Source organism: Acidovorax sp. FG48 (assembly GCF_057809085.1).
In genome coordinates, this window is sequence record NZ_JBMDJH010000024.1 from 1 (window position 1) to 56,899 (window position 56,899).

Sequence of the window (56,899 nt, forward strand, 5' to 3'; positions counted from 1 at the left end):
CTCATAAAGACTGGGGTTTTTTGCTTTGCAGGTACCGAAATTGCGTCAACAGCAACAGGCGCTACTCAACGGTTGCGTATGACATGGGGTTCACTTGGTCTGTCTTCCATACCAGACCTGTATCGCTGGCGCGAACCTATAAAGCCGCTCGGACCCTGAGCTCTGGATCATTTGCCTTGGGCAACGTCGCGCTGTCCGCTGGACTGGGGTGAGTCTTTTAAACCGCGCTGATTCGAATTGAATGCCCTGCCCTTGTCTCTATCCGCCACTCAATGAGCGTATGCGAGGCGCTTGCAGCCATACTTATTCAAGACTGGCCGCCCGAAATCTTTGAACACTACCCGGGTCGAGAAAACGCTCCAGCTTCCCCTCCATCCACAGATAGTGCAGATGCGCCAAAGCCTCCCCCATAGCAAAAGTCATTTGATGGGTGTCTAACTTGCGCTTAAAAAGAATCGGCAAAGTGTCCGCAGCACTCAGGGCGTGGTCACGCGCCGCCAGCAGGATTTCCTTAAGCCGCTCCCGGTGATGGTCTTGGAGTTGTGCGATGCGCGTAGCCAAGCCTGTGAATGGTTTGCCATGTGATGGCAGTACCAACGTGCTCTCCGGAAGGTCAAGATAGCGCAGCAGGGAGTCTAAAAACAACTGCAGCGGGTTGGCCTCGGGCTCACTGGGATGGACACTGACATTGGTTGATATGCGCGGCAGCACCATGTCTCCGCTGATCAGTGTAGTGAGCTCAGCGCAAAACAATGCCATGTGCTCCGGTGCGTGGCCATAGCCGCTGATGCAGCGCCAGGCGCGACCACCGATATTGAGGATGTCTCCATCCATGAGTCGGTGAAAACGGGTCGGCAAGGCGGGGACCAAGGTTGGAAAATACGATGCACGACCGCGTACATGGGCCAGAAAAGACGGGTCTTGCGCACCGTGCAACGCATAAAAATCCGCCCCCGCTTCCCCGCCAAACCCCTGTGGGTCATAGACAGCGACGCGTGCCACGTTGTAGTCGGTGGCACTGATCCACAGGCGCACATTCCAGCGCTCGCACAGCCAGTGTGCCAGCCCGATATGGTCTGGATGCATGTGGGTCACGATGACACGCAGGATGGGCAAGTCCTCCAGGCAGCTCGCAAAGATCTGCTCCCACTGGGCGCGGGTTGCGGCGCTGTCGATGCAGCAATCCACGATGGTCCACCCGTCTACCAGCGTGCCACCAGTATCTGGCTGCCGGTCACGCAACAGCCACAGATTGATGTGATCCAGTGCAAAGGGTAGGCCCATGCGGACCCAGCGCACGCCAGGTGCGACTTCCAGGGTGGCGCCCTCGGCGGGGAGCGCGTCGCCGAGCGGGTAGTGGATCTGGTGTTCGAGTGGATTCATGGAGGCGGTGTGATGGGTTAGCATTGACGTTAACGTAAACGTCATGCACTCGATGCATTGTAGAGAGCAGCCGCCATACGACTGTCTCCTGTGCGAACCCGATACCGCTGCGTGCGGCACCCACCATGGCCAATACATACACCATCAGTGACCTCGCCAAAGAGTTCGATCTCACCACCCGGGCGATCCGTTTTTATGAAGACATGGGCTTGTTGCAGCCAGAGCGCACCGGTGCCGCAGGCCGCAACAGGGTTTACAGCGCACGCGACCGCACGCGGCTGCGCTTGACGTTGCGGGCCAAGCGCCTGGGTCTGTCTCTCACCGAGGCCAAGGAGATCATCGATCTCTATGACAGCCCCCGTGACACCGGCGTACAGCTCCGCAAGTTCCTGGACGTGCTGGTGGTCCATCGCAAACAGCTCGAAGAGCAAATGGCCGATCTGCAGGCCAACCTGGAGGAGGTGCGGGAGCACGAAGAGGAGGCGCGCTCGCTATTGGCCAAGGTAGAAAAGCAAAATTGATCCATAATTGACGTTTACGTAAACGTAAATCAGGAGACTGCAGTGAGCACGCCCCCCTTTGAGCCGCGTTGCATGGACTTTGCCGACCGCGTGCGCGATAGCTTCGCGCGGCAGGGGGCCATGCACACGCTCGGCGCGTCGCTGGGGTTGGTCGCGCCGGGTGCTGTGGACATTGAGCTTCCCTGGACTCCCGCGCTGACCCAGCAGCATGGTTTTCTCCATGCGGGCATGGTGTCCACTGCATTGGATTCGGCCTGCGGATATGCCGGTTTCACCCTCATGGCGGCCGATGCCGCCGTGCTCACCATCGAATTCAAGATCAATCTGCTGGCCCCCGCCAAAGGCGAGCGGTTCCGCATGGAAGGGCGGGTGCTGAAGCCCGGCCGCACCATCACCGTCTGCGAGGGCCGAGCCTTCGCCATCGACGGCAACCAAGAAAAGCTGGTCGCCACCATGGGCTGCACCCTGATGGCGGTGACCGGACGCGACAACATCCAGGGCTGAGCCCTACCCATTCCCCAACTTCTACGAGGAGACAAACCCCATGAGCATTCCTGCCAACCTTCCCGGCCTCAACTTCCAGCTGGGCGAAGACATTGACGCCCTGCGCGACGCCGTGCGCGACTTTGCACAGGCCGAAATCGCGCCCCGCGCGGCTGAGATCGACCGCAACGACCAGTTCCCCATGGACCTGTGGCGCAAGATGGGCGACCTGGGCGTGCTGGGTATCACGGTGCCCGAGCAGTACGGTGGCGCCGCCATGGGCTACCTAGCCCACATGGTGGCCATGGAAGAAATCTCGCGCGCCAGCGCATCGGTGGGCCTGTCCTATGGTGCACACAGCAACCTGTGTGTGAACCAGATCAACCGCAACGGCAACGAGGCCCAAAAGGCCAAGTACCTGCCCAAGCTCATCAGCGGCGAGCATGTAGGCGCGCTGGCCATGAGCGAGCCCGGCGCAGGCTCCGACGTGATCAGCATGAAGCTCAAGGCCGAGGACAAGGGCGGCTACTACCTGCTCAATGGCAGCAAGATGTGGATCACCAACGGCCCCGATGCCGACACGCTGGTGGTGTACGCCAAGACCGAGCCTGAAATGGGCGCACGCGGCGTCACGGCATTCCTCATCGAGAAGGGCATGAAGGGCTTCTCCATCGCCCAAAAGCTCGACAAGCTGGGCATGCGCGGCAGCCACACGGGCGAGCTGGTGTTCCAGGACGTAGAAGTGCCCGCAGAGAACGTGCTGGGCGGCGTGAACAACGGTGCCAAGGTGCTGATGAGTGGCCTGGACTACGAACGCGCGGTGCTGACCGGCGGCCCCCTGGGCATCATGCAGTCGGTCATGGACAACGTGATCCCTTACATTCACGACCGCAAGCAGTTCGGCCAGAGCATTGGCGAATTCCAGCTCATCCAGGGTAAGGTGGCCGACATGTACACCGTGCTGCAGGCGGGGCGCTCGTTTGCCTACACAGTGGCCAAAAACCTCGACATGCTCGGTACTGACCACGTGCGCCAGGTCCGCAAGGACTGCGCCAGTGTGATTCTGTGGTGTGCCGAAAAGGCCACCTGGATGGCGGGTGAAGGCGTGCAGATCTATGGTGGCAATGGCTACATCAACGAGTATCCGCTGGGCCGCCTCTGGCGCGATGCCAAGCTGTACGAGATTGGCGCGGGCACCAGCGAGATCCGCCGCATGCTGATCGGCCGCGAGCTGTTTGCCGAAACCTGCTGACCTCTCCGTAACGCCAACCTTTCACTGCAAGGACCCCATGCCCTCCTCCATCGACGACCTGTTTGTTCACAACCGCGCCTGGGCGGCCCAGATGGAGCGGGAGCGGCCAGGCTTCTTCACCAGTCTATTGGCGCAGCAGAAGCCCAAGTACATGTGGATCGGCTGCTCCGACAGCCGCGTGCCCGCCAACCAGATCACCGGGCTGGAGCCGGGCGAAGTGTTCGTGCACCGCAATGTGGCCAACGTGGTGGTGCCCACCGACCTCAACTGCCTGTCCACCATCCAGTACGCGGTGGATCAGTTGCAGGTGGAGCACCTGATGGTGGTGGGCCACTACGGCTGCGGCGGCGTGCTCGCCGCGCTGCAGGGCACGCGCGTGGGCCTGGCAGACAACTGGATTCGCCACGTGACCGATGTGCGCGACCGCCACCGCGATCTGATCGCCGCCACCGCCCCCGAATGGCGCCATGACGTGCTGTGCGAGCTGAACGCCATCGAGCAGGTGGTCAACATCGCGCAGACCACCGTCATGCTGGACGCCTGGGGCCGCGGCCAGAAGGTGACCCTGCATGGGTGGTGCTATGGGCTCAAGGACGGGCTTATCAACAACCTGCACATGTCGGTGGACAGCACCGAAGGCCTGGAATCGCTGTACAAGGCCGCGATTGCCGGCGTGGCTGCCACCCGGCGGCAGTAAGCAAGGCGCCCTCGCTTACGCACGCGACGGTTGCGCTGACAAGGATGCCTGCCACCATGTTCCCGCAACGCCTGGATGCCCCCCAGGCCTATGGCATTGCCAAGGCCATGATGGACGGATTCAACCGCCACTACCGGCTGTTCCGCACCGAGTCCGCGCGGGCCAAGCACCGCTTTGAAACCGCCGACTGGCATGGCCAGCAGCGGGCGCAGCGCGAGCGCATCGAGTTCTATGACTTGCGGGTGAAGGAATGCGTGCGCCGCCTGGAGAAAGAGTTCGAGGCCGGCGCGCAGCCCATGGATGTGTGGCACCAGGTCAAGCTGCATTACATCGGCTTGCTGGTCAACCACCACCAGCCTGAACTGGCCGAAACCTTCTTCAACTCGGTCACCACCAAGATCCTGCACCGCACGCATTTCCACAACGACTTCATCTTTGTGCGGCCTGCGGTCAGCACCGAATACATCGAGAACGACGAGCCCGCCGCGCGGCCCACCTACCGCGCCTACTACCCCACACGCGAGACGCTGGGCGACACCTTCCAAGCCATCGTCGAGAACTTCCAGCTCCAGCGCGAGTTTGCCGACCTAGCGCGCGACACCGGCTGTGTGGTGGCTGCCATGCGAGGCCGGCTCGACAAGGTGCGGCTGCGCACCAACTTCCAGATCCAGGTGCTCACCAGCCTGTTCTTTCGCAACAAGGGCGCGTATGTGGTGGGCAAGATCATCAACGGCTTCCACGAGGTGCCGTTTGCGCTGCCCATCCTGCATGACGACAGCGGCAGGTTGTACATCGACGCCGCCCTGTTTGGCGAAGACGACATGCAGATGCTGTTCAGCTTCGCCCGCGCCTACTTCATGGTGGACATGGAGGTGCCCAGCGCCTATGTGCAGTTCTTGCGCAGCCTCATGCCGCGCAAGCCGCGCGCCGAAATCTACAACGCCCTGGGCCTGGCCAAGCAGGGCAAGACGCTGTTCTACCGCGACTTTCTGTACCACCTCAAGCATTCCAGCGACCAGTTCCGCATTGCGCCTGGCATCAAGGGCATGGTGATGCTGGTGTTCGACCTGCCGAGCTTTCCGTTTGTCTTCAAGCTCATCAAGGACTACTTTCCGCACCAGAAGGAAACCACGCGCGAGCAGATCAAGGCCAAGTACCTGCTCGTCAAGCAGCACGACCGCGTGGGCCGCATGGCCGACACGCTGGAATACAGCGAGGTCGCCTTTCCGCGCGACCGGTTCGACGATGCGCTGATTGCGGAGATCGAGAAGTTCGCCCCCAGCCAGCTCGAAATCAGCGACCGCGATGGCGACGGCCAGACCGAGGTGATCATCAAGCACCTGTACATCGAGCGGCGCATGATCCCGCTCAACATCTATCTTCAAGAAGCTTTCGACACCGGCTTGTCCGACCCGCGTGCGCGCCAGCAGATGGAGCACAGCGTCATCGAATACGGCAATGCCATCAAGGACCTCGTGGCCGCCAACATCTTCCCTGGCGACATGCTGTGGAAGAACTTCGGCGTCACGCGCAACGGCAAGGTCGTGTTCTACGACTACGACGAGATCGAATACCTCACTGACTGCAACTTCCGCCGTGTGCCCACGCCGCGCAACGAGGAAGAAGAGATGAGCGGCGAGGTCTGGTACAGCGTGGGCCCGCGCGATGTGTTCCCTGAAACCTTTGGTCCCTTCCTGCTCGGCAACGACGCGGTGCGCGAGGTCTTCATGCAGCACCACGCCGACCTGCTCGATGCTGCGTTCTGGCAGTCGCACAAGGAGCGCATCCAGGCCGGCCAGATGCTCGATGTGTTCCCTTACGACCCGGAGCGACGCTTTGCGCAGCGCGCGGCGGCAGGCTGAGCGCCCGCCAAGCCCCAATTTTCGCCCACCCCTTTTCCTCTGACCCTTACCCAGGAGACCTTCACCATGTCCAACCAAGACCCCATCGTCATCGTCGGCGCTGCACGCACCCCCATGGGCTCGCTGCAGGGCGACTTTTCCAGCCTGGCTGCGCACGACCTGGGCGGTGCGGCCATCAAGGCCGCCATCGAGCGCGCCGGTGTCTCGCCCGACGCCGTGGGTGAAGTGCTGTTCGGCAACTGCCTGATGGCCGGCCAGGGCCAGGCGCCTGCACGCCAGGCGGCGTTCAAGGGCGGCCTGCCCAAGGGCGCGGGTGCCGTCACGCTCAGCAAGATGTGTGGCTCGGGCATGAAGGCCGCGATGATGGCGCACGACATGCTGCTGGCCGGCACGCACGACGTGATGGTGGCGGGCGGCATGGAGAGCATGACCAACGCCCCCTACCTGCTGCAAAAAGGCCGGGGCGGGTACCGCCTGGGTCACGACCGCATCTTTGACCACATGATGCTCGACGGCCTGGAAGACGCCTACGAAGCAGGTCGTAGCATGGGCACCTTTGGTGAAGACTGCGCTGCCAAATACAGCTTCACGCGCGCACAGCAGGACGCGTTTGCCACCGCCAGCGTGCAGCGGGCAAAGGCGGCCACCGAGTCGGGCGCATTCGCGGCCGAGATCGTGCCCGTGACGGTGAAGGACCGCAGCGGCGAGCGCGTGGTGTCGGTGGACGAAGGCCCCGGCAAGGTCAAGCTCGAAAAGATCGCCACGCTCAAGCCCGCGTTCAAGAAAGACGGCACCATCACCGCGGCCTCCAGCTCAAGCATCAACGACGGCGCCGCCGCGCTGGTGATGATGCGCGAGTCCACCGCCAAGAAGCTGGGCGCCAAGCCCCTGGCCCGCATCGTGAGCCACGCCACCCACGCGCAAGAACCCGAGTGGTTTGCCACCGCCCCGTTGGGAGCCACGCAGAAGGCGCTGGCCAAGGCCGGCTGGCAGGTGGGCGACGTGCAGCTGTGGGAGATCAATGAAGCCTTTGCCGTGGTGCCCATGGCGCTGATGAAGGAGCTGGATCTGCCCCACGACAAGGTCAACGTGAACGGCGGCGCCTGCGCGCTGGGCCACCCCATCGGCGCCAGCGGCGCGCGCATCATGGTCACGCTGATCCACGCCCTCAAGGCGCGCGGCCTGACCAAGGGGCTGGCCACGTTGTGCATTGGCGGTGGCGAGGCCACGGCCGTGGCGCTGGAACTCGTCTGAGGCCGCTGGCTGGAGATGGGATGATCCCCGACTTTGTACAAGGACCGCGATGACCACTCCCTCTCCCGCCATCGGCGCCTTCTGGCGCGCGTTTTCTGATGCCCAGGCATCGCTCCAGGCCCTGCCGTTGCGCGAGCGCGTGGGGGCGGCCAATGCGCTGATCGATCAGCACCTGGAAGGCCTGGCGCTGGAGATGTCCGGTGATGATGCCGATGCGGTGGTGGACCTCATCGTCACGGCCCACGGCAGCATCGAGCGGTTTCCGCTGGTGGCGCAGGTGATGGCGGCCGCACCCGCGCTGCCGCACTACCGCGTGCGTGCGTTCCGCGAGCGCACCACGCAGCCGGTCTTTCCCATCGGCATGGAAGGCTTCGAGCTGTCCACCGCCGAAGTACTGGTGGCGCTGGAACAGGATGGCGGGCAGGCGGCGCTGGAGATCCGCTTTGGCCGCGAGATCCCCAGCGACTACCAGGACCACGCGCGCAACATGGCGTTCATCATGCTCGACCACGTGCTGGGCGAATACGACTTTGCCGTGAAGGTGGGCGCGGTGGACTTTGTGGGCGAGCCGGACGACCCCCACACCCCCTGGGTGCCGTTGAGCCAGCTGCCCCCGGTGTTCGACCGCTACTGGACCGAGACCCTGGGCCACACCGGCCACTTCCCCACGGGCGAGGCCGAGTGGGACGGGCTGGAGCTGCAGTTTGACTGCCCCATCGACGAGTACGGCAACGAACTGCCACCCGACGACATCGACAGCGAAGACGCGCCCGAGACCGGCGTGGTCATGGTCAACACCAGCGCCAACGCGGTGGCCATGCGCGCCGACCTGGCCTACGCCCTGACCGTGGACCTGGCTGTGCCCGACAGCGACACCCTGACCGCCGTGCAAGACCTGCAGGACCAGGCCGCCACCGTGCTGCAAGTGCCGCAACTGGGCATTCTGGTGCTGACGTTGATGCGCGCAGGGCGCCGGCAGGCGCTGTACTACGTGAGCGACGAGCAGTTGGCCAAGCAGGCGCTGGCACCCCTGCTGCTGCGCGACGAGGCGGCATCGCTGGACCTGAAGGTGGCGTACGACCCCGCGTGGTCGGGCTATTTCGAGTACGCCGGCTACCTGTCTGCCTGAACGTGCGGTGTTGTCTCGATCGCTCCTGAATTGATAGCTGCTAACGCATGATCTACTAACGCTTGCGGCACATTGGGCTTGAAAATGAACTCAATACTCGTGATCGGCGCGTCCCGGGGCATCGGCCTGGAGCTGGTGCGCCAGTACACCGACGCCGGGCGCCGCGTGATCGCCACCGTGCGCGACGACGCTGGCCGCGAACGCGTGCTGGCGCTGGGCGCCGAGGCGCTCACCGTCGATGTGGCCAACCCCGCCAGCGTGAGCGGCCTTGCATGGCAGCTCGACGGCGAAAAGCTGGACCTGGCGCTCTATGTGGCCGGCGTCATCCGCCGCCCCAACGCGCTCACCCCGCCCACGCAGCAAGACTTTGATGCCGTCATGCACACCAACGTGCTGGGTGCCATGCAGGCCATTCCGCAGGTGGCGCCCCTGGTGGCGGATGCGGGCGGCGTGTTTGCGTTTCTGTCGTCCTCCATGTCGCAGATCGGCAGCGTGCCCAATAGCGGCTCGTGGCTATACCGCACCAGCAAGGCCGCGCTGAACATGGCCGTGGCCGCCGCACAGCACGACTACCCTGGCGCCACGCTGGTCACCATCGACCCCGGCTGGGTGCAGACCGACATGGGCGGCGGCGGTGCGCCGCTGACGGTGGAAGACAGCGTGCGCGGCCTGCGCAGCACGCTGGCCAGCGTGACCGCTGCCGACAAGGGCCGCCTGCTGCACCACGATGGCCGCCGCGCTGCCCATTGGTGAGCTTTTTGAATTTCTGAACAACGACTCTGGAGACAACCCATGCTGCTGACCCAAGACCAGGAAATGATCCGCGACGCGGTGCGCGACTTTGCGCAGACCGAGCTGTGGCCGAACGCCGCGCGCTGGGACAAGGAACACCACTTCCCCAAAGAGGCCCATCAAGGCTTGGCCGCCTTGGGCGCCTACGGCATCTGCGTGCCCGAAGAGTTCGGCGGTGCCAACTTGGACTACCTCACGCTTGCGCTGGTGCTCGAAGAGATCGCTGCCGGTGATGGCGGCACCAGCACCGCCATCAGCGTGACCAACTGCCCCGTCAACGCCATCCTCATGCGCTACGGCAACGCGCAGCAAAAACGCGACTGGCTCACGCCGCTGGCGCGTGGCGAGATGCTGGGCGCGTTCTGCCTGACCGAGCCGCATGTGGGCTCCGACGCCTCGGCACTCAGGACGACAGCCGTGAAGCAGGGCGACGAATACGTGATCAACGGCGTCAAGCAGTTCATCACCAGCGGCAAGAACGGCCATGTGGCCATCGTGATCGCCGTCACCGACAAGGGCGCGGGCAAGAAGGGCATGAGCGCCTTCCTGGTGCCTACCAGCAACCCCGGCTATGTGGTCGCTCGGCTGGAAGACAAACTGGGCCAGCACAGCAGCGACACGGCGCAGATCAACTTTGACAACTGCCGCATCCCGGCCGAGAACCTGATTGGTGCCGAAGGTGAGGGCTACAAGATCGCCCTGGGCGCACTCGAAGGCGGGCGCATCGGCATCGCCGCCCAAAGCGTGGGCATGGCGCGCAGCGCGTTTGATGCGGCGCTGGCGTATTCCAAAGAGCGCGAGAGCTTCGGCACCGCCATCTTCAACCACCAGGCCGTGGGCTTTCGCTTGGCCGACTGCGCTACGCAGATCGAGGCGGCACGCCAGCTCATCTGGCACGCCGCCGCGCTGCGCGATGCGGGCAAGCCCTGCCTGAAGGAAGCCGCCATGGCCAAGCTGTTTGCCAGCGAGATGGCCGAGCGTGTGTGCAGCGCCGCCATCCAGACGCTGGGCGGGTATGGCGTGGTCAACGACTTCCCGGTGGAGCGCATCTACCGCGACGTGCGCGTGTGCCAGATCTACGAAGGCACGAGCGACGTGCAGAAGATCATCATCCAGCGCGCGCTGGCCTGAGAGGCTGAGAGTCTTTGATCCATGTCCGCCTTGCACGCCAAAACGCCGCGGCTCTTCGTTGCAAATGCTCGCCATAGCCCGAGCTATGGCTGTGCGTTGCGCCTCGATCCGAGGCGTTTTGGCGCGCCTTTCAGGCTTGGCTCAAAAACTTTCAGCCTCTGAGCCTGCGCGCCACGGTGCCCGACCTGCGGTGTGTAGGAGGCCTTTCGGGCGCGGTCCACAACGCTCAGCCCCTGAGGCGTAACTCGCGCTCCAGCAGCGCGAGCCGCTCGGGCTCGGCGTGGTGCCGGGCCACCGGCTGCACACTGCTAAACACGTTGCGCCCCATTTCCGCGCGCCCGCTCCAGGCCAAGGCCAGTGCGTAGTCGCAGGTGCACACGGCCAGTGAGGGCCAGGCGCCCGGGGCCTTGCGCACCAGCCCCAGAAATTGCTCACACGCCTTGCCCAGGTGGCTGGCAGCCTCGCTTGCCCGGGCCGGGTCGCGCAGCGCAATCATGCCCCGCACCCAGTCGATGAATGCTTGCCCGTGGGGGGGCAGCATGGCGGGCTGCAGGGTGTCCACGAGGCGCTGCGCTTCGTCGGTGTGGCCCGCGCGGGCCTCGCTCAGGGCCAGGTCCAGCTGCAAAGTGGGCTCTCCCGGCCGCTGCGCCATCAGGTCGCGCAGGCGCGCAGTAAAGCCCGCATGGTCGCCCGTGGCCAGGGGCAGGGTGTAGATGCGGGCCAAGAATTCGTTGTCGTCTGCCGGACGCATGGGGTGGACACGCAAGCGCAGGATGGCGGCGTCCACCCCTTCGGCTCGCGCCTCGAACCAGGCCATGCGCACGGCGGCGTCCCAGGCGGGCTGCCGCAAAAACGCATGCCGTTCGGCTGAACGGGTCAGCCGCTGGGCCAGCACGTCCAGACGAGGCAGGTCGCCCGTGGCGTGCGCGTGCAGCATCTGCAGGTACATGCGCTGAAACCGGTGCATGTAGGCAAACACCCCCAGCGGCGCTAGCATGGCCAGTACCAATATCCCCTGCACCCATGGGCTCCACTGGCGCCACACGGCCAGCGCCACCAGGGCTGCGCACACCAGCAGCCAGGTGCGGTTGTTGCGCAGCAGCTGCCGCAGCGTGGTCCACAGGCCAGGGTTCTCCTGGGCTTCGATCTGGTCGCGCGCCAGCTGGCGCAGCGCCTTCACGTCCAGGGTGCCCAGTGCGTCGTCCGCCATTTCGGTCATCGCACGGGCATACAGCCCGGAGGTGTGCAGCTGCACGTGGGTTAGTGGCGGCTGCTGCAGCGCGGCAATGGCCTGCATGGCTTCTTCGGCCGTCTGGGCATGCACGAAGCCCTCGGTAGGGCGGCCTTGCGCATCCTGCGCCTGGTACAGCCAGCGGGGCTGGCCGGGCGGCGGGGTGGTCCCGGTGGTGGTCATGGTGTGGCTCCCTCCTGGTGTGACTTGCCAGCGTGTCGGCGTCGCCGGTCGATGGCTGCGGATGGTAGGGGGGCGTGGGACTAAGGCGTGCAGCGGGCAGACGGGCGGTGCACCGCTGGCGGACGGCCGGTGCCGTGGAAGGGGCTATTGAAAGGGCTCGGGGTGCTGTTCCCGCTGGCTTTTGCCATGGGCCAGCCACTGCACCAACACCGCATGTAGCTCTGCAGGGTTCACCGGCTTGCGCAGCACTAGGTAGCCCTCGTCCTCAGCATCCCGCAAGGCGGGCGCGTCGAATTCGCCGCTGACCATCGCGCCCCGCGCGGAAGGGCAGCGTGCCAGCAGCGTGCGCAGGATGTCAAAGCCGCTCTCGCCCGAGCGCAGCCGCTGGTCGCAGAAGATAGCATCTGGCACCAGCCCTTCGTCGAGAAGGCCATGGGCTTCGGCCCCGGTGGTGGCATAGGCTGCCGTCACACCCCAGGCTTCGAGCATGGCGCGCCAGGCCTTGAGCACCTGGGGGTCATCGTCCAGCACCAGGCATTGGCCCTGCAGCGGGCGGCTCGCCACGGCCTGGTGGTGCGCTGCGGCAGAGGCGGTGGGCGCGCCTGCATCGGTGGCCACATGGGCTGGCAGCCGCAGCCAGAAGCGCGAACCCCGCCCCGCCAGCGAATGCACACCATAGGCCGCCCCCAATTGCTCGGCACAGCGCGCCACCACGGCCAAGCCCAGGCCGTGCCCGGCTTCGTCCATCTGGTCGGCCCGCGATCCCCGGTAGTAGGGGCTGAACACCCGGGCCTGATCGGCGGGGGCAATGCCAATGCCCGTGTCCCGCACCTCCACCAGCCAGCCGCCACCGCGTGCGCGGGCACTCACCAGCACCTTGCCCTGCGGCGTGTACCGGATGGCGTTCTGCACCAGGTTCGCCAGCGCCTGGCGCAGCAGCACCGGCTCGGCCCAGACGATGGCGCCACGGCGCGGCAGCCGCAGCCGCAGGGTCAGGCCGCCAAGGCTGGCCTGCTCGCGAAACAGGCGCACCACATCCGCCAGCAGCGCGCCGAGGTCCACGGCGGTTTTGTGGCCCAGTGGCTGCCCCGACTCCAGGCGCGACAGGTCCAGCAGCGCATTGAACAGCTGGCTCATGGCCTGCATGCTGGTGCGCAGGTCGGCCACCAGCGGACGCAGGACCGGGTCGGCATTGCGTAGGCTGATCGCCTCCACCATCAGGGACATGGCGTGCACGGGCTGGCGCAGGTCGTGGCTGGCGGTGGCGAGGAACATGTTTTTCTCGGTCAGGGCGCTTTCTGCCTGTCCCCGGGCTGCGGCCAGGGCCTCGTTGGCCGTGCGCGTGCGCCGGTACAGCCAGAAACTGGCGCCCGCGGCGAGCAGTGCCAGGGCCACCGCCGCCGCCAGTCCTATTTGCTGCATGCGGCGCACCCGCAGCTCGGCATCCTGCACCCGGTTGGCCTGCGCCAGCTGATCGATCTGGCGCTGGCGCTCAGCGCTGTCAAAGCGCTCCTGCAAGGTCGCCACGGCCTGGTCGCGCTCGGTATGGAACAGCTCCTTGGCCAGCGCCTGCTGCTTGCGGGTGGTGGCCATGGCTTCACGGTACAGGCCCGCTTGTTCATACATGCGCGACAGCTCGCCCAGCAGCTGTTCTTCCATGGGCAGGGAGCCCGCTTCGTGCACAAACCGGATGCCCGCCTCCACCTCGTGCACACCGGCAGCAATGCGGCCCTGCCCCATGAGCGCAAAGCCCAGGTTGGCCTGCGCCAGTGCGGCGCCATTCAATTCGTGTGCGTCGCGGTAGGCGGCCAGGGCCTCGCGCATCACAGGCTCCGCCTGCGCATACGCCTTGCGCTGCAGCAGGACGTCGCCCAGGTTGTTCAGCGCCGTTGCCTGAAGCCCGGCCAACCCTCCCGCGCGCGCAATCTGCAGGGCTTGGCGGTATGCCGCTATGGCCGTGTCGAGGTCGCCCTGCACGTTTTCGACATTGCCCCGGTGCAGGTGCAGCCAGCCCAGTGCTTGCCGGGCATCCAGCTTCTCGGCCAGGGGCAGCGCCTCGCGGATGGTTTGCAGCGCCCGCTCCGGGTTCTTCATGTCGAAATGCAGCAGCTCCAGATGGGTGCGCGACCGCAGCTCTGCCGTGGCCGCCTGTAGGGGCAGCGTGCGCGACAGCTCCAGGCTGCGCAGCAGCTGGGCCAGTGCCTCTTCAAACTGCCCGTTGCCGCTGTGCAGCGCGCCCAGGGTCAGGTGGTACAGCCAGCGCACCCAGGGGTCGCCCACGGTCTCCGCCCCGGCCGCGACCTGCGCCAGCGCCTTCAGCCCTGCGCGTGTCTTGCCCGCCACGGCCAGTTGCCGGGCCTCAAAGGCAGCGGCCAGCACTTGCGAAGACATGTCGTTCGACGTGGACGCCAGCGCCTTCAGTTGCGCGATGGCGTCGGTCACCACGGGTTCCTGCCCGGTCTCGAAGGCCGCGTCTGCCAGCGCGGCGTAGTAGGTGCGCCGGGTATCGACATGCGCCGCGCGGGCAAAGCGCGGGGCTGCCGCCTGCAGGGCCTGCACGGTCTCGGCGCTGTTGCGCTGCGACAGGGTCTGCAGGCGGTCCAGCTCGGCCAGGTCCTGGGACGGTGTCTGCGCGCCTGCGGACAGCGTTCCGAGCAGGCCCAGCGCAGTGGCCAGCACCCAGGGCCGCAAAAGGCGCATCAGGACAGCTCCAGCCGCCGCCCACGCAGCAGGGTGATGGCCTCCACCCGTGTGCGCACGCGCAGCCGCTCCAGGATGCCCGTCACGTGCTCCTTCACGGTGCTCTCTGCAATGTCGAGCTGGGACGCAATGCGCTTGTTGGGCAGGCCTTGCAGCACCAGCGCAAGGATCTGTCCCTGGCGTGCAGACAGGCCCAACTCTGCCGGTGTCACCGGCAGGTCGCGGCTGCGCGGCGGCTGGCTGCCGATCTGGCCGGGCTCAAACCACACCAGGCCGCCCAGCAAGGCTTCCACCGCCAGGCCAAAGGTGTCGGGTGCGGCCTGCTTGTGGATGAAGCCCTGGGCGCCCGCCTGCCGGGCCTGCGCCATCACCGCAGGGTCATCGTCGCCGCTGATCACTGCGATGGGGGGGCCCGGGCAGTGCGCGCGCACCTGTGCGATCAGGTCCAGCGCCGAGCCCTCTGCCAGCCAGAAATCAACCAGCACGATGGCCGGTGTGCCCCGCGTGCCCACCCAGCGAAGCAGGTCGTCCGCGCCGGAGGCCACCACCACGTCCATCTGCGGCATGCGGGCACGCAGGAATTCGGCCATGCCGTGTGCCACCAGCGGATGGTCGTCGAGGATGAGCGCGTAAGGAGAGGAAGGAGACATGCGGGAGGGCGGGGAGGCAGCCCGGCGGCCTGCCAATACCGAAAGGTATGCCTGCGGGCAAATTCTGCCAAGTGTTCAGCAGGATGTACGGCGCGCAAACCCTACCAGCGTAGGGTTTCGCATGGGAGGGGGTGCTGCACAGAATCCGCGCTCCATTCACCATCACGAGGTTTCTGTTCATGACACGACAAGCCAGCGCAACGGGTGCCGGGCGCACCGGGCACCCCGCACGTCCTATCTTCCGCTGGGCCCCCCTGGGCCTGGCTGCCGCCTTGCTGGCGGGCTGCGGCGGCGGTGATGACAACAACGGCACGCCGCCGCCTAGCGCTGGTGCATTCAGCATCGGCGGCGCGGTCAGTGGTCTGGGCGCTGGCAAGACGGTGACGTTGCAGAACGCCGGCAAGGACGACCTGACGGTGAATGCCAATGGCAACTTCGTGTTCGCCACGCGCCTGGACAACGGCATTGCCTATGCCGTCACCGTCAAGACCCAGCCCAGCGGGCAGCGCTGCACTGTGACGGAAGGCACTGGCACGGCCACCGCCAATGTGAGCACCGTGCAGGTGCGCTGCGAGAACCTGGCGGCGGCCACCTACACGGTGGGCGGCTCGGTCAGCGGCCTTGCGGGCGGCACCGTGGTGCTGCAGAACAACGGGCGCGACGACCTGTCGGTTGCCAGCAACGGCGGCTTCACCTTCGGCACGGCGTTGGCGGGTGGCACGGCCTACGCCATCACGGTGCGCACACAGCCTTCGGGCCAGAGCTGCACGGTGCGCAACGGTACGGGCACGGTGGGATCGGCCAACGTGAGTACGGTGGACGTGAGCTGCGCGACCGCCGCGCTGGGGCTGCCGGAGGGGGACTGGAAGCAGGGCCAGTGTTCCGTGGTGCGGCCTGGTGTGTGGGGGCGCGTGCTTTGGCGCATTGCCCGACAAAGCGATACCCGGGCAACGGCCGCACAAGGCGTCATGACCTACGCGACGGCCGACTGCTCGGGCCAGGGCACGATCGCGGGGCCGCTCACCGACCTGGGCGTGTTCAACTTCGACCGCAGCGGAAGCACGGCAAGCGCCACAGCTTTCTGGAGCACCTGGGTGACGCCGTCAGGCATCACGTCGCGCTCTGTGTGGACTCGCAAGGGGGCCTATCTGTGCGTGTTTGGTGACAGTACACCCACGGTGTTTCCCACGGCAGCCAGTGCAGAGGCTCACGCAGACCTCATCATTGCCAACAAGGCCTGCTACACGCAGAACTGAGGGAGCTTGGGCGCTTCCTGACAAGGGGGCTGCCCTATCGCCCATCGCGTTCGATGTCTGCGCCGTGTGTGGAAAAGAGAGGCCGCCATGGATTGCCATGGCGGCCTTTTTCAATACTGAACTGGACGGTTACTTTGACAGCTCCACCATCGTGGCCGCGTCCAGTCTGCCCGACTGCGCGATGCCCCGGTCTTTCTGGAACGCGCGCAGTGCGGATGCGGTCTTGCCGCCCATGGCGCCATCGGGCGTGCCCGCGTTGTAGCCCAGCTCATTCAGGCGAGCCTGCGCGTCGCGCAGCGAAAGCCCGGCGGTGGCTCCATTGCTTTGCGCGGCAGTACGTGCGGCCGATGTCTGCGAGGGCGGTGCGGCGCCGTCCACACTCAGCCGCCCGCCGCCACCCAGGCCCTGGCCCTTCACCGTCTGGGCGCGGTAGTTGCGCAGGGACTGCACCATTTGGTTGAATGCATCCATGAAGGCGGCCGCAATCACCTTGCCTTCGGCCGTGTTGGAGTAGCCGCCCATGCGCGCGCCGCCCGAGCCGCCCAGCAGCTGCCCCATGGCGCCAAAGTCGGTCTTGGCGGCGCTGCCTTCCGAGGCAGCCACCTGCACGCCCGAGCGGTTGTCGATGAGCGTGAGCAGCGCACTGGCCTCCTTGGTGTTCATGCTGCCGCCGATGGCTGCCAGCAAGCCGCCTGCGCGGCCACCGACCAGGCCGCCCAGCGATGCGGAGGCGCCGCCCGCGTTGTTGTTCTGGAACACGATTTCGGGCGACAGGCCATAGTCCGAGGCGACCATCTGGCCCTGGCCGAACTGGCTGCCCTGCCGCATTTCGCCCGACTGCATCAGCGCGCGCTCGCGCGTCATCGCGTTCATGCCGGCTGCGCCCCGCTCCACCACCACAAAGCAGTTGGACTGCTGCACCAGCAGGCGCAGCAGGTTGGCCGTGGGCGGCAGGCGGTACTGGTCGCGCAGGATGGTGTACCAGCCGGCCTGCTGGTTTTCGATCAGCGAGACGGTACCCAGCGGGCTTTCGCAGCGCTCCAGCGAGTCGCTGGCGCCGGTGGACGCACCGCCCGCAGCGCTGCCGGTGGCCACGGTCTTGGCATCGGCGCTGCCCATGCGCATGTTGGTGGTTTCGCAGCCGCTCAGCAGGGCGGCAGCGGCCACGGCGGCGCTGACTGCGCACAGGCGCAGCGGGGTGGAGGAACGGGGCAGGTTGGCAGCGGCACGCGCGCGCCGCAGCGGGGCAGAAAGGGTGGTGGTCATGGTGTCGGATGTGGCCGCATGTGCAGCGAAAGGGAGGAACACAAAGTCCTGATCTTTCGCCGTGCGGCCAATCACCGGCAACCCGACAGAAGTAGGGTGGCAGCAGCGTCACACTCGGTCCTGGGTGCGCCACGGCCCGTGGCTACGGGGTCAGCGGCTGGACAGCGCCGCGCTCTGCAACTGCGCCAGCGTCACGAACTCCAGGGCTCGCGCATGGGTGCACTCCAGGATCACCGGCGGCGCCACACCCGCCTCGTAGGCCTCCTTCCAGCGCAGGGCGCACAGGCACCAGCGGTTGTTGGGCTTGAGGCCTGCAAACCGGTACTCTGGCCGGGGGGTGATGAGGTCGTTGCCCCGCGACAGCGAGAAGTCCAGAAACGCCTGCGTCATGCGTGCGCAGATCACGTGGGTGCCGTGGTCGTGCTCGTCGGTGTTGCAGCAGCCGTCGCGGTAAAAGCCGGTCAGCGGGTCGTAGGAGCAGGGCATCAGCATGGTGCCCAGAACATTCAGTGCAGTCATATCGGATTGTGTGTAGGGGCGTTTGCAGGCGCTGGGCGCGACGGGTCAGCTTTCGTCGCCACGGCGGCGCAGCACCACGGTGATCTGGCCGTTGGTCTCGATGGTGGCGCGTTCTACCTCGTGCTCGTGCAGGCAGCCGCCAGCGCGCAGCGCGGCCTCCACGTCGTCGCGGGTCAGCAGCTCCTTGCGCATCAGGGCCTGGTTCAGCTGGCCTTTGTTGATCAGCACCTGCGCCTGGCCGTCCACCCAGCGCCCGATGCGCGGAAAGTGAAACGCCAGCCGGGCCAGGGCCACGTGGCACAGCATCAGCGTGCTGGCGGAGATGAGCCCGCCCACCAGCGAGTTGTCGCCCGCGTTCATCGAGTTTTGCACCGCGTTCGACAGTATCAGCAGCAGGATCAGGTCAAACGGCTCGTACTGGCCCGTCTGCCGCTTGCCCGACAGGCGCATGAACACCAGCAGAAACAGATACACCACCACGCCGCGCACGACAAATTCCCACCACGGCACGCTCATTTCCCACATTGCAAGGTTCCTTGTTGGATGCTTGGGTGGGGGCAGTCTACGGCCTGCTGCGCCCCTTCGATGCGGTGAGCGAAAATCCCGTATTCATCGTCTCCGCGCACCCGTGGCTGCCCATCGGGTGCCGCCCGTGCTCCTTCTGAAAGACCCGATCCATGCAACGCCGCCAATTCACCCAGACCAGCCTCGCCGGGGCTCTGCTGTGCGCCACCGCGCAACATGCCTGGGCCCTGTCGCTGGGCAATCTGACCAATGCCGATGCCGCCAGCGGGCTCAAGGCCGCGCTGACCCAGGGCGCGCAGGCGGCGGTGTCGCTGCTGGGCCGCAATGACGGCTTTCTGGGCAACCCCAAGGTGCGTATCGGCCTGCCGGGCTACCTGGACGACGCCGCCAAGGTCATGAAGTCGCTGGGCCAGGGCAAGCGCATCGACGAGCTGGTGGTCTCCATCAACCGCGCCGCCGAAGCGGCCGTGCCCATGGGCAAGGACCTGCTGGTGGGCGCGGTGCAAAACATGACGGTGACCGACGCCAAGAACATCCTCACCGGCGGCGACAACTCGGTGACCGCCTTTTTTGCCGACAAGACGCGCACGCCACTGGGCCAGCGCTTTCTGCCCGTGGTGAACCAGGCCACCGAGAAAGTCGGCCTCACGCAGAAATACAACGCCTTCGCGGGCAAAGCCGCGAGTTTTGGCCTGCTGAAGGCCGAAGACGCCAACCTGGCGCAGTACGTCACCGGCAAGACGCTGGACGGTCTGTACCTCATGATCGGTGAGGAAGAGCGCAAGATCCGCCAGGACCCGGCCGCTGCCGGCAGCGCCATCGCCCGCAAGGTGTTTGGTGCCTTGCGCTGAGAGACGTCACGATGCCCTTGCCACTGCCCAACGACCCCTGCCCCTGCGGGCGCCTGGCGCCTGCGGGCCCGGGTGGCAGCAAGGGCAAAAGCGCAGCCCCCTTGCCACTCGCCAGCTGTTGCGGCCGTTACCTGGCGGCACCCGGGCTGGATGCCATGGCCGCCCCCGATGCCGAAAGCCTCATGCGGTCGCGCTACACCGCCTTTGCGTGCGAGCGGGCCGACTACCTGCAGGCCACCTGGCACGCCAGCACGCGCCCGGCCACGCTCGACTTTGATGCGGGGGCCAAATGGCTCGGGCTGGACGTGCGCCGATACGTCGCCACCGATGCCGACCACGCCGTGGTCGAGTTTGTGGCCCGCTACCGTGTCGCTGGGCGCGCCGTGCGCCTGCACGAGACCAGCCGTTTTGTGCGCGAGGAGGGGCGCTGGTTCTATGTCGATGGAGACCTCCATGGCTGAAATTCAAGCCAAAACCACCTCAAGCGCTAGTGCAATATGCCTTGATAGCTATGCAATTTGAAGCAATCCTGTTTGACTGTGACGGCGTGCTGGTGGACAGCGAGCCCATCACCAACGGCGTGCTGCGCGACATGCTGGCCGAGGCCGGGTGGGTGCTGACGCCGGAAGAGTGCATGCGCCTTTTCATCGGCAAGATGGTGCGCAGCGAGGCCGCGCGCATTGAGCACCACACGGGCCGTCCGCTGACCGACGAATGGATGTCGGCCTTCTACGCACGCCGCAATGCCGCGCTGGAGGCGCAGCTCACCGCCATCGAGCACATCCACGGTGCTGTCGAGCGCGTGCACGCCCACCATGACGGGCGCATCGCCTGTGCCTCAGGGGCCGACCGCTTCAAGGTCGAGATGCAGCTGGCCAAGGTGGGGCTGGCGCCTTACTTTGCGGGCCGTATCTTCAGCGGCCACGAGATGCCGCGCACCAAGCCCGCGCCCGATGTGTACCTGGCCGCTGCCGCAGCGCTGCAGGCCGCTCCCGCGCGCTGTGCGGTGGTCGAAGACACGGTGACCGGAGTGACCGCCGGCGTAGCGGCCGGGGCCACCGTGTTTGCCTACGCCCCGCTGGACGACGGTGCCGCACTGCGAGCTGCGGGCGCGCAGCATGTGTTTCGCAGCATGGCGGAGTTGCCAGAGCTGCTGGGCTGCTGACCACAGAGCCTGTTTACGGCACCCCGCGCGATCGCAAAAAGACTTTGAACAGGTTCTCAGGGCTGCATATCGGGTGCAGGCGTGGTGGGCACACCTTGCTCTTCAGCGGCACGCACCTGCACTGCCATCGCCCGCTGGTAACCGGGCCGCTGCTGCAGCCGCTGCCAGTAGGCCTGCGTGGCCGGGCCAAATTGCGCACTCAGCCCCAGGTGCTGCGCCAGCAGCAGCGCATAACCCACCGCCACATCCGCCGCCGTGAAGCGGCCTGCACACAGGTAGTCGCTGGCGCCGTGAGTCAGCGCCGTCTCCACGGCGCGCAGCCGGGCCAGAAACCAGCGGCTGTAGTCCTCCACCACCTGCGGTTGCTTGCGCTCTGCCGGTTCAAACCGCCCATAGCGCAGCACCAGCGTCTGCGGAAAGGTCAGCGTCGCATCGCTCATGTGCAGCCAGTTCAGGTACGCGCCATACGCCTGGTGCGTGGGTGCCACATCCAGCCCCGCGTCGGGGTGTGTGGCGGCGAGGTACTGGCACATCGCCGCCGATTCGGTCATGCGCACCTCGTTCGGTGCTGCGCCCTGCACCAGCAGCGGCACCGTGCCCAGCGGGTTCTCATCCAGAAACCACCGCGCCTTGGCGCGTGGTGGGAAGGGCAGCATGTGGAGCTGGTAGGGCAGTTGCAGCTCTTCGAGCATCCACAGGGGGCGGAAGGAGCGGGCGCTGACGCAGTGGTGGAGGTGGAGCATGGCAGAAATTTGAAAGCGGTGACTACGCCCTCGGGCGCCGTTTGTCTACTTGAGAATGATCCGGGATACGAGCGGGGACTGATGGGCGCGACAAAACTTCCGAAACAGGCATGCTCCGAAGAATTGCGAGCAGTCGCGTCTTTTCCTTTTCAATTTCGCTATCCAGATGGCCCATCATCACTCGGCACAAATCTTGGATTTCGCTCACATCTTTCGAGCTCAGTCCTATAACGCGGTGGTGTTCAGTTGACACTCCCGTGATCCCCTCCTGTTCTACTCTCTCTAGACAGTAGCGTGCCTGGACTCTCGTGCTTTCGAAAGCATTTACCGAGTGAGCAATGTGCTTGTCGCGGAAAGCGCGTATGCGTTGATGATTTTCACGTTGTTCAGATGGAAGGTTCTCCACAACTTCGTTGCCGATACCACGACGCACTCCGCTTACAAATGCACGGCTATACCGAACAAGAATTGCTGTTGAGAACGCATCTGTTATTTCAGAGCCAGCATACCCATAGGCCGACTGTGCGCATTGTTCTTCGAAAAACTCGCAAAGTTGCACTGCGCTTTGTAGGTCGAACTTAATGCTCTGAAGCCGCGCGAGTTCAGCTGCTTCCTCATGCTCGAAATAGACAAATGTGTGGGTTGCCACAACTGAATCTCCTTGCTGCAATTACTTGGGTAGCGGGTCCGCCTCGACTACACCCTCACCGCCCTACGAAACTCCGCCGGCGACTGCCCCGTCCACCCCCTAAACGCCCGGATAAAACTCTTCTCGTTCTCAAACCCCGCGGCCTCCGCCACCTGCTTGATGGGCCGCTGCGTGCGGTGCAGCAGCTCCACCGCGCGGGTGCGGCGCACCTCGTCTTTCAGGCCCTGCAGCGTGGCGCCTTCTTCCTTCAGCTGCCGGTGCAGCGTGCGCGGCGATACGTGCAGCAGCGCGGCCAGCGATTCGGCGCTGTGCTGGGGCAGGGCATGCGCAGGCTGGCCCGGCAGGGGCGCGGCCAGCAGCTGGCGCACGCGCTGCACCAGCAGGCGGTCGCGGCGGTAGTGCAGCACGGTCAGGGGCAGGGCGTGCTGCAGCATCTGGCGCAGTGCCTGTTCGTCGCGGCGCAGGGGCAGGTGAAGGTAGCGGGCGTCAAAGTGGATGGCCGTGCGCGGTGCGCCAAAGGTGGACGGGCCACGGAACAGCACGGCATACGCATCGGCGTGCGGCGGGGCATCAAACGCAAATTCGGCAGCGATGAGGGGGATGCGCGAGTCCACCATCCAGCAGGCCAGGCCGTGGGCATTGCGCAGCACCGACACCAGGCAGAACTCGCGCAGCGCGCCCAGGTCGCGGGCCTCGGTGATGGCCAGGGTGGCAGTGTCGCCGGTGGTGGTGAGGTGCAGCGCAATGTCGTCCGCCAGCAGGCCGTGGTGGCGGCACCAGCGGGACAGGGCGACCTGCAGCGTGGGCGAGCTGATGCTGGCGCGCGCCAGCATGCCGTAGCTGCCCCAGGGCAGGCGGCGGCTGAACCAGCCCAGGGCCTCGTCGTCCAGCTCCTGCATGGCGGCGTCGGAGATCTGTTCCATCTGCCAGGCGGTGATGCGGGCGCTGTCGTCCTGCAGCAGCTGCGGCGCAATCTGTGCCTGGGCCAGGGCGCGTTCGGGGCTCATGCCGCGCCGTTCATAGGCGAGCGCAATGGCGCGCACGAACGCTATGGGCGTAGCTGCCGGTGCAGTCGGCGTGGCGGCGGGAGCTGTGGCGGAAGCAGACAGGCGGTGGGAGATAGAGGCAGGTGAATTCACGTTACAGAGTGTGCCAGTCGTGGCACGATTTGCAACCATTGTGGCAACCCGGCAGGGCCGTGGGCTTCTATGCTTGCCTATGCTTTCGAATGGCTCGCCCTGCGCGCTCTGCTCGCGCTGGCCGGATGACCGAGGAGACAAACCTGTGACGACTGCAGCCGCAACACAATCCGCACCGCTGGTGGACAGCTACGCCCGTGGCGCTACCGATGTTCCCCTGATCGAGCAGACCATCGGCGCCTTCTTTGCCGACATGGTGGCCCGCCAGCCCGAGCGCGAGGCGCTGGTCAGCGTGCACCAGGGCCGCCGCTACACCTACGCCCAGTTGCAGACCGAGGCGCACCGCCTGGCCAGCGCGCTGCTGGGCATGGGGCTCACCCCCGGCGACCGCGTGGGCATCTGGTCGCACAACAACGCCGAATGGGTGCTGATGCAGCTGGCCACCGCGCAGGTGGGCCTGGTGCTGGTCAACATCAACCCGGCCTACCGCACGTCCGAAGTCGAATACGCGCTGAACAAGGTGGGCTGCAAGCTGCTGGCGACCATGGCGCGCTTCAAGACCAGCGACTACCTGGGCATGCTGCGCGAGCTGGCGCCCGAGTGGCACCACCAGCAGCCGGGGCAACTGGGCTCCGTGAAGCTCCCCCACCTGAACACGGTGGTGTGGATCGATGAGGCGGGGGAGGGTGCCGAAGAACCGGGCCTGATGCGCTTTACCGACCTGCTGGCACGCGGTAACGCGGCCGATCCGCGCCTGGGGCCCATCGCAGTGACGCTCAAAGCCACCGACCCCATCAACATCCAGTTCACCAGCGGCACCACGGGCTTCCCCAAGGGGGCCACGCTCACGCACCGCAACATCCTCAACAACGGCTTCTTCATCGGCGAGTGCATGAAGCTCACGCCCGAAGACCGGCTGTGCATCCCCGTGCCGCTGTACCACTGCTTTGGGATGGTGCTGGGCAACCTGGCGTGCTTTACCCACGGCGCCACCATCGTGTACCCCAACGACGGGTTTGACCCGCTCACCGTGCTGCAGACGGTGCAGGACGAGCGCTGCACCGGCCTGCACGGCGTGCCCACCATGTTCATTGCCGAGCTGGACCACCCGCGTTTTGCCGAGTTCAACCTGAGCACGCTGCGCACCGGCATCATGGCCGGCTCGCCGTGCCCCACCGAGGTGATGAAGCGCGTGGTGGAGCAGATGCACCTGCGCGAGATCACCATTGCCTACGGCATGACCGAGACCAGCCCCGTGAGCTGCCAGAGCAGCACCGACACGCCGCTGGACAAGCGCGTATCGACCGTGGGCCAGGTACAGCCGCACCTGGAGGTGAAGATCGTGGACCCGGACACCGGCGCGGTGGTGCCCATCGGCCAGCGCGGCGAGTTCTGCACCAAGGGCTACTCCGTCATGCACGGCTACTGGGGCGACGAAGCCAAGACCCGCGAGGCGATTGACGAAGGTGGCTGGATGCACACCGGCGACCTGGCCACCATGGACGCCGAGGGCTACGTCAACATCGTCGGCCGCATCAAAGACATGGTGATCCGCGGCGGCGAGAACATCTACCCGCGCGAGATTGAAGAGTTTTTGTACCGCCACCCGCAGGTGCAGGATGTGCAGGTGGTGGGCGTGCCCGACCAGAAGTTCGGCGAAGAACTCTGCGCTTGGATCATCGCCAAGCCCGGCACCCAGCCCACCGAAGACGACATCCGCGCCTTCTGCAAGGGCCAGATCGCGCACTACAAGGTGCCGCGCTACATCCGCTTTGTCACCAGCTTTCCGATGACGGTGACGGGCAAGATCCAGAAGTTCAAGATCCGCGACGAGATGAAGGACCAGCTGGGTCTGGAAGAACAGAAAACCGCTTGAAAGAGCAAGACCGTATGACCATTCTCGACACCCAACTCAACGCCCGCTCGGCGGATTTTCTGGCCAATGCCGCTGCCATGCGCACGCTGGTGGATGACCTGCGCGCTCAGCTCGACAAGGTGGCCCAGGGCGGCGGCGAAGCCGCCCGCGCCAAGCACACCGCGCGCGGCAAGCTGCTGCCGCGCGAGCGCGTGCAGATGCTGCTGGACCCCGGCACGCCGTTCCTTGAACTCGCGCCGCTGGCCGCACTGAACATGTACAACAACGACGCGCCCTGTGCGGGGCTCATCGCGGGCATTGGCCGCGTGAGCGGCGTGGACTGCATGATCGTGTGCAACGACGCCACGGTAAAGGGCGGCACCTACTACCCGCTCACCGTCAAGAAGCACCTGCGTGCCCAAGAGGTGGCGCAGCAGAACCACCTGCCCTGCATCTATCTGGTGGACTCGGGTGGCGCCAACCTGCCCAACCAGGACGAGGTCTTCCCCGACCGCGACCACTTCGGCCGCATCTTCTTCAACCAGGCCAACATGAGCGCCATGGGCATCAGCCAGATCGCGGTGGTGATGGGATCGTGCACGGCCGGCGGCGCGTATGTGCCAGCGATGAGCGATGAATCCATCATCGTCAAGAACCAGGGCACGATCTTTTTGGGTGGCCCACCGCTGGTGAAGGCCGCCACGGGCGAGGTGGTGAGCGCCGAAGACCTGGGCGGTGGCGATGTGCACACGCGCCTGTCGGGCGTGGCCGACCACCTGGCGCAAAACGACCTGCATGCGCTGCAGCTGGCACGCAATGCGGTGCGCAATTTGAATAAAAACAAGCCACAGGCGCTAGTGGATCATGCGCCGGTAGCTCCTAAATTTGCAGCAGAAGAACTCTATGGCGTGATCCCGGTGGACACGCGCAAGCCCTTTGATGTGCGCGAGATCATTGCCCGCATTGTGGACGGCAGCGAGTTCGACGAGTTCAAGGCGCGCTACGGCACCACGCTGGTCACGGGCTTTGCGCGCATCGAGGGGATGATGGTCGGCATCATCGCCAACAACGGTATCTTGTTCAGCGAGTCGGCCCTCAAGGGCGCGCATTTCATCGAGCTGTGCTGCCAGCGCAAGATCCCGCTGGTGTTCCTGCAGAACATCACCGGCTTCATGGTGGGCCGCAAGTACGAAAACGAAGGCATTGCCCGCAACGGCGCCAAGATGGTCACGGCCGTGGCCACTGCGAGTGTTCCCAAGTTCACCATCATCATCGGCGGCAGCTTTGGCGCAGGCAACTACGGCATGTGCGGCCGCGCGTACAGCCCCCGCTTCCTGTGGATGTGGCCCAACGCACGCATCAGCGTGATGGGCGGAGAGCAGGCCGCGGGCGTGCTGGCCACGGTGAAACGCGACGGTATCGAGGCCAAGGGCGGGCAGTGGAGCATGGAGGAAGAAGAAGCCTTCAAGGCCCCCATCCGCCGCCAGTACGAAGACCAGGGCCACCCCTACTACGCCACCGCGCGCCTGTGGGACGATGGCGTGATCGACCCCGCCGACACGCGCCGCGTGCTGGCGCTGGGCCTGGCCGCCACGCGCAACGCGCCCATCGAAGACACCAAGTTCGGCCTGTTCCGGATGTAACCCCACCAAAGCCGGAACCGAGAGCTGCGATGGACGCTGTTGCCCACTTCACCCAGCTGGCACGCTACAACGTGTGGGCCACGGCGCGCGTGCTCGATGCCGTGCGGGCGCTGCCGGAGGAGGCCTACCGGCGCGATGTGGGCCTGTTCTTCAAAAGCATCCATGGCACGCTCAACCACCTGCTGGTGGGCGAGCACCATCTGTGGTTTGTGCGCTTTGCCCAAGGAATCTCGCCCAAGGTGGCCCTGGACGCCGAGCTGGAGAGTGACCGCGCGCAGCTCGATGCCCGGCTGCGCGAAGGCGCGGACCGTTGGGTGCCGCTGATTGCGTCGTTCTCGCCCGAGCGCTGGACCGGCACGCTCGACTACACCACCATGCGCGGCACGGCGGCATCGCTGCCTTTTGCCGCCACGCTGGCGCATGTGTTCAACCACGGCACGCACCACCGGGGCCAGATCACTGCCGCATTGACCGCACTGGGCCAGCCTTGCCCCGAGCTGGACCTTGTCTACTTTCTGCAAAACCCGTCCAAGCCATGAGCAGCCAGAACCTTTCCATCACCCAGACCGGCGCCGTGGCGCGCATCACGCTCACGCAGCCGGAGATTCGCAACGCGTTCAGTGACGAAGTCATTGCCGAGATCACCGCCGCCTTCATCGATGTGGGGGGGCGCGCCGATGTGCGCGCCGTGGTGCTGGCGGCCGAAGGCCTGGCCTTTTGCGCCGGTGCCAACCTCAACTGGATGCGCCGCATGGCCGACTACACGCGCGATGAAAACATCGCCGACGCGGGCAAGCTGGCCGAGATGCTGCGCGTGATTTATGAATGCCCCAAGCCCACAATAGCCCGCGTGCAGGGCGATGTGTACGCCGGTGGCATGGGTCTGGTGGCTGCATGCGACATGGCTGTGGCGGTGGACACGGCGGGCTTCTGCCTCAGCGAAGTGAAGCTGGGTCTCATCCCCGCCACCATCAGCCCCTATGTGATCCGTGCCATGGGCGCGCGCGCTGCGCACCGCTACTTTCTGACGGCCGAGCGTTTTGGCGCGGCCGAGGCGCTGCGCATCGGCTTTGTGCACGAGGTGGTGGCTGCCGACCAGCTCGATGCCAAGGTGGACGAACTGCTCAAGGTCCTGACCACCGCCAGCCCCAACGCCGTGCGTGTGTGCAAGAAGCTGGTGATGGATGTGGCCGAGCGCGAGATCAACGCGGGCCTGATCGCTGCCACCGTGCAGGGCATTGCCGACATCCGCGCCAGCGACGAAGGCAAGGAGGGCGTGCAGTCCTTCCTGAACAAGCGCAAGCCCAACTGGTTGGGCTGACCGGTAAGCGCAGGCCATGGACACCCTCTGGTTCAACATCGTGCAGTGGCTCCACACGCTGGGGCTGCATGTGGATGGCGGCACTGCGCGCGCCGTGGGCGACGTGGCGGCCACGGCAACCGCGAAGCTCGACATGCCCAGCCTGCTGGCTTTGGCCGCCGCCCTGGGCTGGGCCAGCGGCTTTCGCTTGTATGCCGTGGTGTTCCTGGTGGGAATGATGGGCGTGCTGGGCTGGATGCCACTGCCCCCCGGCTTGGCCGTGCTGCAGAACCCGCTGGTGCTGATGGTGAGTGGCGTGCTGCTGATGGTGGAGTTTTTTGCCGACAAGGTGCCGTGGGTAGACAGCGCCTGGGATGCCCTGCATGCCTTCATCCGCGTGCCTGCAGGTGCGGCCCTGGCCTTCGGCGTGTTCGGCGCCGACAACGCCACCCTGGCCGTGCTGGCGGGGCTGCTGGGCGGATCGCTCTCGGCCACCGCGTTGGCCACCAAGATGACTACGCGTGCAGCGGTGAACACCTCGCCCGAGCCGTTTTCCAACTGGGGCCTGTCGTTCTTTGAGGATGGCCTGGTGGTAGCGGTGGTGTGGCTGGCCACGCAGCACCCGGTGGCCTTTGGTGTGGCGCTGGTGGTGATGGTGGCGGTGTCGGTGCTGCTGCTGGTGGTGCTGTTCAAGTTTCTGCGCGCCGTGGTGCGGCGCTTGTCTTCTTTCTTTTCTGGTTCTGCCAAGGTGGCTTAGATGTTTACGAAAATTTTGATTGCCAATCGCGGTGAGATCGCTTGCCGAGTGGCCGCCACGGCCAAGCGTCTGGGCGTGAAGACTGTCGCCGTGTATTCCGACGCCGACGCCAACGCCAAACATGTGGCCGTGTGCGATGAGGCCGTGCACATTGGCGGCAGTGCGCCCAAGGACAGCTATCTGCGCTGGGAGCGAATCATCGACGCCGCCAAGACCACGGGCGCGCAGGCCATCCACCCGGGCTACGGCTTTCTGAGCGAGAACGAAGACTTCGCAAAAGCATGTGCCGATGCGGGCCTGGTCTTCATCGGCCCCCCCGCCAGCGCGATCAACGCCATGGGGCTCAAGGCCGAGTCCAAGCGCCTGATGGAGCAGGCCCAGGTGCCCCTGGTGCCGGGCTACCACGGCGCTGATCAAGACCCCGCCATGTTGCAACGCGAGGCCGACCGCATTGGCTACCCCGTGCTCATCAAGGCCAGCGCTGGTGGCGGTGGCAAGGGCATGCGCGCGGTGGACAAGGCCGAGGACTTCGCCGCTGCGCTCGACTCCTGCAAGCGCGAGGCCATCAACAGCTTTGGTGATGACGCAGTGCTGGTCGAAAAGTACGTGCAGCGCCCGCGCCACATCGAGATCCAGGTGTTCGGCGACACGCACGGCAACTGCGTGTACCTGTTTGAGCGCGACTGCTCGGTGCAGCGCCGCCACCAGAAGGTGCTGGAAGAAGCGCCCGCCCCCGGCATGACGCCGGAGCTGCGCGCCCGCATGGGCGAGGCTGCCGTGGCCGCAGCACGGGCGGTGAACTACGTGGGCGCGGGCACGGTGGAATTCATCGTCGAGCAGCCCGGCGGCTACGACGCGCCCGAGCAGATGAAGTTCTACTTCATGGAGATGAACACCCGCCTGCAGGTTGAGCACCCCGTGACCGAGGCCATCACGGGCCTCGATCTGGTGGAGTGGCAGCTGCGTGTGGCGTCTGGCGAGCCCTTGCCACTGAAGCAGGAAGACTTGCACATCCACGGCCACGCCATCGAGGCGCGCATCTGCGCCGAGAATCCCGACAACAACTTCCTGCCCGCCACCGGGGCGCTCAACGTGTACGCGCTGCCCGAGTGTGTGACCTTCGAACGGGGCGCGGTGCGCGTGGATTCCGGCGTGCGCCAGGGCGATGCGATCAGCCCGTTCTACGACTCCATGGTGGCCAAGCTCATCGTGCACGGCGACACGCGTGCGCAAGCCCTGGCCCGGCTGGATGAGGCGCTGGCCCAGACCCACATCGTGGGCCTGGCAACCAACGTGCAGTTTTTGCGCCGCGTGGCCCGCACCGAGGCATTTGCCAGCGCCAAGCTGGACACCGCGCTGATCCCGCGCGAGCAGGCGGTGCTGTTCCACCAGGAGCCCGTGGGCTTGCCCCTGGCGGCTGCTGCCGCCGTGGCTCAGACCCTGCTGCGCGAGCGCGCCAGCGAGGGCGTGGACCCCTTCAGCCGCCGCGATGGTTTTCACACCCATGGCGTGGTGCAGCGCCGGTTTGAGTTCGAGTTTGGTGGTGAGCACGCCAAGGCGCTGCTGACCTACGAGCGTGGTGGCAGCCTGCATCTGGCCGTCGGCGAAGGCGATGCCGCAGTGGCCGGGCCGTTGGTGTTCAGCGCTGTGGGGCAGGGCATCGAATTGCAGTTTGCAGGTCAGCGCACGCGTGCGGCTGTGTATGCCCAGGGCGAGGTGGACCACGTATTCGCCCCGCTGGGCGCCACGCAGATCACTGCCATCGACCTGCTGGCCCACGCGGGCGAGGCTGCGGCCGAAGGCGGGCGCCTCACAGCCCCGATGCCTGGCAAGGTGGTGTCGTTTGCCGTGAAGGCGGGCGATGCGGTAACCAAGGGCCAACCGCTGGCAGTGATGGAAGCCATGAAGATGGAACACACCATTGCTGCCCCTGCGGATGGTGTGGTGCAGGAGCTGCTGTATGCGCCGGGCGACCAGGTGACCGAGGGGGCAGAACTGCTCAAGCTGGTAGCCGTCGACAAGGCCTGAGCCAAGTAGTGTCCCGAGTCGTCTGCAGGTGACAGCGCAGGGGGCTCAATGCGGCTACGCTTGGGGCCCATGAAAATCACCTTTTGCTGTACCGACACCAAGGCCGAACCCTGGCTGCAGGGCCTGGCCGCCGCGCTTCCAGGCGCTGAGATTTCTGTTTGGCAACCCGGCGCCCCGCAGGCCGACTACGCCGTGGTGTGGGCGCCGCCCCAGCAGTTCATGGACGAGCAGCCGGGCCTCAAGGCCCTGTTCAACATTGGCGCGGGGGTGGATGCCCTGCTCAAGCTGCGCTTGCCTCCCAAGGCCCTGGTGGTGCGCCTGGACGACGCAGGCATGGCGGTGCAGATGGCCGAGTACGTGTGCCACGCGGTCATCCGCCACTTCCGCGAGTTTGACGGCTATGAGGCCGACACCCAGGCGGGCCGCTGGGGCTACCGCAAGCCGCGCCTGCGCAGCGACTACCCCATCGGCGTGATGGGCCTGGGCGTGCTGGGCGAGCGGGTTGCCAAGGCGCTGGCGCAGTTTGAATTTCCGATCAATGGCTGGAGCCGCAGCCCCAAGGCCATCGACGGCGTGCGCGGCTTTGCGGGCGCAGATCAATTCAATGATTTTCTGGCCGCGAGCCGCGTGCTGGTTAACCTGCTGCCCCTCACGCCCGATACGGCCAACGTAATCAACAAGGACACGCTGGGCCGCCTGTTGCCCGGCGCTTATGTGATCAATGTGGCGCGCGGCGCGCACCTGGTGGACGAAGACCTGCTGGCCGCCATTGACAGCGGCCATGTGGCAGGCGCCACACTCGATGTGTTCCGCACCGAGCCGTTGCCCGCAGGCCATGCGTTCTGGACGCACCCGTGCATCACCGTCACGCCCCACACCTCGGCGCGCACGCTGCGCGACGAGAGCATTGCCCAGATCGCACGCAAGATGGTGGCGCTGGCGCACGGCGAGACGGTGGCGGGCATCGTGAACCCCGCGCGAGGCTACTGAGGCCGACGGTCCACGCGCTCGCCAGCGTAGAGAATGGCGGGCATGAGCTCCTCCACCTTCCGCCGCTTCTTTGGTCTTTTGGGCTGGATCCTGCTGGTGCCCAGCGCCTTGACCGCGCTGGGTGCGGCGTGGTTATTGGCCTCTGGCATGAACATGCTGGGCGACACACACACCGCCAAGGGCCGGGTGGTGGCGCATGAAGAAATCATGACGGGCGCGGCCCACCGCCGGGGGCTTGCCAAGAAAAGCATTGTGGAGTTTGCGGCGGGCGATGGGCGGAGATTCCGGTTCACAGACTCGGTCGCACGCCAGCAGCAGGCCATCCACGAGGTGGGTGAGACCGTCTCAGTGCGCTACTCCGCCCAAGACCCGTCGCAGGCCGAGATCAGCAGCTCCACCGCCGTGAAGATCGTGGCCGGTACGGTGATGCTGCTGTCCAGTGCCATTGGCATGGCGCTGGGCTGGCTGTTGCTGCGCTTGCGACCCAGGTCTGTCGCATAGCCCTCTGTGCGCGGGCACAGAGGGTGTGCCTTTTCAATCCACCGTCACGCCGGCATCGCGCACCAGCTTGCCCAGTCGCTGCGCGTCGGCCTTGATGAGCGCCCCGAAATCTGCCGCCGTGCCCCCCACCGCAGGCGTGCCAATGGCTTCCCATTTGGCGCGGAAGGCGGGTTCCTTGAAAATCGCATTCACCGTGGCGTTGAGCTTGTCGACGGTGGCTTGCGGGGTGCCGGCTCGCACCGCAATGCCATGCCAGCCGGTGATCTGGTAGCCCGCAATGCCAGCCTCCGCCATGGTGGGCACATTGGGCAGCACCTTGGCCCGTTCGCTGGAGGTGACGGCCAGCGGAATGAGTTTGCCCGCCTGGATGTGGGGCAGGGAGCTACCGACGATGTCGAACATCACGTTCACCTGTCCGCCGATCAGGTCGTTGAGCGCGGGGCCAGCGCCACGGTAGGGGATGTGCCCCATCTTCACGCCCGCTGTGGTGTTGAACAGCTCGCCCGCCAGGTGCTGCGGTGTGCCGTTGCCGGCCGACGCGTAGCTCAGCACCGGCTTGCCGGCCTTGGCCATGGCCAGGAACTCGGCCAGTGTCTTGACGCCCAGGGAGGGATGCACCTCCAGCACCAGCGGGAATGCCGACAGCTGGATCACCGGCACCAGATCGGACAGCGGGTTGAACGGCATGCTGGCGTACAGCGAGGGGTTGACCGCCATCGGGCCGCTGGCGGCCAGCAGCAGCGTGTGGCCGTCCGCTGGCGCCTGCTTGGCCACCTCGGCGCTGCCAGTGTTGCCACCGGCGCCACCCTTGTTGTCAACCACCACAGGTACACCCAGGCGGCTTTGGAGCTCGGGTTGCAGCATGCGGGCCATCAGGTCGGTGGGGCCGCCGGGCGGGTAGGGCACCACAAAGCGGATGGTCTTGCTGGGGAACGCGGTAGCGGCCGACTGTGCGGCGGCCTGCCCTGCAAGGCCCAAGGCCAGGGGGACGGCCAGGGCTGCGTGCAGCACGGTGCGGCGGGTGGTGCGGGCCGTGGATGAGGAAATGGGGCGGTGGTGCATGTCTGTCTCCTGTGGGGATGGATAAGGCCCGTCTGCTGCGGGTTGATGTCGATGGAGGAAGTGAACGGGGGGCTGTCAGGGCGCGCCAAAGCGCTGCCGGATGTCGGCGGCGGTGGCCAGCGGGCGGCCCAGCGCATTGGCGGCGTCTACGGCCTGGCGCACCAGTGCGGCGTTGTCGGGCGCAACGCTGCCGTCCTTGCACAGCAGGTTGTTTTCAAACCCCACGCGGGCGTGGCCGCCAAACACGGCGGCTGCGGCCACGCAGGAGTTCTCTGCCGCCCCGAAGGCGCACACGGCCCAGGGCTCGTTGCCGTCATGGGCGTTCAGAAAAGGCAGCAGGTCGCGCGGGCTGGAGGTCTGGCCCGCGCTGTAGCGGCCCAGCACAAACAGCAGGAACCAAGGCGCATCCGGCACCACGCCACTGGCGCGCAGTGCCTGCCAGCGGCGCAGGTCGGCCACGTCATACAGGATGACCTGCACCATGGTGCGGCGCTGGGCGAGGCCAGTGAAGAAGCGCTGCAGTCCGGCTTCGCCGATCTCGGGCTTGTCCACTTCGCGCAGGCCGATGGACACGGCCTCGGGTTGCAGGGCCTCCACCATGGCGATCTGCGCGGGGGCCTGGTACACGCCTGCGGCTTCGCTGGTGATCTGTATGACCATCGCGTCGCCCACGGCCTGGCGCACCACGCGCTGCGCCTCGCGGTAGCCCTCCACATCGAGGCTGTGGCGGCCTTGCGCGTCGCGTATGTGCATGTGCAGCATGGCCGCTCCCGCGTCCAGGCAGGCCTTGGCCGTGGTGGCCAGCGTGGCCGGTGTGATGGGCACGGCGGAGTGGTCGGCAGGCTGCTTGTAGGCGCCGTTGGGCGCCACGGTCACGATCAGCGGGTCAACCCACTGGCTGGCAATGGTGGGTGATGCGGGCGATGCACTCATGCGCGGGCTCCGGTGGTCGATGGGGTGTCCGTCGGTGAGGTGGCGGTGGGGGGCTCGATGGTGGGCAGCTCGCTCGCCAGCAGGGCCAGGCCCTGGCGCAGCAGCGTGTCGTAGCGCGCGCGTTCGGCCTGCTTGCGGTCTTCGGGCCAGTCGAAAAAGCCCTTGCCGGTCTTCATGCCCAGCTGACCCTGCGCCACCTTGTCGCGCAGGGCCTGGGCGGGTACGTCGGTGTTCGACAGCGTGGGGTACATGGTGGCTGCGGCGGCGGTGTGCACCTCAATGCCCGCATGGTCGCGCTGCAGCACAGGGCCTGCCGCCAGAAAGCGGAAGCCGAAGCCAAAGCGCACGGCGGCGTCCACGTCTTCGGGCGAGGCAATGCCTTCGTCGATGAGTGCAAAGGCCTCGCGCGAGAGCGCGTGCTGCATGCGGTTGGCCAGAAAGCCGGGCTTGTCCTTCTTGACCAGCACCGGCACGCTGCCGCAGCCGCGCATGAAGGCGTGCAGCCAGGTGCCCAGTGCCGGGTCGCTGCGCTCGCCCAGCACCACCTCCACCAGCGGCACCAGGTGGGCGGGCATGAAGAAGTGCAGGCCCAGCATGCGCTGCGCCGTGGTCAGTCCCTGGGCGATGGCACTGATGGGAAAGCCCGAGCTGTTGCTGGCCAGCACGGCGTTGGGGGGGGCGACGGTTTCCAGCTCGGCAAACAGCTTTTGTTTGGCTGCCAGTTGCTCGGTGATGCATTCCACCACCAGCACCACGCCGCTCCAGTCCACGTCCTGCAGGCTGGCGCACACCTGCACCGGGCCGGCGTGGGCGGCCTGGCCGGCAGCGGCCAGCTCCTGCGCAATGTGGGGCAGCAAGTGGTCGCGGCGGGCGGCGTGGGGGTCCACCACCGTGACCTGCGCGCCGCCCCGGGCCAGGACCACGGCCACATCGGCCCCCATGGTGCCTCCGCCTACCACCACGGTGCGCGCGCTGCGCGGCGAACTGTTCTCCATCGTGTCTCCTTGTGGCTCTCAATCTGCTCAAGCGGTGTGCTTGCGTTGAATTCAGTCTAGGGGGCTCGCATTGCGCGGTCCAGACGTCTTTTTCGATAGACTGATCGGCTATGAAGATCAATTGGTCTGCCCGCGAGGTGGATGTGTTCCTGTCGTTGGCCGAGACGCTGAGCTTTCGGCGCACGGCCTTGCAGATGCACCTGTCGCAGTCGGCGGTGTCGGGCACGGTGGCGCGGCTGGAGGAGATGCTGGATGTGCGCCTGTTCGAGCGCACCACGCGCACCGTGCAGCTCACGCTGGCGGGCGAGGTGTTTGCCGAGCAGGCGCGGTTTCTGCGCCACCAGATGGAGGAGACCGTGCGCCGCGTGCAGGAGGTGGCGCAGCTGCAGGTGGGGCGCATTGCGCTGGCGGCGCTGCCGTCGCTGGCAGCCGGTGCCGTGCCCCGCGCGTTTGCCCGGTTCGCCACACAGCACCCGGGCGTGCAGATGGAGCTGATCGACAGCCTGGCGGGCCCGGCGTTTGACATGGTGCGTGCCGGGCGCGTGGACTTTGCCCTCACCGCGGCCAACCCCGCCTATGCGGACCTGGACTACACCCCGCTGGTGTCCGACCGGTTTGTGCTGCTGATGCAGCGCACGCACGCCCTGGCCCGTGGGCGGGGTGCCATCGCCTGGGCCGACGTGGCCGAGCTGCACCACATCTCCATGCCCGCGGGCACCAGCGTGCGGCAGTACGCGCAAGAGGCCCTGCTGACGCACCGCATCCGCTTTGAACCCCGCTACGAGGTGGAGCACTTGGCCACCATTGCGGCCATGGTGGCAGCGGGGCTTGGTGTGAGCGCGCTGCCCGAGCTGGCCGCCCAGGTGGTGCGCCGGCCCGAGGTGGTCACACGCCCGCTCAAGGCGCCCGTGCTGCACCGGCCCATCGGGCTGATCACGCTCAGGGGGCGGCCGCTGTCGCTGGCGGCGCAGGCCATGGTGGCCCTGCTGCGGCAAGAGGTGGCGGGTGATGGCACCCGTACTGGCTGATGGCGCGTCCGGCGAATGGTCTGGCACGATATGGGGTGGCCCTGTGGAGGCGGTGGCGAGACAATGGCGGCATTCCTTGATCCACCCTTGGTAGCCCCATGAGCATTCCCTCCCGCGTCCACCTCATCGACGTTGGCCCCCGCGACGGCCTGCAGAACGAAAAAACTCCGGTGCCCGCCGCCGTCAAGATCGAGCTGGTGCACCGCCTGCAGCAGGCGGGCCTGAAAGAGATCGAAGTCACCAGCTACGTCAGTCCCAAGTGGGTGCCGCAGATGGCCGACAACCATGAGGTGATGGCCGGTATCACCCGCCAGAGCGGTGTCGCGTATTCGGTGCTCACGCCCAACCTCAAGGGCTTTGAGGCTGCCGTGCTGGACAAACCCGACGAGATCGTTGTCTTCGGCTCCGCCAGCGAGGCCTTCAGCCAGCGCAACATCAACTGCAGCATTGCCGAGAGCATTGAGCGCTTTGCCCCGGTGGTAGAGGCCGCGTTGGCCGCAGGCATCCGCGTGCGCGGCGCCATGAGCTGCACCGTGGGCTGTCCGTACGAAGGCGATATTGCCCCCGAACGCGTGGCGTACCTGGCGGGCCTGCTCAAGGGCATTGGGGTGCAGCGCGTGGATGTGGCCGACACCATTGGCGTGGGCACACCGCGGAAGGTGCAGAAAGCCCTGGAGGCCACGCTGCAGCACTTTGGCATCGATGAAGTCTCGGGACACTTCCACGACACCTACGGCCAAGCGCTGTCCAACACGCTGGCCGCGCTGGAGCTGGGTGTGTGGAACTTCCAGTCGTCCGTGGCAGGGCTGGGCGGCTGCCCTTATGCCAAGGGAGCGACGGGCAATGTGGCCACTGAGGACGTGGTCTACATGCTTCAGGGCATGGGCATCGAGACCGGCATCGACCTGGACCTTCTCATCGATGCAGGCGCCTACATCAGCGGTTTTCTGGATCGCAAGCCCAACTCACGCGCGGCCAACGCCTTGTTGACCAAGCGCGCGGGCTGACCCCGCTGGTCCAACGCCACCCGGCCGCCGTCAACCGGCGTCCGGGGTGCCGCCCAGCACCTTCCACAGCGTCACGCGGTTGACCTGCTCGGCCTGGCGCAGGCCGATGAGGGTCTGCTGAGCCGCATACAGGCTGCGCTGCGCATCCAGCACCGTGAGGTAGTTGTCCACCCCGGCCTTGAACCGCGCCTCCGACAGGTCGAACGCCTTCTGGGTGGAGGCCACCAGCCGCATCTGCGCGGCGATGCGCTCGTCCCATTGCGCGCGGTCGGCCAGCACATCGGCGGTCTCGCGGAACGCGGTCTGCACGGCCTTCTCGTACTGGGCCACCGCGATGCGCTGGTTGGCTTCGGCCACCTGCACGTTGGCGCGGTTGCGGCCGGCGTCGAAGATGGGCAGGCGAACCAGCGGCACAAAGCTCCAGGTGCCGCTGCCCGCGCCAAACAGGCCGTCCAGCTCGCGGCTGCCGGTGCCTACGTTGGCCGTGAGGCTGATGGTGGGGAACAGGGCCGCCCGCGCAGCGCCGATGTTCGCCTCGGCGGCGCGCAGGGCGGCTTCGGCAGCCTGTATGTCGGGCCGGGCGAGCAGCACGCTGGAGGCCAGCGGCACCGGCACGGGCTGCAAGGCCGCCGGGGCCCGCGCGTCGGCACGCAGCGTGCTGGCGGTGGGCCAGAGGGCCGCAGGCACCGGGCCGCCCACCAGCAGTTGCAGGGCGTTGCGGTCGCGCTCCACCTGGGCCAGGTAGGTCGCGACATCGCCGCGTGCAGCGTCTACCGTGGTCTGTGCCTGGGCCAGCACCAGCCCCGATGTGGAGCCGATGGCGTGGATGCGTTCGGTCAGCGCATAGGCCTTCTCGCGGCTGGCCAGGGTGTCGCGCGCCAGTTGCAGCCGGGCCTCATCGGCGGCCAGGGTGAGCCAGGCGTTGGCCACATCGGCAATCAGGCCGGTCTGGATGTTGCGCTGGTTCTGCTGGCTCTGCAGAAATTGCTGCAGCGCCGCCTCGTTCAGGTTGCGCACGCGGCCCCAGAAGTCGATCTCGTAGCTGGCAAACCCCAGTTGGGCTGTGTACTGCGTAGCCACTTGTGCGGGGGCGGTGGCGCTGCTCATGCCGGCGGCGGTGCGGGCGCGGCTGGCTTGCGCCTGCGCGGTCACGCTGGGCAACAGGTCCGCCCGGGTGATGCCGTACTGGGCGCGCGCCCGCTCGATGGCCTCGATGGCCACCCGCAGGTCGCGGTTGTTGGACAGCGCCAGGGCAATGACATCGCGCAGCGGTTGGGCCTGCACCCAGCCCAGCGCAGCCGCCGCTTGCACGCTGGCGTCGCTGGCCACAGCGGGCTGTCCGCTGGTCGTACCCACGGTGTCAGGCACCGGCAGGGCAGGGGTCTGGTGAGTAGGGGCCAGGTTGCAGCCTGCGAGCAGTGTGGCAGCGGCCAAGGCCACCGTCATGGCGGCAAGGGTGGTGGGCCGACGCTCGCGGCCTGGCGACAAGGGGGGGCGCGTCATACTGCGCTCTCCTGTGTGGGGTGCGGTGGGGTGGTGGCTGCGGGTGGCGGGGCGTTGTCCTCGCTGCGCGACCGGCTCTTGAACCAGCGGCGGATGAGCAGGAAGAACACCGGCACCAGGAAGATGCCCAGCACGGTGGACGCCAGCATGCCGCCCAGCACGGCGGTGCCGATGGCCACCCGCCCGCCGGCACCCGCGCCGGTGCCGATGGCCAGCGGGATCACCCCGAACCCAAAGGCCAGCGACGTCATCAGGATGGGCCGCAGCCGCAGGCGCACCGCGGCGACGATGGCGTCAAACAGGTTCTTGCCTTGTTCTTGCAGCTGCACCGCAAACTCGACGATCAGGATCGCGTTTTTGGACGCCAGCCCCACGGTGGTCAGCAGCCCCACCTGAAAGTACACGTCGTTGGTCAGGCCCCGGGTGTAAGTGGCCGCGAGCGCGCCCACCACACCCAGCGGCACGGCCAGGATCACCGACAGCGGCACGGTCCAGCTCTCGTACAGGGCGGCCAGGCACAGGAACACGAACAGGATCGAGATCGCGTACAGCATGGGGGCCTGGGCCCCTGACTGCCGCTCTTGCAGCGAAGCGCCCGTCCACTCGTAACCGATGCCCGGGGGCAGCGTGCGCAGGATGTCTTCCACGATCTTCATGGCGGCGCCCGAGCTCACGCCTGGTGCCGCGCGGCCTTCCAGCTCGTAGGCCGGGTTGCCGTTGTAGCGCAGCAGCTGCGGCGAGCCGTAGGCCCAGTAGCTGGTCGAGAACGCGCCAAACGGCACCATCTCGCCCTTGCTGTTGCGCACGCTCCAGCGGGCCACGTCTTGCGGCAGCATGCGCGCTGGCGCGTCGCCCTGGATGTACACGCGCTTGACCCGTTCGTTGTTCAGAAAGTCGTTCACGTAGGTGCCGCCAATGGCGCTGGAGAGCACGCTGTTGATGTCGTTGTACGACAGCCCCAGCGCAGCGGCCTTGCGGTCATCGATCTCCAGGCGCAGTTCGCTGGCATCCTCCAGATTGGTCATGCGCAGGTTGGTCAGCTCGGGCCGTTTGCGTGCTTCGGTCAGGAAGGTGTTGGTGGCGGCCAGCAGCGCCTGGTGGCCCAGGCCGTTCATGTCCTTGATCACGAAGTTGAAGCCCGAGCTGGAGCCCAGGCCCCGCACGGCGGGGGGCATGACGACCAGCACCCGCGCATCACGGATGGATGCGAGGTCGCGCGTGGCCTTGTAGGCGATCTGCGCGGCGGCCTGGTTGGGCAGCGTGCGGTCCTCCCAAGGCTTGAGGCGCACAAAACCGCGTGCCGAGGCTTGGTCGCCGTTGATGCCCGAGACCTGGTAGAAGCTCAGCACATCAGGCTGCTGCGCAAAGTAGTCCCGCACCTGGTCCAGCACGCTTTGCAGCCGCGCATCGGCGGCGCCCGAGGGCAGGTTCACGTTCACATACAGAAAGCCCTGGTCTTCGTCGGGCAGGAAGGAGGTGGGCAGGCGCGCCATGAGCAGCCACACCACGCCACAAACGGCCAGAAAGATCAGCGCCATGCGCTTGGTGCGGCGCAGGGTGTAGGCCACCGTGCCCTGGTAGCGTGCCGCAGTGGCGTCGAAGTGGTGGTTGAACCAGCGGAAGAACCGGTCGTTCAGGCCCAGCAGCCCGCGCCGAATGGGCCGGTCATGCCCGGCCGATGCGGCTGCGGGCTTGAGCAGTGTGGCGCACAGCGCCGGGGTGAGGGTCAGCGCCACGAACACCGACAGCGCCATGGCCGCCACGATGGTGATCGAGAACTGCCGGTAGATCACGCCCGTGGAGCCGCCAAAGAACGCCATCGGCACAAACACCGCCGACAGCGTGACCCCGATACCCACCAGAGCGGGCGTGATCTCGCGCATGGACTGGCGGGTGGCCTCTTTGGCCGATTGGCCGGTCTCGTGCATCACCCGCTCGACGTTTTCAACCACCACGATCGCATCGTCCACCAGCAGGCCGATGGCCAGCACCATGGCAAACATGGTCAGCGTGTTGATCGAATACCCCGCCAGTGACAGCACCCCAAAGGTGCCCAGCAGCACCACCGGCACCGCAATGGCAGGGATCAGCGTGGCGCGGAAGTTCTGCAAAAACACGAACATCACGATCACCACCAGGATCATGGCCTCGCCCAGCGCGCTGACCACTTCCTTGATGGAGGCGCGCACGAAGGGCGTGGAGTCCGAGCTGACGAAGTAGTCGATCTGATTGGGGAAGTAGGGCTTGAGCTCGGCCAGCTTGGCAGCAATGGCGTCGGCCACCTGCATGGCATTGGCGCCGTCGGCCAGCACGATACCCATGCCTGCGCCGGGCATGCCGTTGAGCTTGGCCTTCACGGTCAGGTTCTCGGCGCCCAGCTCCACGCGGGCCACATCCTTGATGGTCACCACCGAGCCATCGAGCGCCGACTTGAGCACGATGGCCTCGAACTGTTCCACCGTCTTGAGCTTGGTGCGGGCGGTGATGGTGGCGTTGAGCTGCTGGTCGGACACCGCTGGCAGGGCGCCCAGCTGGCCGGCGGACACCTGGGCGTTCTGGGCGTTGAGCGCGTTGACCAGGTCCGACGGCATCAGCGCGTACTTCTCCATCTTGGCCGGGTCCATCCAGATGCGCATGGCGTAGTTGGTGCCGAACACCGTCACGTCACCCACACCGTCGATGCGGCCGATCACATCCACCAGGCTGCTGGTCAGAAAGTCGCCGATGTCCACGGCGCTCATCGAAGGGTCTTTGGAGAAGAAGCTGTAGGTGACCAAGAAGTCCTGCCCGCCCTTGTTCACGAACACGCCCCGGCTCTTGACGGCGTCGGGCAGGCGGTTGGTGGCGGCCTGCAGCTTGTTCTGCACCTGCACCTGCGCCACGTCGATGTTGGTGCCGGGCGCGAACGTGAGGGTGGTGCGCGAGCGGCCCGAGGCATCCGAGGTCGAGCTCATGTAGAGCATATTGTCGATGCCCTTGAGCTGCTGCTCGATGATCTGCGTGACCGAGTTCTCGACCGTCTCGGCCGAGGCGCCGGTGTATTGCGAGCCGATGGTCACGCGCGGCGGAGCGATGTCGGGGTACTGCTCCAGTGGCAGCGTGACGATGGACAGCGCGCCGCCCAGCATGATGATGATGGCGATGACCCACGCAAAGATGGGCCGGTTGATGAAGAACTGAGCCATGTGCTGCGTCCTTCGTGCTCAGCGGGAGGCTGCCGGAGCGGGACTGGACGCGGGTGCCGACGCGGGCGCGGCACCTGCGGCGGCGGGTGCGTCAGCGCCAGGGGCGCCCTTGCGGCCCTTGGCGGGGGCCTTCGGGTCCACCTCTACCGCGCGCACCTTGTCGCCGGGTTTGACGCGTTGGAAACCCTCGACCACCACGCGCTCGCCCGCAGCCAGCCCGCCTTGAAGTAGCCACTGGTTGCCCACAGCACGGTCGATGCTGATCGGGCGCTTTTCCACCACATCACCGTCCTTGACCACCAGCACGCTGGGCTTGCCGGTGAGGTCGCGGGTCACGGCCTGCTGGGGCACCAGCAGGGCTTCGGGCGCGAGGCCGGTGGGCAGCAGCGCCTGCACATACATGCCGGGCATCAGCGTGCCTTTGGGGTTGGGCACCACGGCGCGCAGGGTGACGGTGCCGGTGGTGGCGTTCACGATCACGCCCGCAAACTGCAGTTGGCCGCGCTGCGCGTACTCGGTGCCGTCGTCCAGGCGGATGCGCACGGGGATCTTGTCGCCCTCGACCTTCTGGAAGCGGCCTGCGTCCCAGTCCCGCTGCAACTGCATCAGCTCGGTGGTGGACTGGGTGAAGTCCACGTACATGGGGTCGAGCTGGACGATGGAGGTCAGCGCGTCGGCCTGGTTGGCTGTGACCAGCGCCCCCGGCGTGACGTTGGACAGGCTGATGCGTCCGCTGATCGGGGCCTCGATGCGGCTGTACTTGAGGTTGATGCGCGCCGTGGCCAGGTTGGCCTGGGCCACGGCCACGTCGGAGCGCGACTGGGCGGCGGCGGCCTGGCTTTCTTCAAACGCCTGCTGGCTGATGGCGTCGATCTTCACCAGCTCGGCATTGCGCTTGGCCGTGGCCTCCTGGGTGCGCGCGGTGGCCTCGGCCTTGGCCAGGGCGGCCTGCGCGCTGGCTTCGGTGGCGCGCAGCGAGGCGTCGTCGATCTGGTACAGCGGCTGGCCCTGGCGCACCAGCGCGCCTTCGGTGAACAGACGCTTTTGCAGGATGCCCGACACCTGGGGTCGAACCTCGGCCGTGAGCGAGGCGCGGGTACGACCCGGCAGCGCGGCTTCGAGCTGCTGGCTTTGCTGCTTGAGCGTGACCACGCCCACTTCAGGGGCGGCCTTGGCCGGCGCGGGGGCCTCGTTGGGTTTGCTGCAGCCGGCCAGGATGCCTGCGATCAGCAGCAGCCCCAGCAACGCTCCCCGGGATGGCAAGGCCCCCAGGGCGGGGCGGGCAGCGCGGCCTGACACGGGATCGGCAGGGGACGGCGCAGACAGGCTCGGGCACAGCAGGGACAACGCGGCATCGTTCATGGGCGTGGGGCTTGAGGCGTGGGGGTGGAAAGTTCGGCGCATTGTGGGGGGCGCACATTTCCTGTTTGTAAAGTGGCCTGATTTGGCCCGGGTGCCGGAGCGCAGCGCAGGGACATGCGGGGCAGGGCGCCAGGCAGGCCCTGGCGCGCGGCAAAATGGAGGGAGACCCGACCGAATCACGCCCCCATGGGGGCCCGCTGGAGACCGATGCGCATGTGTGGAGCCGAACTGAAAAACCTGCCCGAGGGCGTACAGCGTGTGGCTGCCGAGCTGCAGCGGCTCGGCCACCCGCACCTGCCGCAGATGCTGGACGATGCCGCGCGCACTGCGCAGCAGGCCGCTGATGCGCTGGGCATCCTGGTGGGGCAGGTGGCCAAGAGCATCATCTTCCGGCGCAAGAGCGACGATGCAGCGGTGCTGGTGGTCACATCGGGCGACCGCCGCGTGGACGAGAAAAAGGTGGAAGCCCATGTGGGCGGCAAGATCGGGCGGGCCGATGCCGAGTTCGTCAAGTCGCGCACCGGCTTTTCGATTGGCGGCGTGTCGCCCGTGGCACATGCCACGCCGCCGGTCACACTCATCGACCAGGACCTGCTGCGCTTTGACGTGGTGTGGGCCGCAGCGGGCCACCCGCATGGCGTGTTCCCCCTGCACCCCAGCGACCTGCAGCGCCTGACGGGCGCTCCCGTGGTGGACGTGGTGCAAGCGCCTGTGGCGGACACCCCCGCGCCCCAGGTGGCCGCATGAATGCTATTGATTTGCTAGCTGCCAAGGCAAAAGACACTAGCGCTACCGGCCATTTTGACCCCCAAAGCACCGAGCCGGTACCTTCACCCTGCATCTCGGTGTGCCGCATGACGCCCGACCGCAGCCACTGTGAAGGCTGCTTTCGCACGCTGGATGAAATCCGTGCCTGGTCGCGCGCCGACGCCCCGCAACGGCGCGCCATCTGGGCGCAGCTGTTGCAACGTGCGGGCATTGCCAGGCCCGTGCCGGAGACCGAAGCATGAAGCGCATCACGTTCTACCTGGACTTTATTTCGCCCTATGCCTGGCTGGCGTTTGAGCGCTTGCCTGAGGTACTGCAAGGGCTGACCTACAGCGTGACCTACCAGCCCGTGCTGCTGGGTGCTTTGCTGCAGCAGCACGGCAACCCCGGCCCTGCGGGCATTGCCCCCAAGCGCGACTGGACCTACCGCCACGTGACCTGGCTGGGCCATGCGCAGGGCACCCCGCTGCAGATGCCGGCGCGCCACCCGTTCAACCCGCTGCCCCTGCTGCGCCAGGCCCTGGCCTGCAGCGACGACGGCAGCATCAACCGCTATGTGACGGGCACGGTGCTGCGCCACGTGTGGCAGGGCGGTGGTGACGCGCTCGACCCCACGCGCCTGGCCGCGCTGGCCGAGGCGCTGGCGGAGCAGGTGCGCCCCGGGCAGGACGTGAACAGCGACGGCCCCAAGGCCTTGCTGCGCGCCAACACCGAAGCCGCGCAGGCCGCCGGTGTGTTTGGTGTGCCCGCGTTCGGCGTGGACGGCAAGCTGTTCTGGGGGCTCGACGGCCTGCCCATGCTGCGTGCCTACCTCGATGGCGACGCCTGGTTCGACGGTCCGGCCTGGGACGCCGTCAGCCAGCTCCCATCGGGTTTACCCGGCAAGCGCTGAGCAATTTCCGGATGCTGAAAGGGGTGCTGCGGGTTTCACCCTAAGTTGTCAGAGAGCGGTCAGTTTGATGAAAGCTCTTGTTGGTTTCGCGTCAGAGGGTGGTCAGTGCCATCTCCAAGAATGCGTGCAGCCCGCCGCAGTGCGGTCTGTAACACCAATAGGAGACACACACCATGGCAACTGTTCATCCCGCACCGCGGCCGATGTCGCCCGAAGAGAGGAAGGTCATCTTCGCCTCGTCGCTCGGCACCGTTTTCGAGTGGTACGACTTTTACCTGTACGGCTCGCTCGCAGCCATCATCGCCAAGCAGTTCTTCAGCGGTCTGGATGCCGGTTCGGCGTTCATCTTCGCGCTGCTGGCGTTTGCGGCGGGCTTCATTGTTCGTCCCTTCGGCGCCATCTTCTTCGGCCGCCTGGGTGACATGATCGGCCGCAAGTACACGTTCCTGGTCACCATCCTGATCATGGGTCTGTCCACCTTCATCGTGGGCATCTTGCCGACCTACGCGTCCATCGGTGTGGCCGCTCCCGTCATCCTGATCGCCCTGCGCCTGCTGCAAGGCCTGGCACTGGGCGGTGAATACGGCGGTGCTGCCACCTATGTGGCCGAGCACGCTCCGCACGGCAAGCGCGGCGCCTACACGGCCTGGATCCAGACCACTGCCACGCTGGGTCTGTTCCTGTCGCTGATGGTGATCCTGGGCACCCGTACCGTGCTGGGCGAAGAAGCCTTTGCCGACTGGGGCTGGCGCATCCCGTTCATCGTGTCGATCCTGCTGCTGGCCATCTCGGTGTGGATCCGCCTGTCGATGAACGAATCGCCTGCCTTCCAGAAGATGAAGGCTGAAGGCAAGACCTCCAAGGCTCCGCTGAAGGAATCCTTCGGTGAGTGGAAGAACCTCAAGATCGTGATCCTGGCACTGGTGGGTCTGACCGCCGGTCAGGCCGTGGTGTGGTACTCGGGCCAGTTCTATGCGCTGTTCTTCCTGACGCAAGCACTGAAGGTCGATGGCGCCACCGCCAACATCTTTGTGGCCGTGTCGCTGCTGATCGGCACGCCGTTCTTCATCGTGTTCGGTGCCCTGTCCGACAAGATCGGCCGCAAGCCCATCATCCTGGCAGGCTGCCTGCTGGCCGCGCTGACGTACTTCCCCGTGTTCGGTGCACTGACCAAGGCGGCCAACCCCGCTCTGGCTGAAGCCCAGGCCAAGAACAAGGTGGTGATCACTGCCGACCCTGCCGAGTGCTCGTTCCAGTTCAACCCCACAGGCACCACCAAGTTCACCAGCTCGTGCGACATCGCCAAGCAGGTGCTGGCTGGCGCTTCGGTGAGCTACGAAAACGCTGTGGCTCCCGCCGGCACGGTGGCGACCATCAAGATTGGCGAAACCGCGATCCCCTCGTACTCCAGCAAGGGCCTGAGCGCTGACGAAGCCAAGAAGAAGGACGCCGAGTTCAAGAAGCTCGTGGCCGACGACCTGAAGGCCGCTGGCTATCCCACCAAGGCTGACCCAGCCCGCATCGACAAGGTGATGGTCACCATCATCCTGACCTACCTGGTGCTGCTGGTGACCATGGTGTACGGCCCCATCGCCGCCATGCTGGTCGAAATGTTCCCCACCCGCATCCGTTACACGTCCATGTCCCTGCCGTACCACATCGGTAACGGCTGGTTCGGCGGCCTGCTGCCCACCACGGCGTTTGCCATCGTGGCCCAGACCGGCAACATGTACAACGGCCTGTGGTACCCCATCATCATCGCCGGTGCTACGGTGGTGATCGGTGGTCTGTTCATCAAGGAAACCAAGGACGTTGACATCTACGCCAACGACTGATCGTTACTGACCGGTGTACAGGGCCCGCCCCGCAAGGGTCGGGCCCTGTGTTCCATCAAGGGGCTTGTACCGCGCACCAGTACAACCCACAACCTTGCGCGTTCAGCCAGGCCCCTTGATTGAACAAACCCATCCCAGGAGAAATTGATATGTGGAAGATTGTTGTTGGCTTCGTCTTGTTTGCTGCTTTGTCGATGTACGTGATCATCACGGCGGGCGACAAGGCCGACATGGGCGGTGAAAAGCACGGCGCCGATGCGGTGCACGCGCCGGAGGCCCCGGCCAGCGCTGCGGCACCTGCCGCCGCACCTGCACCCGCTGCGGCTCCTGCCTCGGCTGCCAGCGCGCAATAAGCACTTTGCCCGGCATGACAAAGGCCCTGCCAGCAATCGCTGGCAGGGCCTTTTTTTGTAGTGTCCTGCGGCTCGGAAGCTTGAGCCGTGTCAGCGCTTGAAGCGGCCGTCCGTGCCGATGATGGACAGGTCGGAGAAGTCCAGCCCGCTGTGGTCGGTAGGGCTGTAGCTCAGCTCCATGCCGCCCAGATCCCACTTCTTGATACTTTCCAACCCCATGTGGAGTTTGGCGCTGTCGGGCTTGGCGCCTGCACGTTTGAGGCCTTCCACGAGTACCTTGGCACTCACAAAACCCTCCAGGATGGCGGGCGTTAGATCGCCGATGTTCTTGGCCTTGGCCAAGTCCATGGCCTCTTTGACCACGGGGTAGTTGAGCGAGCGCTCCGACGGGAACACCTGCGTCACCACCACGCCCCGGGCCTGGTCACCCAGGGCCTTCACAAACCCGCCCGACGCGTTGTTGGACAGCGTGACGATCTGGCCGGCAACGCCCGCAGCGCGCAGGGCCTTGATGCCATCGACCACCGCCGCACCCGTGCCGATGAAGATCACCGCCTGGGGCTGCTTGCTGGCCACGCGGGGTGCGATGGCACTGTAGTCGGGCTTGGCGCGGTCAAACTTCTCGATGAACAGCGCCTCGATGTTGTTGGCCTTGAAGCCGGCCTGGGCGCCCGCCAGGCCGTCCGCGCCAAACGTGTCGTCCACATGCACCACGCCAATGCGCTGGATGCCCAGCGTGTGCAGGTGCGAAATGGCCTTGGTCACCTCGCGCTGGTAGGGCGCACGCACGTTGAACACGTATTTGCTCACCGGCTGGTGCAGCGCAATCGCTCCGGTGGACGGGCCCACCAGCGGCACGCCATGCTGCTCCAGCACCGGGATGATGCCCTGCGTGTGGGGCGTGCCACGGGTCATAAACAGGCCGATCACGCCCTTTTGTTCAATCAGCGTGCGGGTGTTGTCCAGGGTCAGCTTGGGGTCGAACTTGTCGTCCAGCGACAGCACCTCCACCTTCTGCCCGCCCACGCCGCCCTTGGCGTTGATGTGGTCGATGTAGAGGGCGGCGCCCTGCATGGATTCGGCCACCGTGGCGGCGGCCGAGCCGGTGATGCCCACCGTCTGGCCGATCAGGATCTGCGCGTGGGCGGAACCGATGCCCAGGGCGGCAGCCAGGGCGCAGAGCGCACCGGCCAGGCCAGTTTTCTTCATGGGGTTGTCTCCTGCGTGTGGAGCGCCCGAGTGTAGGCACGCTCCCGCGCGGGACAACTGTAAAAACGCGTAGACCCGGTGCGCAGCCGCTCAGCGGCGGAAGCGCCCGTCCGTGCCGATGATGGACAGGTCGGCAAAGTCCAGTCCGGTGTGGTCCTCGGGGCTGAAGTTCACCTCCAGCCCGCCCAGGTCCAGCTTCTTGATGCTTTCCAGCGCGGTCTGGATCTTGTCGCGGGTGGGCTTGGGGCCTGCGCGCTTGAGGCCTTCGACCAGTACCTTGGCGGCGGCAAAGCCTTCGAGCATGGCGGGGCTGATTTCGGTGAGTCCCTTGGTCTTGGCCAGTTCCTGGGCTTCCTTCACCATCGGGTAGGTCACAGCCCGCTCGTTGGGGAACACCTGGGTCACGATCACGCCCCGGGCGTTGGCCCCGAGGCTCTTGATGAAGCCGCTGGAGGCGTTGTTGGACAGCGTCACGATCTGCGCGGCCGAGCCCGCCGTGCGCAGCGCGTTGGTGGCGTCCACCACCGCAGAGCCCGAGGCCACCATCAACACCGCCTGCGCATCGGCCTTGGCCACCTTGGCGGCAATGGGGGTGAAGTCGGGCTTGGCGCGGTCGAACTTTTCGGACACCACGGCGGTCAGCTTGGCGGCTGCCAGGCCCTTTTGTGCGCCCTGGATGCCGTCGGCGCCAAAGCTGTCGTCCGCATACACCAGCGCCACGCGGCTGATGCCCATGGAGGCCAGGTGGGTGATCGCCTTTTCGGCCTCGCGCTGGTAGGTGGCGCGCACGTTGAAGATGTATTTGCGCACCGGCTGGTGCAGCACCATGGCACCCGTGGACGGCGCCACCAGCACCACGCCGTGCTTGTCCAGCAGGGGCAGGATGGCCTCGGTGTGCGGGGTGCCCCGGTTGAGGAACAGGGCCAAGACGTTCTTGTCCTCGATCAGCGTACGGGCGTTTTCCGCTGCCAGCTTGGGGTCGAACTTGTCGTCCAGGGAGATCAGCTCGATTTTCTGGCCGTTGACACCGCCTTTGGCGTTGACGGCATCGATGTACAGCAGTGCGCCGTCGGTGGTCTCCTTCACCCCGGCAGCGACCTGGCCGCTGAACCCAGCCGTCTGGCCGATCAGGATCTGGGCATGGCTGGCTGCACTGGCCGCCAGCGCCAGGACCAAGCCCGCCGCCCGCAGTTGCCATTGTTTTGTCATGGCGGTCTCCTCTTGTTTTGTGTGGAGGCCGCAGTCTAGCCGGATGTTCCCGGCCAGAACACCCGCTTTTCCCTAGCCGCTGCTCCATTGCGCGTGCTTTGTCCATGGTCAAAAGCACCGCAGTGCGCCTCGGGGGTAATCGGCGGGCGCAGGCGCAAACCCGGAGTGCGTCCCTAGAATGTCCCGCCTCACCCCAGAAAGACCGCCTCCATGACCCAGGGACAGATCCGTATCCGTGGCGCACGCCAGCACAACCTCAAGAACCTGGACCTGGACATCCGCACCGGCGAACTGACGGTGGTGACAGGCCCCAGCGGTTCGGGCAAATCCAGCCTGGTGTTTGACACGCTGTATGCCGAAGGCCAGCGCCGGTATGTGGAGACCTTCAGTGCCTACGCGCGCCAGTTCCTGGACCGCATGGACAAACCGGCCGTGGACAAGGTCGAGGGCGTGCCCCCCGCGATTGCCATCGACCAGACCAACCCCGTGCGCTCCAGCCGCTCCACCGTGGGCACGATGACGGAGCTTAACGACCACCTCAAGCTGCTGTTTGCGCGTGCGGGCCAGCTCTTTGACAAGCAGACCGCGCATCCGGTGCGGCACGACTCGCCGGAGACCATCTATGCCGAGCTGCAGCAGCGCAGTGCCGAGGCAGGCGATCCGCGCATCGTGCTGACCTTCCCGGTCGAGCTGCCCGCCAACACCAGCGCTGAACAGGTCGAACAATGGCTGTCCGCCAGCGGCTTCACCAAGGTGCAGGCCGAGCGCGAGGTAGCCACCCCCACCGGTCCGCGCAAGGTGCTGGACGTGGTGGCCGACCGCTTCCGCCTGGGCAACGCCGAAAAGGCGCGGGTGATCGAGGCCATCGAGGTCGCGCTCAAGCGCGGCACGGGGCGGCTGAATGTGTACCGCCTGGTGGATGAGGGAGAGCCGGAACTGTGGAGGTTCTCGACAGGCCTGCATTGCCCCGACAGCGACCTGCGCTACAGCGACCCCATCCCCTCGATGTTCTCGTTCAACTCCGCCGTGGGCGCCTGCGAGAGCTGCCGGGGCTTTGGCCGCGTGATCGGCGTGGACTACGGCCTCGTCATCCCCAACGACAAGCTCACGCTGCGTGCGGGCGCCATCAAGACGATCCAGACTCCCGCGTGGCAAGAGGCGCAGGACGACCTCATGCGCCACGCCGAGGCCGCAGGCATCCCGCGCGACACCCCCTGGTACAAGCTCACCGACGACCAGAAGAAATGGGTCATCAACGGCGCCCCCGGCTACAAGGACGGGCAGTGGAGCAAGCAGTGGTACGGCATCAAGCGCTTCTTTGAATACCTGGAGAGCAAGGCCTACAAGATGCACATCCGTGTGCTCTTGTCCAAGTACCGCAGCTACACGCCATGCCCCACCTGCGCGGGCGCGCGGCTCAAGACCGAAAGCCTGCTCTGGCGCATCGGCCGCAAGGAAGACGCCGACGCGGTGCTGGAGCCCGCCAAACGCTTCTTGCCCGAGGGCGTGCAATGGAGCCGTGAGCAACTGGAGGCCTTGCCCGGCCTGTGCCTGCACGACCTGATGCTGCTGCCCATTGACCGCCTGCGCCAGTTCTTTGCGCGCATGCAGTTGCCGGTGGGCGACGATGCCAAGGGTGGCGACGCGCAAGCGCTGAAGCTGCTGCACGAAGAAATCACCACGCGCCTGCAGTACCTGTGCGACGTGGGCATCGGCTACCTCACGCTCGACCGCCAAAGCCGCACGCTCAGCGGCGGCGAGGTGCAGCGCATCAATCTCACCACGGCCCTGGGCACCAGCCTGGTCAACACCCTGTTTGTGCTGGACGAGCCCAGCATCGGCCTGCACCCGCGCGACATGCACCGCATCACCGAGGCCATGCTCCGCCTGCGCGATGCGGGCAACACCTTGGTGGTGGTGGAGCACGACCCGGCGGTGATGCTCGCGGCCGACCGCATGATCGACATGGGCCCCGGCCCTGGCCGCCTGGGCGGGCAGATCGTGTTCGACGGCACCACGGCGGATTTGCGCAAGGCCGACACCCTCACCGGTGCCTACCTGGGCGGACGCAAGCATGTGGGCTTTGGCTTCAAGCGCATGGTGACGGAGTCGACCCCACGCCTCATCCTCGAAGGTGCACGCGAGCACAACCTGAAGGATGTGACGGTCGAATTTCCGCTGCAGCGCCTGGTCACCGTGACGGGCGTGAGCGGCTCGGGCAAGTCGAGCCTGATCCAGGATGTACTGGCCCCCGCGCTGTTGCGCCACTTCGGCAAGGCCACGGATGCACCGGGCGCGCACGACCGCATGCTGGGCGCCGACCATTTGTCGGACGTGGTGTTTGTGGACCAGTCTCCCATCGGCAAGACCGCGCGCTCCAACCCCGTGAGCTACGTGGGCGCGTGGGACAGCATTCGCGAACTCTTTGCCGTGGCGCCGCTGTCCAAACAGCGCAGCTACACCGCCGCCAAGTTCAGCTTCAACAGCGGCGACGGGCGCTGCCCCACCTGCGGGGGCTCGGGCTTCGAGCATGTGGAAATGCAGTTCCTGAGCGACGTGTACCTGCGCTGCCCCGACTGCGACGGCAAGCGCTACCGGTCCGAGATCCTGGAAATCACCATCGAGCGCGGCGGCAAGACGCTGAACGTGGCCGACGTGCTGGCCCTCACCGTGGCAGAGGCGGCGGCGGTGTTTGCCAACGACCGCGACGTGATCCGCGCGCTGCAGCCCATCGTGGACGTGGGGCTCGAATACGTGGCGCTGGGCCAGCCCGTGCCCACCCTGTCGGGCGGCGAGGCGCAGCGCCTCAAGCTCGCAGGCTTCCTGGCCGAGGCGGCGAAGACAGCTGCCAAATCCCGCCAGGCTGTGGCGCGCAAAGGCACGCTGTTCCTGTTCGACGAGCCCACCACCGGCCTGCACTTTGACGATATCGCCAAGCTCATGCGCGCGCTGCGCAAGCTCATCGATGCAGGGCACTCGCTCATCGTCATCGAGCACAACCTGGACGTGATCCGCGCGAGCGACTGGCTCATCGACCTGGGCCCCGAAGGCGGTGATGCAGGTGGCCTCATCGTGGCCGAAGGCACGCCCGAAGACGTGCGGGCCCACGCCACTTCGCACACCGGGCAGGCCCTGCGCGACTACGAATTGGCCTTGGGCGTGGGCGGCCACTCGGTGCATGAAAAAGCTGCTGCGCTACGAAAATCAGAGCGCCTTGCGCATATTCATCAAGCGCCTGCGGCCAAGAATGCCATTGAAATCGTCAACGCCAAGGAGCACAACCTCAAGAACCTGAGCGTGGACATTCCGCGCGGCAAGTTCAATGTGGTGACGGGTGTGAGCGGCTCGGGCAAGTCCACGCTCGCGTTCGACATCCTGTTCAACGAAGGCCAGCGCCGCTACCTCGAATCGCTCAACGCCTATGCCCGCAGCATCGTGCAGCCCGCCGGTCGGCCCGAGGTGGATGCGGTGTACGGCATTCCGCCCACAGTGGCTATTGAGCAGCGCCTGTCGCGCGGCGGGCGCAAGTCCACCGTGGGCACCACCACCGAGGTGTGGCACTTCTTGCGCCTGCTGTACGTCAAGCTGGGCACGCAGCATTGCGTGAAAGACGGCGCCGCCGTGCAGCCACAAACGCCAGAGAGCATTGCCGCGCAGTTGCTTACCCAGTTCCGTGGCCAGCACATCGGTCTGCTCGCGCCGCTGGTGATGAACCGCAAGGGCGTCTACACCGAGCTGGCCGACTGGGCCCGCCCGCGCGGCTACACGCACCTGCGGGTGGACGGCAACTTCTTGCCCACCACCAACTTCCCGCGCATCGACCGCTTCAAGGAACACACCATTGAGCTGCCTGTGGCCAGCCTCGATGTGTCGCCCGAGAACGAAGCGCAGTTGCGCACCGCGCTGGCCGATGCGCTCACGCACGGCAAGGGCGTGGTGCATGTACTCAGTGGCATTGCAGGCCTGCGCGAGGCCATGGAGGGCGGCCAGCCCACAGCGGGCATTGGCACGCTGCAGGCGTTCTCCACCAAGCGTGCCTGCCCGGTGTGTGCCACCAGTTATGCCGAGCTGGACCCGCGCCTGTTCTCCTACAACAGCAAACACGGCTGGTGCCCCGACTGCGTGGGCACCGGCGTCAAGCTCACCAAAGACCAGCGCAAGGTGTTTGACGACTCGGTGCAGGACGACAAGGAAAAGGGCCGCGAGCAGACCTTTGCCGAGCCTGAGGTGGAAGACCTTGCTGACACGGCCTGCCCGACCTGCAGCGGCACGCGCCTGAACGCCACGGCCCGCGCTGTGCGGTTTGCGGGCGTGGGCATCACCGACATTGCCGCGCTGTCCGTCACGGACGTGCGCCGCTGGGTGGAGACCTTGCGCGTGGAAGGCGGCATGACAGCCCGCGAGGCCGACATCGCCCGCGACCTGGTCCCCGAGATCCAGAGCCGCCTGGAGTTTTTGGAAGAAGTGGGCCTGGGCTACCTCACGCTGGACCGGGGCGCGCCCACGCTCAGCGGGGGCGAGGCGCAGCGCATCCGCCTGGCTGCCCAGCTGGGCAGCAACCTGCAAGGCGTGTGCTACGTGCTGGATGAGCCCACCATCGGCCTGCACGCCCGCGACAACCAGATTCTGCTGAATGCCCTGCACAAGCTGGGCGACAAGGGCAACACGCTGGTGGTGGTGGAGCACGACGAGGACACCATCCGCCGCGCCGACCACATCATCGACATTGGCCCCAGCGCCGGCAAACGCGGCGGGCGCCTGGTGGCGCAGGGTTCGGTGAGCGACCTCACGGCCGCAGAAGATTCACAAACCGGCCGCTACCTGCTGCACGCGATGAAGCACCCGCTGCAACTGCGCCGCAGCATGGTGGCGGGCGAAGTGAGCGCCGAAGCCACGGCCGCCTTCGCGCAGGCTGAAGCCGCAGCGCCGACCGGCCGCCAAAGCGCCGCCGTAAAGAAGCGTGCCGCGCAGGCTGCCGCGCTGGCCGCCGATGCGCTCACCGAAGCGAAGGAGCGCGCTGCCATGCGCTGGCTGACGGTGCACGGCGCGCAATTGCACAACCTGCAGAATGTGACGGCCACGGTGCCGTTGCACCGCCTGGTGGCGGTGACGGGCGTGAGCGGCTCGGGCAAGTCCACGCTGGCGCGCGATGTGCTGTTGGCCAACGTACAGGCCTGGGTGCAGCAGCGCAGCACCAAGGCCGGGCGCGATGCGATGGACGCGGGCAAGGCCCCACCGCTGGTCGGTTGCACAGGGCTGTCAGGCTTCGAGAGCATCGACCGCGTGCTCGAAGTGGACCAGACGCCCATCGGCAAAACACCGCGTTCGTGCCCCGCCACCTACATCGGCTTCTGGGACACCATCCGCAAGCTGTTTGCCGAAACGCTGGAGGCCAAGGCACGCGGCTACGCGGCCGGGCGCTTCAGCTTCAACACCGGCGAAGGCCGCTGCCCCAGCTGCGAAGGCGCGGGCGTGCGCACCATCGAGATGAGCTTTTTGCCCGATGTGAAGGTGCCCTGCGAGACCTGCCACGGCGCCCGCTTCAACCCCGAGACGCTGGCCGTGACCTGGCGCGGCAAGAGCATTGGCGACGTGCTGCAGATGGAGGTGGACGAGGCCGTGGATTTCTTCGCCACCATGCCCAGCATCGCGCACCCGCTGCAGCTCTTGAAGGACGTGGGCCTGGGCTACCTCACGCTGGGCCAGCCGTCGCCCACGCTGTCCGGTGGCGAGGCGCAGCGCATCAAGCTCGTGACCGAGCTGACCAAGGTGCGCGACGAGGTCGGCCGCCGGGGTCAGAAGGCGCCGCACACGCTGTATGTGCTGGACGAGCCCACCGTGGGCCTGCACATGGCTGATGTGGACAAGCTCATCCGTGTGCTGCACCGCCTGGTGGACGGCGGCCATAGTGTGATCGTGATCGAGCACGACCTGGATGTGATCGCCGAGGCCGACTGGATCCTGGACCTGGGACCGGAGGGCGGCAACGCCGGTGGCCGCATCGTGGCGGCCGCTACGCCCGAAGAGGTGGTGGCCGCAGGCACGCACACGGGCAAGGCGCTGGCGCCGGTGCTGGCGCGCTGAGGCGTCGAGGGCAGGGGGCTGTGGGGCTAGGGGCGCACAGCCCCATCGGCCTCTGTCCTACGCACAGCGCGGAACATGGCGCACGTGGCGCCTGGGGTGGTTTTCCTACGATGGGCTGCAGGGGATCGGTTCCCCACCTTCCATCCACATCCCAGGACACACCGCCATGAAAACGCTCCATTTCCTCAAGACCTGTACCGCGCTTACGGCCACCTCTGTGCTGCTGGTGGCCTGCGGTGGCGGCAATGACGACGATCCATCCCCCAGCAACGAACCCGGCGTGCTCACGGTGAGCAACGCCACCGTTGACGGCCTGAATGGCGTCTACGGCAACGGCGCGCTCAACCTCACCGATGTGGACAAAAAGAACCCCATCGGCTCGGTGCCCGAGTTGTGCACCTTCCGCTTTGACGGTGCCAACAAGGTGGGCTCGTCCGCCACCGCGTTCGGCGATATCCGTTACCGCCCGGATGCCACCAGCCTGCACCAAGTGTTCTTGACCTTTGACGGCAAGGAATACGGCAGCGGCGAACCCACCGACACCGCTGTGGTGCGCGAGAGCGACCAGGTGCGCTTCACCGGCAAGACGCTGACGGCTTCCGACGGCTCGGGCGCCACGCTGCGCGTGAGCGGCATCGTGCCGATGCGCCCCAACCGCCCTGCGGGCTGCTAAGCCCAGCGCGCACCGCGCGTTCTACCGATCTCATTCGATCTCATTGCTTGTCTCCCTCCCCGGTCCTTCGGCCGGTTCAGCCCCTGCTGCCCTCGCAGCAGGGGCTTTTTTTAGGCATGGGGTGAGGGGCCAGCCGCGCTGGGCGGGAGTTATCGCGGGGCCGGGACATTGAAGCTGGCGGCACAATGGGCCAAAGCGTGTGCGGTGTTGCCGTTGCGCTCTACGCCATTCGCAACTGATGTCCACACAACCCCCTGGCTCACCCACCGTGGTGTGGCTGCACCCTGAAGCACCGCCCAAGCCGGCCGAAGGCGCGCCCTGCAACGGCTGCGGTCTGTGCTGCCTG

At 66.3% G+C, this 56,899-nt stretch carries 49 protein-coding genes (1 of these 49 cut by a window edge); 31 read left to right on the forward strand and 18 right to left on the reverse strand.

Going from position 1 to position 56,899, the window contains the following annotated elements:
• Positions 1-303 precede the first annotated feature (303 nt).
• A complete protein-coding gene (locus tag ACODSU_RS22390) occupies positions 304-1,383 on the reverse strand; it encodes an MBL fold metallo-hydrolase (RefSeq protein ID WP_488844895.1) in 1,080 nt (359 codons plus the stop codon).
• A 125-nt stretch (positions 1,384-1,508) separates the two neighbouring features.
• On the opposite strand from ACODSU_RS22390, the gene ACODSU_RS22395 reads away from it, so the two are divergent.
• The 9 genes from ACODSU_RS22395 (at position 1,509) to ACODSU_RS22435 (ending at position 10,504) form a co-directional block, all read left to right on the forward strand.
• Positions 1,509-1,904, forward strand: a complete 396-nt coding sequence (locus ACODSU_RS22395) for a MerR family transcriptional regulator (RefSeq protein ID WP_015015787.1) — start codon at positions 1,509-1,511, stop codon at positions 1,902-1,904.
• Between the two features lie 72 nt (positions 1,905-1,976).
• Entirely contained in the window at positions 1,977-2,408 is a 432-nt protein-coding gene (locus tag ACODSU_RS22400) for a PaaI family thioesterase (RefSeq protein WP_488844897.1), read from the forward strand.
• A gap of 40 nt (positions 2,409-2,448) precedes the next feature.
• Positions 2,449-3,639 (forward strand): isovaleryl-CoA dehydrogenase, encoded by a 1,191-nt coding sequence (locus ACODSU_RS22405; protein ID WP_099729197.1) that lies wholly within the window; start codon positions 2,449-2,451, stop codon positions 3,637-3,639.
• A 37-nt stretch (positions 3,640-3,676) separates the two neighbouring features.
• Complete coding sequence (gene can, locus ACODSU_RS22410; RefSeq protein ID WP_110960356.1) at positions 3,677-4,336, forward strand: carbonate dehydratase; 660 nt, start codon at positions 3,677-3,679, stop codon at positions 4,334-4,336.
• 56 nt (positions 4,337-4,392) lie between these two features.
• Positions 4,393-6,198: a bifunctional isocitrate dehydrogenase kinase/phosphatase gene (gene aceK / locus ACODSU_RS22415; protein WP_488844899.1), complete on the forward strand. Its 1,806-nt coding sequence runs from the start codon at positions 4,393-4,395 to the stop codon at positions 6,196-6,198.
• A gap of 66 nt (positions 6,199-6,264) precedes the next feature.
• The gene (locus ACODSU_RS22420) at positions 6,265-7,452 is read left to right on the forward strand and encodes an acetyl-CoA C-acyltransferase (RefSeq protein WP_488844901.1); all 1,188 of its coding nucleotides are present in this window, start codon (positions 6,265-6,267) and stop codon (positions 7,450-7,452) included.
• A 49-nt stretch (positions 7,453-7,501) separates the two neighbouring features.
• Positions 7,502-8,581, forward strand: a complete 1,080-nt coding sequence (locus tag ACODSU_RS22425) for a DUF695 domain-containing protein (RefSeq protein WP_488844903.1) — start codon at positions 7,502-7,504, stop codon at positions 8,579-8,581.
• Between the two features lie 84 nt (positions 8,582-8,665).
• Positions 8,666-9,334 (forward strand): SDR family oxidoreductase, encoded by a 669-nt coding sequence (locus ACODSU_RS22430; protein WP_056639048.1) that lies wholly within the window; start codon positions 8,666-8,668, stop codon positions 9,332-9,334.
• Between the two features lie 39 nt (positions 9,335-9,373).
• Entirely contained in the window at positions 9,374-10,504 is a 1,131-nt protein-coding gene (locus ACODSU_RS22435; protein ID WP_252661182.1) for an acyl-CoA dehydrogenase family protein, read from the forward strand.
• A 226-nt stretch (positions 10,505-10,730) separates the two neighbouring features.
• Here ACODSU_RS22435 and ACODSU_RS22440 read toward each other — a convergent pair whose 3' ends face one another.
• The 3 genes from ACODSU_RS22440 to ACODSU_RS22450 form a co-directional block, all read right to left on the reverse strand.
• Positions 10,731-11,918 (reverse strand): hypothetical protein, encoded by a 1,188-nt coding sequence (locus ACODSU_RS22440; protein ID WP_488844905.1) that lies wholly within the window; start codon positions 11,916-11,918, stop codon positions 10,731-10,733.
• Between the two features lie 144 nt (positions 11,919-12,062).
• A complete protein-coding gene (locus ACODSU_RS22445) occupies positions 12,063-14,618 on the reverse strand; it encodes a sensor histidine kinase (RefSeq protein WP_488844907.1) in 2,556 nt (851 codons plus the stop codon).
• Positions 14,618-15,268, reverse strand: coding sequence for a LuxR C-terminal-related transcriptional regulator (locus ACODSU_RS22450; protein ID WP_488844909.1), 651 nt, complete (start codon positions 15,266-15,268; stop codon positions 14,618-14,620). Before ACODSU_RS22450 ends, ACODSU_RS22445 begins: the two co-directional genes overlap by 1 nt.
• 179 nt (positions 15,269-15,447) lie before the next feature.
• Between ACODSU_RS22450 and ACODSU_RS22455 the strand changes: the two genes are divergently transcribed.
• Positions 15,448-16,524, forward strand: a complete 1,077-nt coding sequence (locus tag ACODSU_RS22455) for a hypothetical protein (protein WP_488844911.1) — start codon at positions 15,448-15,450, stop codon at positions 16,522-16,524.
• 129 nt (positions 16,525-16,653) lie between these two features.
• Here the strand turns inward: ACODSU_RS22455 and ACODSU_RS22460 are convergent, their stop codons facing one another.
• From ACODSU_RS22460 to ACODSU_RS22470, 3 genes are all read right to left on the reverse strand, one after another.
• Positions 16,654-17,790 carry a peptidoglycan-binding protein gene (locus tag ACODSU_RS22460; RefSeq protein WP_488844913.1) on the reverse strand — a complete coding sequence of 379 codons (1,137 nt, stop codon included), beginning with the start codon at positions 17,788-17,790 and terminating at the stop codon, positions 16,654-16,656.
• 150 nt (positions 17,791-17,940) lie between these two features.
• Positions 17,941-18,309 (reverse strand): DUF2237 family protein, encoded by a 369-nt coding sequence (locus ACODSU_RS22465; protein ID WP_015015773.1) that lies wholly within the window; start codon positions 18,307-18,309, stop codon positions 17,941-17,943.
• A gap of 45 nt (positions 18,310-18,354) precedes the next feature.
• The gene (locus tag ACODSU_RS22470) at positions 18,355-18,834 is read right to left on the reverse strand and encodes a DUF421 domain-containing protein (RefSeq protein ID WP_015015772.1); all 480 of its coding nucleotides are present in this window, start codon (positions 18,832-18,834) and stop codon (positions 18,355-18,357) included.
• Positions 18,835-18,986: 152 nt separating this feature from the next.
• On the opposite strand from ACODSU_RS22470, the gene ACODSU_RS22475 reads away from it, so the two are divergent.
• Genes ACODSU_RS22475 through ACODSU_RS22485 form a run of 3 tightly spaced genes read left to right on the forward strand, consistent with a single transcriptional unit; the run spans position 18,987 to position 20,850 of the window.
• A complete protein-coding gene (locus ACODSU_RS22475) occupies positions 18,987-19,685 on the forward strand; it encodes a DUF4197 domain-containing protein (protein ID WP_488844915.1) in 699 nt (232 codons plus the stop codon).
• A gap of 11 nt (positions 19,686-19,696) precedes the next feature.
• Positions 19,697-20,146, forward strand: coding sequence for a YchJ family protein (locus ACODSU_RS22480; RefSeq protein WP_488844917.1), 450 nt, complete (start codon positions 19,697-19,699; stop codon positions 20,144-20,146).
• 50 nt (positions 20,147-20,196) lie between these two features.
• The gene (locus ACODSU_RS22485; protein WP_488844919.1) at positions 20,197-20,850 is read left to right on the forward strand and encodes an HAD family hydrolase; all 654 of its coding nucleotides are present in this window, start codon (positions 20,197-20,199) and stop codon (positions 20,848-20,850) included.
• A gap of 56 nt (positions 20,851-20,906) precedes the next feature.
• On the opposite strand, the gene ACODSU_RS22490 is transcribed toward ACODSU_RS22485, so the two are convergent.
• Genes ACODSU_RS22490 through ACODSU_RS22500 form a run of 3 tightly spaced genes read right to left on the reverse strand, consistent with a single transcriptional unit; the run spans position 20,907 to position 23,420 of the window.
• Entirely contained in the window at positions 20,907-21,593 is a 687-nt protein-coding gene (locus ACODSU_RS22490; protein WP_488844934.1) for a glutathione S-transferase family protein, read from the reverse strand.
• A 22-nt stretch (positions 21,594-21,615) separates the two neighbouring features.
• Complete coding sequence (locus tag ACODSU_RS22495; protein ID WP_488844936.1) at positions 21,616-22,242, reverse strand: hypothetical protein; 627 nt, start codon at positions 22,240-22,242, stop codon at positions 21,616-21,618.
• Between the two features lie 47 nt (positions 22,243-22,289).
• Positions 22,290-23,420, reverse strand: a complete 1,131-nt coding sequence (locus ACODSU_RS22500; RefSeq protein ID WP_488844938.1) for an AraC family transcriptional regulator — start codon at positions 23,418-23,420, stop codon at positions 22,290-22,292.
• A 106-nt stretch (positions 23,421-23,526) separates the two neighbouring features.
• On the opposite strand from ACODSU_RS22500, the gene ACODSU_RS22505 reads away from it, so the two are divergent.
• From ACODSU_RS22505 to ACODSU_RS22540, 8 genes are all read left to right on the forward strand, one after another.
• Positions 23,527-25,257, forward strand: coding sequence for an AMP-binding protein (locus ACODSU_RS22505; RefSeq protein ID WP_488844940.1), 1,731 nt, complete (start codon positions 23,527-23,529; stop codon positions 25,255-25,257).
• Positions 25,258-25,271: 14 nt separating this feature from the next.
• Complete coding sequence (locus ACODSU_RS22510) at positions 25,272-26,879, forward strand: carboxyl transferase domain-containing protein (protein WP_110960347.1); 1,608 nt, start codon at positions 25,272-25,274, stop codon at positions 26,877-26,879.
• Between the two features lie 29 nt (positions 26,880-26,908).
• Positions 26,909-27,418: a DinB family protein gene (locus ACODSU_RS22515; RefSeq protein ID WP_488805397.1), complete on the forward strand. Its 510-nt coding sequence runs from the start codon at positions 26,909-26,911 to the stop codon at positions 27,416-27,418.
• Positions 27,415-28,200, forward strand: a complete 786-nt coding sequence (locus ACODSU_RS22520) for an enoyl-CoA hydratase/isomerase family protein (RefSeq protein ID WP_488844942.1) — start codon at positions 27,415-27,417, stop codon at positions 28,198-28,200. Before ACODSU_RS22515 ends, ACODSU_RS22520 begins: the two co-directional genes overlap by 4 nt.
• Before the next feature lie 16 nt (positions 28,201-28,216).
• Positions 28,217-28,936: a DUF4126 domain-containing protein gene (locus ACODSU_RS22525; RefSeq protein WP_488844944.1), complete on the forward strand. Its 720-nt coding sequence runs from the start codon at positions 28,217-28,219 to the stop codon at positions 28,934-28,936.
• A complete protein-coding gene (locus ACODSU_RS22530) occupies positions 28,937-30,964 on the forward strand; it encodes an acetyl/propionyl/methylcrotonyl-CoA carboxylase subunit alpha (RefSeq protein WP_488844946.1) in 2,028 nt (675 codons plus the stop codon).
• A gap of 69 nt (positions 30,965-31,033) precedes the next feature.
• Positions 31,034-31,954, forward strand: coding sequence for a 2-hydroxyacid dehydrogenase (locus ACODSU_RS22535; RefSeq protein ID WP_488844948.1), 921 nt, complete (start codon positions 31,034-31,036; stop codon positions 31,952-31,954).
• 42 nt (positions 31,955-31,996) lie between these two features.
• On the forward strand, positions 31,997-32,455 hold the full coding sequence (locus ACODSU_RS22540; protein WP_488844950.1) for a DUF3592 domain-containing protein: 459 nt from the start codon (positions 31,997-31,999) through the stop codon (positions 32,453-32,455).
• A 33-nt stretch (positions 32,456-32,488) separates the two neighbouring features.
• Here the strand turns inward: ACODSU_RS22540 and ACODSU_RS22545 are convergent, their stop codons facing one another.
• From ACODSU_RS22545 to ACODSU_RS22555, 3 genes are all read right to left on the reverse strand, one after another.
• Entirely contained in the window at positions 32,489-33,517 is a 1,029-nt protein-coding gene (locus tag ACODSU_RS22545) for a Bug family tripartite tricarboxylate transporter substrate binding protein (protein WP_488844951.1), read from the reverse strand.
• 75 nt (positions 33,518-33,592) lie between these two features.
• Complete coding sequence (locus ACODSU_RS22550) at positions 33,593-34,450, reverse strand: beta-keto acid cleavage family enzyme (protein ID WP_488844953.1); 858 nt, start codon at positions 34,448-34,450, stop codon at positions 33,593-33,595.
• Complete coding sequence (locus ACODSU_RS22555) at positions 34,447-35,445, reverse strand: 3-hydroxyacyl-CoA dehydrogenase family protein (protein ID WP_488844955.1); 999 nt, start codon at positions 35,443-35,445, stop codon at positions 34,447-34,449. Before ACODSU_RS22555 ends, ACODSU_RS22550 begins: the two co-directional genes overlap by 4 nt.
• A gap of 110 nt (positions 35,446-35,555) precedes the next feature.
• Here ACODSU_RS22555 and ACODSU_RS22560 point away from each other — a divergent pair, with 110 nt between their 5' ends.
• Together ACODSU_RS22560 and ACODSU_RS22565 are read left to right on the forward strand one after the other, a co-directional pair.
• The gene (locus ACODSU_RS22560) at positions 35,556-36,473 is read left to right on the forward strand and encodes a LysR substrate-binding domain-containing protein (protein ID WP_488844957.1); all 918 of its coding nucleotides are present in this window, start codon (positions 35,556-35,558) and stop codon (positions 36,471-36,473) included.
• 98 nt (positions 36,474-36,571) lie between these two features.
• The gene (locus ACODSU_RS22565; protein WP_488844959.1) at positions 36,572-37,480 is read left to right on the forward strand and encodes a hydroxymethylglutaryl-CoA lyase; all 909 of its coding nucleotides are present in this window, start codon (positions 36,572-36,574) and stop codon (positions 37,478-37,480) included.
• Between the two features lie 30 nt (positions 37,481-37,510).
• On the opposite strand, the gene ACODSU_RS22570 is transcribed toward ACODSU_RS22565, so the two are convergent.
• The 3 genes from ACODSU_RS22570 to ACODSU_RS22580 are packed head-to-tail and all read right to left on the reverse strand — an operon-like array spanning position 37,511 to position 43,530.
• Positions 37,511-38,983 (reverse strand): efflux transporter outer membrane subunit, encoded by a 1,473-nt coding sequence (locus tag ACODSU_RS22570; RefSeq protein ID WP_488844960.1) that lies wholly within the window; start codon positions 38,981-38,983, stop codon positions 37,511-37,513.
• Complete coding sequence (locus tag ACODSU_RS22575) at positions 38,980-42,168, reverse strand: efflux RND transporter permease subunit (RefSeq protein WP_116748022.1); 3,189 nt, start codon at positions 42,166-42,168, stop codon at positions 38,980-38,982. Before ACODSU_RS22575 ends, ACODSU_RS22570 begins: the two co-directional genes overlap by 4 nt.
• Positions 42,169-42,186: 18 nt before the next feature.
• Complete coding sequence (locus tag ACODSU_RS22580; RefSeq protein WP_343733679.1) at positions 42,187-43,530, reverse strand: efflux RND transporter periplasmic adaptor subunit; 1,344 nt, start codon at positions 43,528-43,530, stop codon at positions 42,187-42,189.
• Positions 43,531-43,743: 213 nt separating this feature from the next.
• Here ACODSU_RS22580 and ACODSU_RS22585 point away from each other — a divergent pair, with 213 nt between their 5' ends.
• The 5 genes from ACODSU_RS22585 (at position 43,744) to ACODSU_RS22605 (ending at position 47,378) form a co-directional block, all read left to right on the forward strand.
• Positions 43,744-44,277, forward strand: a complete 534-nt coding sequence (locus tag ACODSU_RS22585) for a YbaK/EbsC family protein (protein ID WP_110960405.1) — start codon at positions 43,744-43,746, stop codon at positions 44,275-44,277.
• Positions 44,274-44,540, forward strand: coding sequence for a DUF1289 domain-containing protein (locus ACODSU_RS22590; protein ID WP_488844963.1), 267 nt, complete (start codon positions 44,274-44,276; stop codon positions 44,538-44,540). The genes ACODSU_RS22585 and ACODSU_RS22590 overlap by 4 nt, the downstream gene beginning before the upstream one ends.
• A complete protein-coding gene (locus ACODSU_RS22595) occupies positions 44,537-45,190 on the forward strand; it encodes a 2-hydroxychromene-2-carboxylate isomerase (RefSeq protein WP_488844965.1) in 654 nt (217 codons plus the stop codon). The genes ACODSU_RS22590 and ACODSU_RS22595 overlap by 4 nt, the downstream gene beginning before the upstream one ends.
• Positions 45,191-45,363: 173 nt before the next feature.
• Positions 45,364-47,025 carry an MFS transporter gene (locus ACODSU_RS22600; RefSeq protein ID WP_110960330.1) on the forward strand — a complete coding sequence of 554 codons (1,662 nt, stop codon included), beginning with the start codon at positions 45,364-45,366 and terminating at the stop codon, positions 47,023-47,025.
• A gap of 149 nt (positions 47,026-47,174) precedes the next feature.
• Positions 47,175-47,378: a hypothetical protein gene (locus ACODSU_RS22605; RefSeq protein WP_015015743.1), complete on the forward strand. Its 204-nt coding sequence runs from the start codon at positions 47,175-47,177 to the stop codon at positions 47,376-47,378.
• 90 nt (positions 47,379-47,468) lie between these two features.
• On the opposite strand, the gene ACODSU_RS22610 is transcribed toward ACODSU_RS22605, so the two are convergent.
• Both ACODSU_RS22610 and ACODSU_RS22615 read right to left on the reverse strand, forming a co-directional pair.
• Positions 47,469-48,587 carry an ABC transporter substrate-binding protein gene (locus tag ACODSU_RS22610; RefSeq protein WP_488844967.1) on the reverse strand — a complete coding sequence of 373 codons (1,119 nt, stop codon included), beginning with the start codon at positions 48,585-48,587 and terminating at the stop codon, positions 47,469-47,471.
• A 90-nt stretch (positions 48,588-48,677) separates the two neighbouring features.
• Positions 48,678-49,796, reverse strand: coding sequence for an ABC transporter substrate-binding protein (locus tag ACODSU_RS22615; RefSeq protein WP_488844969.1), 1,119 nt, complete (start codon positions 49,794-49,796; stop codon positions 48,678-48,680).
• Positions 49,797-50,006: 210 nt separating this feature from the next.
• On the opposite strand from ACODSU_RS22615, the gene uvrA reads away from it, so the two are divergent.
• The 3 genes from uvrA to ACODSU_RS22630 all read left to right on the forward strand — a co-directional run.
• Complete coding sequence (gene uvrA / locus ACODSU_RS22620) at positions 50,007-55,880, forward strand: excinuclease ABC subunit UvrA (RefSeq protein ID WP_488844971.1); 5,874 nt, start codon at positions 50,007-50,009, stop codon at positions 55,878-55,880.
• 166 nt (positions 55,881-56,046) lie between these two features.
• Positions 56,047-56,553: a hypothetical protein gene (locus tag ACODSU_RS22625; protein WP_488844973.1), complete on the forward strand. Its 507-nt coding sequence runs from the start codon at positions 56,047-56,049 to the stop codon at positions 56,551-56,553.
• A 238-nt stretch (positions 56,554-56,791) separates the two neighbouring features.
• On the forward strand, positions 56,792-56,899 hold the beginning of the coding sequence (locus ACODSU_RS22630) for a hypothetical protein (protein ID WP_295939927.1). It continues 243 nt past the right edge of the window; only the first 108 of its 351 coding nucleotides appear in the window; its start codon is at positions 56,792-56,794; its stop codon lies beyond the right edge, outside the window.

Coding starts and splice junctions, on each gene's coding strand:
- ACODSU_RS22390 (WP_488844895.1), bottom strand. CDS start 1,383: ATGAATCCACTCGAACACCAGATCCACTACCCGCTCGGCGACGCGCTC.
- ACODSU_RS22395 (WP_015015787.1), top strand. CDS start 1,509: ATGGCCAATACATACACCATCAGTGACCTCGCCAAAGAGTTCGATCTC.
- ACODSU_RS22400 (WP_488844897.1), top strand. CDS start 1,977: ATGGACTTTGCCGACCGCGTGCGCGATAGCTTCGCGCGGCAGGGGGCC.
- ACODSU_RS22405 (WP_099729197.1), top strand. CDS start 2,449: ATGAGCATTCCTGCCAACCTTCCCGGCCTCAACTTCCAGCTGGGCGAA.
- can (WP_110960356.1), top strand. CDS start 3,677: ATGCCCTCCTCCATCGACGACCTGTTTGTTCACAACCGCGCCTGGGCG.
- aceK (WP_488844899.1), top strand. CDS start 4,393: ATGTTCCCGCAACGCCTGGATGCCCCCCAGGCCTATGGCATTGCCAAG.
- ACODSU_RS22420 (WP_488844901.1), top strand. CDS start 6,265: ATGTCCAACCAAGACCCCATCGTCATCGTCGGCGCTGCACGCACCCCC.
- ACODSU_RS22425 (WP_488844903.1), top strand. CDS start 7,502: ATGACCACTCCCTCTCCCGCCATCGGCGCCTTCTGGCGCGCGTTTTCT.
- ACODSU_RS22430 (WP_056639048.1), top strand. CDS start 8,666: ATGAACTCAATACTCGTGATCGGCGCGTCCCGGGGCATCGGCCTGGAG.
- ACODSU_RS22435 (WP_252661182.1), top strand. CDS start 9,374: ATGCTGCTGACCCAAGACCAGGAAATGATCCGCGACGCGGTGCGCGAC.
- ACODSU_RS22440 (WP_488844905.1), bottom strand. CDS start 11,918: ATGACCACCACCGGGACCACCCCGCCGCCCGGCCAGCCCCGCTGGCTG.
- ACODSU_RS22445 (WP_488844907.1), bottom strand. CDS start 14,618: ATGCGCCTTTTGCGGCCCTGGGTGCTGGCCACTGCGCTGGGCCTGCTC.
- ACODSU_RS22450 (WP_488844909.1), bottom strand. CDS start 15,268: ATGTCTCCTTCCTCTCCTTACGCGCTCATCCTCGACGACCATCCGCTG.
- ACODSU_RS22455 (WP_488844911.1), top strand. CDS start 15,448: ATGACACGACAAGCCAGCGCAACGGGTGCCGGGCGCACCGGGCACCCC.
- ACODSU_RS22460 (WP_488844913.1), bottom strand. CDS start 17,790: ATGACCACCACCCTTTCTGCCCCGCTGCGGCGCGCGCGTGCCGCTGCC.
- ACODSU_RS22465 (WP_015015773.1), bottom strand. CDS start 18,309: ATGACTGCACTGAATGTTCTGGGCACCATGCTGATGCCCTGCTCCTAC.
- ACODSU_RS22470 (WP_015015772.1), bottom strand. CDS start 18,834: ATGTGGGAAATGAGCGTGCCGTGGTGGGAATTTGTCGTGCGCGGCGTG.
- ACODSU_RS22475 (WP_488844915.1), top strand. CDS start 18,987: ATGCAACGCCGCCAATTCACCCAGACCAGCCTCGCCGGGGCTCTGCTG.
- ACODSU_RS22480 (WP_488844917.1), top strand. CDS start 19,697: ATGCCCTTGCCACTGCCCAACGACCCCTGCCCCTGCGGGCGCCTGGCG.
- ACODSU_RS22485 (WP_488844919.1), top strand. CDS start 20,197: ATGCAATTTGAAGCAATCCTGTTTGACTGTGACGGCGTGCTGGTGGAC.
- ACODSU_RS22490 (WP_488844934.1), bottom strand. CDS start 21,593: ATGCTCCACCTCCACCACTGCGTCAGCGCCCGCTCCTTCCGCCCCCTG.
- ACODSU_RS22500 (WP_488844938.1), bottom strand. CDS start 23,420: ATGGTTGCAAATCGTGCCACGACTGGCACACTCTGTAACGTGAATTCA.
- ACODSU_RS22510 (WP_110960347.1), top strand. CDS start 25,272: ATGACCATTCTCGACACCCAACTCAACGCCCGCTCGGCGGATTTTCTG.
- ACODSU_RS22515 (WP_488805397.1), top strand. CDS start 26,909: ATGGACGCTGTTGCCCACTTCACCCAGCTGGCACGCTACAACGTGTGG.
- ACODSU_RS22520 (WP_488844942.1), top strand. CDS start 27,415: ATGAGCAGCCAGAACCTTTCCATCACCCAGACCGGCGCCGTGGCGCGC.
- ACODSU_RS22525 (WP_488844944.1), top strand. CDS start 28,217: ATGGACACCCTCTGGTTCAACATCGTGCAGTGGCTCCACACGCTGGGG.
- ACODSU_RS22530 (WP_488844946.1), top strand. CDS start 28,937: ATGTTTACGAAAATTTTGATTGCCAATCGCGGTGAGATCGCTTGCCGA.
- ACODSU_RS22535 (WP_488844948.1), top strand. CDS start 31,034: ATGAAAATCACCTTTTGCTGTACCGACACCAAGGCCGAACCCTGGCTG.
- ACODSU_RS22540 (WP_488844950.1), top strand. CDS start 31,997: ATGAGCTCCTCCACCTTCCGCCGCTTCTTTGGTCTTTTGGGCTGGATC.
- ACODSU_RS22545 (WP_488844951.1), bottom strand. CDS start 33,517: ATGCACCACCGCCCCATTTCCTCATCCACGGCCCGCACCACCCGCCGC.
- ACODSU_RS22550 (WP_488844953.1), bottom strand. CDS start 34,450: ATGAGTGCATCGCCCGCATCACCCACCATTGCCAGCCAGTGGGTTGAC.
- ACODSU_RS22555 (WP_488844955.1), bottom strand. CDS start 35,445: ATGGAGAACAGTTCGCCGCGCAGCGCGCGCACCGTGGTGGTAGGCGGA.
- ACODSU_RS22560 (WP_488844957.1), top strand. CDS start 35,556: ATGAAGATCAATTGGTCTGCCCGCGAGGTGGATGTGTTCCTGTCGTTG.
- ACODSU_RS22565 (WP_488844959.1), top strand. CDS start 36,572: ATGAGCATTCCCTCCCGCGTCCACCTCATCGACGTTGGCCCCCGCGAC.
- ACODSU_RS22570 (WP_488844960.1), bottom strand. CDS start 38,983: ATGACGCGCCCCCCCTTGTCGCCAGGCCGCGAGCGTCGGCCCACCACC.
- ACODSU_RS22575 (WP_116748022.1), bottom strand. CDS start 42,168: ATGGCTCAGTTCTTCATCAACCGGCCCATCTTTGCGTGGGTCATCGCC.
- ACODSU_RS22580 (WP_343733679.1), bottom strand. CDS start 43,530: ATGAACGATGCCGCGTTGTCCCTGCTGTGCCCGAGCCTGTCTGCGCCG.
- ACODSU_RS22585 (WP_110960405.1), top strand. CDS start 43,744: ATGTGTGGAGCCGAACTGAAAAACCTGCCCGAGGGCGTACAGCGTGTG.
- ACODSU_RS22590 (WP_488844963.1), top strand. CDS start 44,274: ATGAATGCTATTGATTTGCTAGCTGCCAAGGCAAAAGACACTAGCGCT.
- ACODSU_RS22595 (WP_488844965.1), top strand. CDS start 44,537: ATGAAGCGCATCACGTTCTACCTGGACTTTATTTCGCCCTATGCCTGG.
- ACODSU_RS22600 (WP_110960330.1), top strand. CDS start 45,364: ATGGCAACTGTTCATCCCGCACCGCGGCCGATGTCGCCCGAAGAGAGG.
- ACODSU_RS22605 (WP_015015743.1), top strand. CDS start 47,175: ATGTGGAAGATTGTTGTTGGCTTCGTCTTGTTTGCTGCTTTGTCGATG.
- ACODSU_RS22610 (WP_488844967.1), bottom strand. CDS start 48,587: ATGAAGAAAACTGGCCTGGCCGGTGCGCTCTGCGCCCTGGCTGCCGCC.
- ACODSU_RS22615 (WP_488844969.1), bottom strand. CDS start 49,796: ATGACAAAACAATGGCAACTGCGGGCGGCGGGCTTGGTCCTGGCGCTG.
- uvrA (WP_488844971.1), top strand. CDS start 50,007: ATGACCCAGGGACAGATCCGTATCCGTGGCGCACGCCAGCACAACCTC.
- ACODSU_RS22625 (WP_488844973.1), top strand. CDS start 56,047: ATGAAAACGCTCCATTTCCTCAAGACCTGTACCGCGCTTACGGCCACC.